This window comes from Nonomuraea sp. NPDC003201 (genome assembly GCF_053590415.1).
Map to the genome: position 1 here is coordinate 1 of NZ_JBSFTC010000072.1, position 40,921 is coordinate 40,921.

The 40,921-nt window shown below is 71.9% G+C and carries 39 protein-coding genes and 1 pseudogene; 20 read left to right on the plus strand and 20 right to left on the minus strand.

The genetic code is table 11. From position 1 onward, the window contains the following. Positions 1 to 503: 503 nt before the first annotated feature. Complete coding sequence (locus tag ACWDX9_RS24805; RefSeq protein ID WP_449957737.1) at positions 504 to 1,115, plus strand: hypothetical protein; 612 nt, start codon at positions 504 to 506, stop codon at positions 1,113 to 1,115. A gap of 127 nt (positions 1,116 to 1,242) precedes the next feature. On the opposite strand, the gene ACWDX9_RS24810 is transcribed toward ACWDX9_RS24805, so the two are convergent. The 3 genes from ACWDX9_RS24810 to ACWDX9_RS24820 all read right to left on the minus strand — a co-directional run bounded on the left by ACWDX9_RS24810 (position 1,243) and on the right by ACWDX9_RS24820 (position 5,538). After that, positions 1,243 to 2,739: a M28 family metallopeptidase gene (locus tag ACWDX9_RS24810; protein ID WP_449957739.1), complete on the minus strand. Its 1,497-nt coding sequence runs from the start codon at positions 2,737 to 2,739 to the stop codon at positions 1,243 to 1,245. A 197-nt stretch (positions 2,740 to 2,936) separates the two neighbouring features. Then, positions 2,937 to 4,436 carry a M28 family peptidase gene (locus ACWDX9_RS24815; RefSeq protein WP_449957740.1) on the minus strand — a complete coding sequence of 500 codons (1,500 nt, stop codon included), beginning with the start codon at positions 4,434 to 4,436 and terminating at the stop codon, positions 2,937 to 2,939. A gap of 154 nt (positions 4,437 to 4,590) precedes the next feature. Beyond that, complete coding sequence (locus tag ACWDX9_RS24820) at positions 4,591 to 5,538, minus strand: DNA polymerase domain-containing protein (RefSeq protein ID WP_397369141.1); 948 nt, start codon at positions 5,536 to 5,538, stop codon at positions 4,591 to 4,593. Between the two features lie 50 nt (positions 5,539 to 5,588). Between ACWDX9_RS24820 and ACWDX9_RS24825 the strand changes: the two genes are divergently transcribed. Further along, positions 5,589 to 6,185, plus strand: a complete 597-nt coding sequence (locus tag ACWDX9_RS24825) for a histidine phosphatase family protein (RefSeq protein ID WP_449957742.1) — start codon at positions 5,589 to 5,591, stop codon at positions 6,183 to 6,185. Here the strand turns inward: ACWDX9_RS24825 and ACWDX9_RS24830 are convergent. Beyond that, entirely contained in the window at positions 6,148 to 6,783 is a 636-nt protein-coding gene (locus ACWDX9_RS24830; protein ID WP_364258989.1) for a maleylpyruvate isomerase family mycothiol-dependent enzyme, read from the minus strand. The genes ACWDX9_RS24825 and ACWDX9_RS24830 overlap by 38 nt on opposite strands. 62 nt (positions 6,784 to 6,845) lie before the next feature. On the opposite strand from ACWDX9_RS24830, the gene ACWDX9_RS24835 reads away from it, so the two are divergent. Beyond that, positions 6,846 to 7,271 carry a MarR family winged helix-turn-helix transcriptional regulator gene (locus tag ACWDX9_RS24835; protein ID WP_449957744.1) on the plus strand — a complete coding sequence of 142 codons (426 nt, stop codon included), beginning with the start codon at positions 6,846 to 6,848 and terminating at the stop codon, positions 7,269 to 7,271. A 34-nt stretch (positions 7,272 to 7,305) separates the two neighbouring features. On the opposite strand, the gene ACWDX9_RS24840 is transcribed toward ACWDX9_RS24835, so the two are convergent. Both ACWDX9_RS24840 and ACWDX9_RS24845 read right to left on the minus strand, forming a co-directional pair. Continuing rightward, the gene (locus tag ACWDX9_RS24840) at positions 7,306 to 7,467 is read right to left on the minus strand and encodes a hypothetical protein (protein WP_449957746.1); all 162 of its coding nucleotides are present in this window, start codon (positions 7,465 to 7,467) and stop codon (positions 7,306 to 7,308) included. 62 nt (positions 7,468 to 7,529) lie between these two features. Continuing rightward, on the minus strand, positions 7,530 to 11,252 hold the full coding sequence (locus ACWDX9_RS24845) for a S8 family serine peptidase (protein WP_449957748.1): 3,723 nt from the start codon (positions 11,250 to 11,252) through the stop codon (positions 7,530 to 7,532). A 181-nt stretch (positions 11,253 to 11,433) separates the two neighbouring features. Here ACWDX9_RS24845 and ACWDX9_RS24850 point away from each other — a divergent pair, with 181 nt between their 5' ends. Further along, on the plus strand, positions 11,434 to 14,334 hold the full coding sequence (locus ACWDX9_RS24850) for an ATP-binding protein (RefSeq protein WP_449957749.1): 2,901 nt from the start codon (positions 11,434 to 11,436) through the stop codon (positions 14,332 to 14,334). Between the two features lie 4 nt (positions 14,335 to 14,338). Here ACWDX9_RS24850 and ACWDX9_RS24855 read toward each other — a convergent pair whose 3' ends face one another. Together ACWDX9_RS24855 and ACWDX9_RS24860 are read right to left on the minus strand one after the other, a co-directional pair. Continuing rightward, the gene (locus tag ACWDX9_RS24855) at positions 14,339 to 14,998 is read right to left on the minus strand and encodes a response regulator (RefSeq protein ID WP_449957751.1); all 660 of its coding nucleotides are present in this window, start codon (positions 14,996 to 14,998) and stop codon (positions 14,339 to 14,341) included. Then, a complete protein-coding gene (locus ACWDX9_RS24860; RefSeq protein ID WP_449957753.1) occupies positions 14,995 to 16,128 on the minus strand; it encodes a histidine kinase in 1,134 nt (377 codons plus the stop codon). Before ACWDX9_RS24860 ends, ACWDX9_RS24855 begins: the two co-directional genes overlap by 4 nt. Before the next feature lie 432 nt (positions 16,129 to 16,560). On the opposite strand from ACWDX9_RS24860, the gene ACWDX9_RS24865 reads away from it, so the two are divergent. Further along, positions 16,561 to 16,932, plus strand: a complete 372-nt coding sequence (locus ACWDX9_RS24865; RefSeq protein ID WP_449957755.1) for a hypothetical protein — start codon at positions 16,561 to 16,563, stop codon at positions 16,930 to 16,932. 19 nt (positions 16,933 to 16,951) lie between these two features. On the opposite strand, the gene ACWDX9_RS24870 is transcribed toward ACWDX9_RS24865, so the two are convergent. Continuing rightward, a complete protein-coding gene (locus ACWDX9_RS24870; RefSeq protein WP_449957757.1) occupies positions 16,952 to 17,410 on the minus strand; it encodes a MarR family winged helix-turn-helix transcriptional regulator in 459 nt (152 codons plus the stop codon). 85 nt (positions 17,411 to 17,495) lie between these two features. On the opposite strand from ACWDX9_RS24870, the gene ACWDX9_RS24875 reads away from it, so the two are divergent. The 3 genes from ACWDX9_RS24875 to ACWDX9_RS24885 all read left to right on the plus strand — a co-directional run bounded on the left by ACWDX9_RS24875 (position 17,496) and on the right by ACWDX9_RS24885 (position 19,416). Next, positions 17,496 to 17,876 carry a VOC family protein gene (locus tag ACWDX9_RS24875; RefSeq protein WP_363962039.1) on the plus strand — a complete coding sequence of 127 codons (381 nt, stop codon included), beginning with the start codon at positions 17,496 to 17,498 and terminating at the stop codon, positions 17,874 to 17,876. A gap of 169 nt (positions 17,877 to 18,045) precedes the next feature. Continuing rightward, the gene (locus ACWDX9_RS24880; RefSeq protein WP_350733159.1) at positions 18,046 to 18,570 is read left to right on the plus strand and encodes a sigma-70 family RNA polymerase sigma factor; all 525 of its coding nucleotides are present in this window, start codon (positions 18,046 to 18,048) and stop codon (positions 18,568 to 18,570) included. 150 nt (positions 18,571 to 18,720) lie between these two features. Further along, positions 18,721 to 19,416, plus strand: a complete 696-nt coding sequence (locus ACWDX9_RS24885; protein ID WP_350733161.1) for an anti-sigma factor — start codon at positions 18,721 to 18,723, stop codon at positions 19,414 to 19,416. Between the two features lie 2 nt (positions 19,417 to 19,418). Here ACWDX9_RS24885 and ACWDX9_RS24890 read toward each other — a convergent pair whose 3' ends face one another. The 6 genes from ACWDX9_RS24890 to ACWDX9_RS24915 all read right to left on the minus strand — a co-directional run bounded on the left by ACWDX9_RS24890 (position 19,419) and on the right by ACWDX9_RS24915 (position 26,279). Then, on the minus strand, positions 19,419 to 21,698 hold the full coding sequence (locus ACWDX9_RS24890) for a hypothetical protein (RefSeq protein ID WP_449957759.1): 2,280 nt from the start codon (positions 21,696 to 21,698) through the stop codon (positions 19,419 to 19,421). After that, positions 21,695 to 23,392, minus strand: coding sequence for an ABC transporter permease subunit (locus ACWDX9_RS24895; protein ID WP_449957761.1), 1,698 nt, complete (start codon positions 23,390 to 23,392; stop codon positions 21,695 to 21,697). The genes ACWDX9_RS24890 and ACWDX9_RS24895 overlap by 4 nt, the downstream gene beginning before the upstream one ends. Then, a complete protein-coding gene (locus ACWDX9_RS24900; RefSeq protein ID WP_449957763.1) occupies positions 23,389 to 24,609 on the minus strand; it encodes a hypothetical protein in 1,221 nt (406 codons plus the stop codon). The genes ACWDX9_RS24895 and ACWDX9_RS24900 overlap by 4 nt, the downstream gene beginning before the upstream one ends. Then, positions 24,593 to 25,243 carry an ATP-binding cassette domain-containing protein gene (locus ACWDX9_RS24905; RefSeq protein WP_449957765.1) on the minus strand — a complete coding sequence of 217 codons (651 nt, stop codon included), beginning with the start codon at positions 25,241 to 25,243 and terminating at the stop codon, positions 24,593 to 24,595. Before ACWDX9_RS24905 ends, ACWDX9_RS24900 begins: the two co-directional genes overlap by 17 nt. Positions 25,244 to 25,314: 71 nt before the next feature. After that, positions 25,315 to 25,683, minus strand: a complete 369-nt coding sequence (locus ACWDX9_RS24910) for a VOC family protein (protein WP_449957767.1) — start codon at positions 25,681 to 25,683, stop codon at positions 25,315 to 25,317. Further along, on the minus strand, positions 25,680 to 26,279 hold the full coding sequence (locus tag ACWDX9_RS24915; RefSeq protein WP_449957769.1) for a dienelactone hydrolase family protein: 600 nt from the start codon (positions 26,277 to 26,279) through the stop codon (positions 25,680 to 25,682). The genes ACWDX9_RS24910 and ACWDX9_RS24915 overlap by 4 nt, the downstream gene beginning before the upstream one ends. 91 nt (positions 26,280 to 26,370) lie before the next feature. Here ACWDX9_RS24915 and ACWDX9_RS24920 point away from each other — a divergent pair, with 91 nt between their 5' ends. Next, entirely contained in the window at positions 26,371 to 27,039 is a 669-nt protein-coding gene (locus ACWDX9_RS24920) for a 2'-5' RNA ligase family protein (RefSeq protein WP_449957771.1), read from the plus strand. A 54-nt stretch (positions 27,040 to 27,093) separates the two neighbouring features. On the opposite strand, the gene ACWDX9_RS24925 is transcribed toward ACWDX9_RS24920, so the two are convergent. From ACWDX9_RS24925 to ACWDX9_RS24935, 3 genes are all read right to left on the minus strand, one after another. Then, complete coding sequence (locus ACWDX9_RS24925; RefSeq protein ID WP_350733174.1) at positions 27,094 to 27,462, minus strand: hypothetical protein; 369 nt, start codon at positions 27,460 to 27,462, stop codon at positions 27,094 to 27,096. 102 nt (positions 27,463 to 27,564) lie between these two features. Beyond that, positions 27,565 to 31,026: a tetratricopeptide repeat protein gene (locus tag ACWDX9_RS24930; protein ID WP_449957773.1), complete on the minus strand. Its 3,462-nt coding sequence runs from the start codon at positions 31,024 to 31,026 to the stop codon at positions 27,565 to 27,567. A 99-nt stretch (positions 31,027 to 31,125) separates the two neighbouring features. Then, entirely contained in the window at positions 31,126 to 31,818 is a 693-nt protein-coding gene (locus tag ACWDX9_RS24935; RefSeq protein WP_185070386.1) for a response regulator transcription factor, read from the minus strand. A gap of 176 nt (positions 31,819 to 31,994) precedes the next feature. On the opposite strand from ACWDX9_RS24935, the gene ACWDX9_RS24940 reads away from it, so the two are divergent. The 10 genes from ACWDX9_RS24940 to ACWDX9_RS24985 all read left to right on the plus strand — a co-directional run bounded on the left by ACWDX9_RS24940 (position 31,995) and on the right by ACWDX9_RS24985 (position 37,998). After that, positions 31,995 to 32,246, plus strand: a complete 252-nt coding sequence (locus ACWDX9_RS24940; protein ID WP_350733178.1) for a MoaD/ThiS family protein — start codon at positions 31,995 to 31,997, stop codon at positions 32,244 to 32,246. Positions 32,247 to 32,318: 72 nt separating this feature from the next. Beyond that, complete coding sequence (locus ACWDX9_RS24945; RefSeq protein WP_449957775.1) at positions 32,319 to 32,984, plus strand: LmeA family phospholipid-binding protein; 666 nt, start codon at positions 32,319 to 32,321, stop codon at positions 32,982 to 32,984. Positions 32,985 to 33,093: 109 nt separating this feature from the next. Continuing rightward, on the plus strand, positions 33,094 to 33,606 hold the full coding sequence (locus ACWDX9_RS24950; RefSeq protein WP_350733182.1) for a sigma-70 family RNA polymerase sigma factor: 513 nt from the start codon (positions 33,094 to 33,096) through the stop codon (positions 33,604 to 33,606). Beyond that, positions 33,603 to 34,418, plus strand: a complete 816-nt coding sequence (locus tag ACWDX9_RS24955; RefSeq protein WP_449957777.1) for an anti-sigma factor family protein — start codon at positions 33,603 to 33,605, stop codon at positions 34,416 to 34,418. The genes ACWDX9_RS24950 and ACWDX9_RS24955 overlap by 4 nt, the downstream gene beginning before the upstream one ends. A 28-nt stretch (positions 34,419 to 34,446) precedes the next feature. Then, positions 34,447 to 34,896, plus strand: coding sequence for a thioredoxin family protein (locus ACWDX9_RS24960; protein ID WP_449957779.1), 450 nt, complete (start codon positions 34,447 to 34,449; stop codon positions 34,894 to 34,896). 171 nt (positions 34,897 to 35,067) lie between these two features. Beyond that, positions 35,068 to 35,481 carry a DUF4395 domain-containing protein gene (locus tag ACWDX9_RS24965; RefSeq protein WP_449957781.1) on the plus strand — a complete coding sequence of 138 codons (414 nt, stop codon included), beginning with the start codon at positions 35,068 to 35,070 and terminating at the stop codon, positions 35,479 to 35,481. Continuing rightward, entirely contained in the window at positions 35,478 to 36,317 is an 840-nt protein-coding gene (locus ACWDX9_RS24970) for a sulfurtransferase (RefSeq protein WP_350733191.1), read from the plus strand. The genes ACWDX9_RS24965 and ACWDX9_RS24970 overlap by 4 nt, the downstream gene beginning before the upstream one ends. Then, positions 36,317 to 36,619: a DUF1416 domain-containing protein gene (locus ACWDX9_RS24975; RefSeq protein WP_185070393.1), complete on the plus strand. Its 303-nt coding sequence runs from the start codon at positions 36,317 to 36,319 to the stop codon at positions 36,617 to 36,619. Before ACWDX9_RS24970 ends, ACWDX9_RS24975 begins: the two co-directional genes overlap by 1 nt. Before the next feature lie 84 nt (positions 36,620 to 36,703). Next, complete coding sequence (locus ACWDX9_RS24980) at positions 36,704 to 37,264, plus strand: RNA polymerase sigma factor (RefSeq protein WP_449957783.1); 561 nt, start codon at positions 36,704 to 36,706, stop codon at positions 37,262 to 37,264. Continuing rightward, positions 37,261 to 37,998 (plus strand): methylated-DNA--[protein]-cysteine S-methyltransferase, encoded by a 738-nt coding sequence (locus ACWDX9_RS24985; RefSeq protein ID WP_449957784.1) that lies wholly within the window; start codon positions 37,261 to 37,263, stop codon positions 37,996 to 37,998. Before ACWDX9_RS24980 ends, ACWDX9_RS24985 begins: the two co-directional genes overlap by 4 nt. On the opposite strand, the gene ACWDX9_RS24990 is transcribed toward ACWDX9_RS24985, so the two are convergent. After that, positions 37,995 to 38,543, minus strand: coding sequence for a helix-turn-helix domain-containing protein (locus ACWDX9_RS24990; RefSeq protein ID WP_449957786.1), 549 nt, complete (start codon positions 38,541 to 38,543; stop codon positions 37,995 to 37,997). The two genes, ACWDX9_RS24985 and ACWDX9_RS24990, sit on opposite strands and share 4 nt — an antisense overlap. Positions 38,544 to 38,758: 215 nt before the next feature. Between ACWDX9_RS24990 and ACWDX9_RS24995 the strand changes: the two genes are divergently transcribed. Continuing rightward, positions 38,759 to 40,006, plus strand: a complete 1,248-nt coding sequence (locus tag ACWDX9_RS24995; RefSeq protein ID WP_449957787.1) for a hypothetical protein — start codon at positions 38,759 to 38,761, stop codon at positions 40,004 to 40,006. Between the two features lie 36 nt (positions 40,007 to 40,042). Here ACWDX9_RS24995 and ACWDX9_RS25000 read toward each other — a convergent pair. After that, positions 40,043 to 40,921: pseudogene (locus ACWDX9_RS25000) on the minus strand (hypothetical protein); the annotation flags it as partial.

The window sequence follows — 40,921 nt, forward strand, 5'->3', positions numbered from 1 at the left end:
GCCGCCCCGCCCATCAGCGGCGCGGCCGCGGCGGCACCGGCCAGCACAGCGGCGCCCTGAAACAGCGAACGCCGGTCCCATTTCCCGTCATCAGCCACGCCTTCTCCTTTTCGTGATCGCCTTCGTCGTAACGTTCTGTCCCGGCGGCTCCGGCCGGTTCGTCTCGCCCTGCTGGAGGAGGGCGACGCCGTGATGCCGGGGCCACCCGGGCCGTACAGGGTCGTCCCGATGCGGGCGGCCGGATCGCTTCGCAGCACGCTCCGTGACTCGCCCGCCGGTCGACCCCGTCCACTGTCGGCCCGCCGCGTCCCCGCCTCGTTCGCGCCGCGTCATGGTTGTGTCACAGTCGCGCCGGCGCCGGCCGCCGCCGGAAACGGACATAACAGCGACCCCCCTTCTGAGCAGTCGGGAGAGCCGGAAACCCCATCGGCTTGACCTTGACGCGACGTCAACGTGTCTAATCGGGATCGACCGGGCCCAGAGCGCCGAAAGTGAGGGGACCGATGGTCAGAGCCGCGCTGCGGATCGTGGTGTTCGAGCTGAAAGGCCTGCTGGCCATCGGGCAGTGGATCGTCCGGCGTCGTGATGGCGTGCCCGCTGGGGCGACCGTCGTGACGTACACGAAGGCGCAGACGTTCATGCTGTCGCTGATGCTGTTCGCGATGGCGGTCGAGACCGTGGTGGTCGATCTGCTGCTGGTCGCGCTCGACGTGGCGGCGTGGCTGCGGTTCGCGGTGCTGATCGCCGACGTGTACGGGCTGCTGTTCGGGGTCATGCTGGCCGCCGCCTGCGCCACCAGGCCGCACGTCATCACCCCTGGTGAGCTACGCATCCGGTTCGGCGTGTATTTCGACGTGCGCGTGCCGGTAGAGCGGATCGCGGCCGTGCGGACCAGTCGCAACTACAACGAGAGCGGCATGGTCACCGTCAAGGACGGGCGGCTCGGCGTGGCGGTCTCCTCGCAGACGAACATGACGGTGGAGCTGAGCGAGCCGGTCGCCTTCGTACGCCCGTTCGGCCGCCGGGGGGAGGCCACGTCGATCCGGTTCTTCGCTGATGAGCCGGAGAAGGTTGTGGCGGCCTTGCGTACTGACCGGACCGCTGAGCCCGCCTGATCCGGGGGCGTTGTGTACTGACCGGACCGCTGAGGCCGCCCGATTCGGGGGCGTCGCGAGCCGGGCCTCAGAGCCCGGCCCGCGAGGGAGCTGAGGGCCGGGCCGTAACGGGCCCGGCCCGGCGAAGCTAGCGGGTGATCTTGACGTCGTCCACGCCGGCCTCCACCAGGGAGGCGCCCGAGGCGTCGGCGGCGTCGATGAGGATGCGGACCGTCTGGCCCGCGAACGCGTTCAGGCCGGCCGTGGCCGTGGTCCAGGCGCCGTTGCGGTTGGACGCGGCGCCCGCCTGGTTCAGGACCGTCGTGGTGGTGGTGCCGACCACGCGGACGCGGAGGTAGTCGGCGCTGGAGGCGTTCGAGCCGTGCGCCAGGTACCACGAGAACGACAGGTTCAGCGGACCCGTGGACGGGAGCGTGATCGGGGGCGACTGGATCGAGGTGATGCCGCCGTCGATGTCGAAGTCGCCGGCGGCCGAGCCTGCCAGGCGGCCCGTGACCAGGTCGTTCGTGCCGCTGACCGTGGTGCCGAGCTGCTTGGCGCCGCTGGAGTTGGTGTCCTCGGGGTCGCCGCGCTCCCACTGGCCGGTGGTGGCGGTGTCGGCGCTCGACGGGTTGACCGTCCAGCCGTTGGCCGTCTCGAACGTGTCCTGCCAGACCACGGCGGGTGGTACGGCGGTGGCGATCGTCCACACCGAGTACGCGATCGCGTCGGCGTTCCGGTCGAGCGCGGTGTCGTTGATGTTGGAAGTGGTGTCGCAGGAGCGGTGGTAGCAGACGTCGAACGCCTGACCGGCGGTGCCGCCCCACAGCGTGGCCTGGGCCGAGCTCTTGATGCCCTCCGCGCCCGTGAACGTGCCGCCCGCCGGGATCCCGACCGCGATGAACGGGCCGTAGTCGGAGCGGCCGTCGAAGTCGGTGCCCCGGGTCGGCACGCCGATCGACGTGAAGTAGTCCTGGATGACCTTCTCCAGCTCCGCGGATCCGGCCGGGCCGGGACCGGAGCCGGTGCCGTCCGAGTTGTCGCCGTCGTACACGAAGTATCCGGAGTTCGGGGAGCCGACCATGTCGAAGTTCAGGTACCCCTTGATCCGCGCCCGGTCAGCGGCCGGCAGGTTGTTCACGTAGAACTGCGACCCGCGCAGCCCCAGCTCCTCCGCGCCCCACCAGGCGAAGCGCAGGTGCTTGGCCGGCTGGAGCGCCTGGCGCGACACTTCGAGCGCGGTCTCCAGGATGGACGCGCTGCCCGAGCCGTTGTCGTTGATGCCGGGACCGGCGGTGACGCTGTCGAGGTGCGCGCCGACCATGAGGATGTCGTTGGGGTCCCCGCCGGGCCAGTCGGCGATGACGTTGTAGCCGGTGGCGCCGTTGTAGGTGAACGACTGGAGCGTGGTGGTGAAGCCTGCGGCGTCCAGCTGGCCGCGTACGTAGTTCGCGGAGGCCAGGTAGCCCGGCCGGCCGTGCGCGCGGTTGCCGCCGTTGGCGGTGGCGATGGACTGGAGCTGGGTGAGGTGGGCCTTGACGTTGGTGAGGGAGATGTTCGGGGCTGCTGCGGCCTGCGCCGGCACGGCCGTCAGGGCGGTGATGGCCAGGGATAACGCTGTTGCCGCGACGATGATCGATCGCATTGCGGCGCCTCCATCCGAGGGTCGAGGGTGGAAGATCCCGAGATGGTGCTCGTTGGAACCGGTGGTGCCGTGGTGCCGTGGTGCCGTGGTGCGAAGGTTCGATGGTGCGGTGGTGCCGAAGTGCGGTGGTGCCGAAGTGCAGTGGTGCCTAGGTGGTGCCCGGGTGGGCAGGGTGCTGCCCACCCGGTGTGGAGCCGTCAGGCGGCCGTCTTGGCGGCCAGGGGCGCCGCCGCGGGGGCGGTTCGCGGCGGGATGGAGCGCAGGTTGAAGGCGAAGCGGGCGACGGAGTCCGCGATCGCGTCCAGGTCCACGTCCAGCGCGGTGTCGTTGATGTTGGCGGTCGTGTCGCACGCCTGGTGGTAGCAGGCGTCGTACGCGACCCCCGCCGTGCCGCCGAACTTCGCCGCCTCCTCGGGCGTCTTGATGCCCTCCGCGCCCGTGAAGATCCCGCCCGCCGGGATGCCGACGTCGATGAACGGGCCGTAGTCGGAGCGCCCGTCGAAGTCGGTGCCGACGGTGGGCAGGTTGCGCGAGCCGTAGAAGGCCTCGAGCTGCTTCTCGATCCGGTCGGATCCGGGCGGCCCGGCCGGGGAGCCTTCGTTGTCGGAGTTGTCCCCGTCATACAGCTTGTACGCGTAGTTGGGCGAGGCCACCATGTCGAAGTTCAGGTAGACCCGGATCCGGTCGCGCTGCGTCTCCGACAGCGACGCGACGTACTGGTCGGACCCGAGCAGCCCGATCTCCTCGCCCGCCCAGAAGCCGAAGCGGACCTTGTTCTTGACCGGGTAGAGCGCCATCTCCTCGGCGACCTCCAGGATGGAGGCGGAGCCCGAGCCGTTGTCGTTGATGCCGGGACCGGCGGGCACGCTGTCGAGGTGGGCGCCGACCATCACCACGTTGCGCGGGTCGCCGAAGCGGGACTCCGCGATCACGTTGTCGTTGGTGCCGAGCACGAGGGTGGAGTCGACCTTGAGCCGTACGGTCGCCCCGGCCGTGGCCGCCAGCTCGTTGCCGACCGCGAAGTCGGCGAAGACCATCGGGACCCCGGCCCGCCACTCGCCGATGTCGAGCGGGAACGCGTCGGTCCGGCCCGGCTGGCCCTCGTTGAACACGATGATCCCGGACGCCCCGGCGCGGCCCGCGTTGCGGATCTTCAGCGCGAAGGCGCACGTGCCGCGCTGGATGAGCGCGATCCGCCCGGCCACGAACCCGGCGAAGTCGGACGCTTCGCAGCCGCTGGTCGAGGTGGGCGTCGGGGTCGGCGGCAGGGTCAGGTCCACGGCCTGGACCTGCGCGGTCACGTCACCGGCGGGGGAGGGCTCGAAGGAGAAGAAGTCGTCATTAGGCACGTACGTCTTCGAGCTCGGCGCGGTGAGGTTGAGCGTGGGCGGGGAGTTCTCGGTCCAGCTCTGGACGAAATTGATCGGCTGGAGTGTGACCTTGTATCCGGCCTTGCGCAGTTTGCCCGCCACATAGTCGCGGGAGGCGTTGTAGCCGGGGGTGCCCGCGGCGCGGGTGCCGCCGTTGGCGTCGGCGATCGCCTGAAGGGCGTCGAGGTGCTTCTTGGCGTTCGGGCCCTTCACCTGCTTGATGAGCAACTTGGCGAAGAGGTCGTCAAGGCCGCCGGCGTTGGCCGGGGTGGTCAGAGCCAGTGGTAGTGCCAGTGCGGTGATCAGTGCGATGGCGATTCGACGCATAAGGGTTCCCCTGGTGGACGAATGCGATGATTCCCCCGAGCCGCCACGTGAACGTAACCCGGCGGAGGATCACTGAGAAGGCCCACTAGGGCGTCAATATCCGGACATATCACCGGATGGGGTTACTCGGCGCGGTGGGCGCGGGCGCCGAGGGTCACTCGGCGCGGCGGGCGCGGGCGCGCCGCTTGCCCTCGTGCATCGCCTGTACGCGGGCGACCGGGATCGTGTGCCCCTCCTCGACCAGGTCGGCGGGCAGCCGCTGCGGCTCGGGCATGGACTCGGCCCACGGGTCCGCGTCCTTGAGCAGCCCGGCCGCCGTGTGCACGGTGAAGTCGGCGGGCACCACCTGATCGAGCGACTCCCACGCCACGGGGAACGACACGGGCGTGCCGGGCCGTATACGAGGACTGTAGGCGGCCGCCACCGTGGCCCCGCCGGCCCGGGTCGAGTCGATGAACACCTTCCCCGCGCGGTCCTCGCGGATGAACGCCGTGGTGGCCAGCGCCGGGTCCACCCGCTCGGCCCGGGCCGCCAGCGCGCGCGTGGCCGCGGCGAGGTCCTCCACGCCCGTCCCCTCGGCCACGGGCACGAACACGTGCACGCCCTTCGCCCCGCTGGTCTTCACCGCGCCCGCCAGCCCGGCGTCGTCCAGGGCCTGGCGCACCAGGAAGGCCCCGCGCACGGCCAGCTCGAAGGCGTCGCTGCCGTCGGGCGGGTCGAGGTCGAGGATCATGTGGGTGGGATGGGAGCCCACGAACAGCCCCGGGTGGTACTCCACCGCCCGCTGGTTGGCGAACCAGAGCAGCGTCCTGCGGTCGTTGCACAGCGCGTACGTCACCTGCCTGCGCGACGCCTCGGCCCACACGGAGACCGACTGCACCCATTCGGGGGCGTACTTGGGCAGGTTCTTCTGCATGAACGGCTCCTGCCCCGGCCGCACGCGGATGACCGAGAGCGCCCGGTCGCGCAGGACCGGGATGATCCGGTCGCCGACCGCGTCGAGGTAGTCGACCAGGTCGCGCTTGGTCGCGCCGGCCCCGTCGAACAGGGGCTGGTCGAGGTTGGTGAGCGCCACCCCGTCACGTGTCTCATCGCCGGCCACCCGCCCTACGATGCCCATGACGTGTGTCCGAGGTCAACAACTGGAGCCCGATGACTCGCTACCTCTACCTCACCCGCCACGGCGAGGCCACGCCGGACGAGACCGCTCTGACCGCGAACGGCCGCCGCCAGGCCGCGCTGCTCGGCGAGCGGCTGAAGGACGTCCCCCTCTCCGCCGTCCACCACGGCCCGCTCCCGAGGGCCGCCCAGACCGCGCGCCTGATCGCCGAGCACCTTCCCGGCGTGCCCGTGCGCGTCTCGGAGGCGGCCGGGGACTACCTCCCGTACGTGCCGGCAAGGAGTAAGCTGCCCCCGGAGCACGCGGACCGGTTGCTCGGCTTCCTCGCCAACTTCCCGGCGGACGGCGGCGCGCGGCTCGTCCGCCAGGCCGAGGAGCTGTTCACAGGTCCGGTGCAGGAGACGCGCCACGAGCTCGTCGTCACCCACAACTTCCTGATCGGCTGGCTCGTCCGCGCCGCCCTGGACGCCCCCGGCTGGCGCTGGCTCGGCCTCAACCACTGCAACGCCGCCCTGACCGTCATCCGGTACGCGCCGGACCGCCCGTCCTCCGTGCTCTTCTTCAACGACATGGCGCACCTGCCGCCCGAGCTCAGGTGGACCGGATTCCCGCCAGAGCTGCGCCTGTAGCTCCTCGCAGGCTGGGCAGCGCGGCCGGCCGCCCGCTGATCAGCAGGAGCAACGCCTGTACGGGCCCCTCGACCACGTCCCCTTCGCCCACCGACCAGTCCACGTCCGTGGCCACGAGCCGCAGCCCGCGCAGGCGCCGCTGCGGATGGAAGGGGAAGCCGCGCTCCCAGATGTGCACGGCGCAGGCGCGGGCCGCCTCCAGCGGCATGGCCCGGTCGAGGCCAAGCGGCACGGCGATGTCCTGGGCGTGGACCAGCACGTCGAAGAGCGGGTCGAGCGGCTTGGTCGTCGGCGCCCGGCGGTGCGAGGTGGCCGACTCGCGCACCTGCGCGACGAGCTCGCCGACCGGCAGCCTGGCGTGACGTACCGCCGTGTCGCGGACGAAACGATCGAAGCTCCCGCGGGCCCGGACGAAGTCCACCAGCGCCCGCGGGACGTTCACGTTGGTGGCGAGCGCGAGGTGGGCGGCCACGTCGCGGACCCGCCAGCCCTCGCAGAGCGACGGCCGCTCCCAGTCGTCGGCGGGCAGCGAGCCGAGCAGGTCGGCGACGCCGCGCCGCTCGATCTCGAGGGCGGCCCAGATCTCTTCCTGGTTCATCGCACCCTCCCATTGCTAAGGTGGCCTTAATATAAGGCTTCCTGAGCGATTGGAGAAGAGGTTTGGCCGCCACACATCCACCGCACGTCATAGCCCTGCTGTACGAGGCGTACCTGCGCCTGCAGGACGTCGTGCTCGACGCCGGCAGGTCGTACGACGCCCGCATCCGGCCCGCGCACTCGGCGGTGTTCTTCCACATGGAGCACGACGGCATCCGGCTGAGCAGGCTCGCGGAGAAGGCGCAGATGACCCCGCAGGCGATGGGGGCGCTGGTCGACGACCTGGAGGAGCTGGGCTACCTGCGCCGGGTGCCCGATCCGGCCGACCGCCGCGCCAAGCTCATCGAGTTCACCGAGCGCGGCGACGAGGCGCTGAGGGTCGGCTACACCGCGATCGACGACGTCGAACGACGCCTCGCGGCCCTGCTCGGCGAGGACGGCCTCGCCGAGCTGAACGCCACGTTGAGCCGCGTCATCAACGCCTTCTAGCCGGCCATCGTCTCCCGTTCCTCACGGGTGGGGATCAGCCCGCGGGCGCGAGGATCTTCGACTCCTCGAACGGGGCCTCCGTGGTCGGCAGCGGCTCACGCGACCTGACCGCCTTCACCCACACGCGCAGCGCGTCGAGGATCAGGATGATGATCAGGACCGCGAACAGCGCCGCCAGGCACATCCCGCCGAACATCGGGGTGGACGGGGTCCTTGGGAGGGGGCCTTCGGGGTGAAGGCCCCCTCCGTGGGTCAGGGTTACTTCCAGGGGTTGAGGTAGGCCACCGTGCCGAAGTCGATATCCATCGAGTCCGCGCTCCCAGCCGTGGCCGTGGCCCCGGTGACGAAGATGCGGATGCCGGCCGCCGCGTCCACCGCCAGCGCGTGCGAGCGGTCCTGCGCTCCCGCCGCCCCGTCGTAGCGCCCCGTCCACACCTCCTGCCCCGTGGCCGAGTCGTACGCGACCGTCACGTAGTCACTCCCGCCGACACCATCCTCGGAGTCGGAGCTCTCACCGGTGATGACGACCCTGGAGCCGTCCGGGGTGGCGGCGACGTCCCAGGCGTAGTCCTCGCCCTTCCCCTGCCCGTCGCGGCGCTGCACCCACGCCCGCTGACCCGTGCCCGGGTCGTAGGCGACCGTGGTGAAGTCGGACCGCGTGCCCTCTCCCTCCGTGTTGCCGGTCACGTACAGCCTGCCGGCGGCGAGGGTGACGGCGTGCGGGGTGTCGCTGCCGTGCGCCGGCCCGTCGTAGCGGTCCGTCCAGAGCTCCTTGCCGGTGGCGACGTCGTAGGCGACCGTGGCGAGGTCGGTCTGCGTGCCCCGGCCCTCGCTGGACCCGGTGACGTAGACGGACCTGTCGTCGACGGCCATGCCGGAGGGGATGTCCATCCCGTTCGCGGGGCCGTTGTGCCGGGCGGCCCAGAGCTGTTCGCCGGTGGCCGTGTTGAACGCCACGGTGCCCCAGTCGGAGAAGCCCGTGCCGGAGACGCCCTGGCTCTGGCCGGTGACGAAGAGCTTGGACCCGTCCGGGGTCACCTCGATCTCCCGGGCGTCGTCGGTGCCGCCCCCGGGCCCGTCATAGTGCTGCAGCCAGGTGCGCTCCCCGTTGTCCGCGTTGTACGCGACGATGAAGTAGTCGTCCTTGCCGCCCTCGGCCAGCGTGCTCATGCCGGTGGCGTAGACGCTCTTCCCGTCGGGGCTGACCGCGACCGCGTTGGCGAAGTCGGACAGGTTGCCCGGCCCGGTGTGCCGGGCGACCCAGAGCTCCGCGCCCGAGGCGGTGTCGTACGCGATGGTGACGGCGTCGTTGCCGGTGTCGGTGCCCGCGCTGATGCCGGTGACGAAGAGCTTGCTCCCGTCGGGGCTCATCACGATCGCCGCCGGCTCGTCGTAGGTCCCCGCGGGGCCCTTGTAACCCTTGCTCCACAGTTGCGCGCCGGTGGCCGCGTCGTAGGCGACGGTGGCGATGCTCGGGCTGAGCGCGCCGGGGGACGTTCCGAAGCTGGCGCCCGTCACGTACACCTGCTTGCCCTTGGGGTCGAGCGCGATGAACTCGGCGGAGTCGGCGCCGCCCGCGGCCCCGTACGTGGCCGACCAGGTCTCGGGCACCGGCCGTACGAGGACGGGCACGCGTACGCTGTGCCGCCCGTCCTTCCACGTGAGCTGCCCGCCCGTGTAGGCGTTCATCGGGGCCGTGGTCCGCGTGAACGTCACCGTGAACGACTTCGTCTGCCCCGGCCGCACCGTGAGCCGGCTTGGCGTCACCTTGGCCGTGATCCCGGCCAGACCGGAGGTGGAGGCCGTGTACGTGGCGGTCGAGCGGCCGACGTTGGTCACCGAGCGCGTCACGGTCTGCGTGCCGGGCAGCCGGCCGACCGAGATCGACGGGCCGTTGAAGTCACTGGGGTCCAGCGAGTACCCCCGCTTCTTCAGCGCGTCGCACACCTTCCGGTCGATGCCCGTGGTCGTCCCGCAGAGGAACGCCGTCCAGTCCTTCACCCCGCTGTCGTAGACGAGCCCGGGGTCGGCGGCACTGTTCGGGGCGACGTGGCCGGCGCCCTGACCGAAGATCACCTTCGGGTCGGTGCCGGGCCCGTCCAGGACGTCGGTGCCGCTGGTCATCAGGGCCGACTTGACGGCCATCGGCGACCAGTCCGGGTGCAGGTCCTTCAGCAGCGCGGCGAGCCCGGCAACGTGCGGGGCGGACATGGACGTCCCGCTGGACAGCCCGAACTCGGCCCCGTTGTTGCCCGGCGGAGCCGTCGCGGCCAGGATGTCCTGCCCGGGAGCGGTCAGGTCGGGCTTGAGCAGGTCACCGCCGCCCGCGCTGAGCGGGCCCCGGGAGGAGAAGGCGGCCAGGTACGGCGCCGGGACGTCATCGGTCATCTTGGCCTGGTCGATCGTGGCCGTCGCGCCGCTCGTGGCGGCGTAGTCCTTGACCGCCTGCCGGTCCTTCACCGCGAGGTGCACGGTGGGGATGGAGTGGAAGTCGGCGTTGAGGGAGTTCTCGTCGACGTTCACGAGGACCGTGCCGACGCCGCCCGCCTCGGCCACGGCCAGGCTCTTGTCGACGCGCGGCGTCACGCCGCGGTCGCAGATGACGATCTTGCCCTTCGCCTTGGCCGGGTCGAGCACCGGTTTGCCGTCGTTGTTCCTGGCCGCGTAGCACTGGGCCACCATGGTGGGGTCGGCGCCGGGCAGTCCCACGGCCGTGGAGTCGACGAGCGGCGCCGGGCCGGCCTTGGTCGCCGCCAGCGAGGCCCCACCGTAGGTCGTGCCGTTCCCGAGAGTCGCCGACCCCTGCGTGCCGCGGTTGTGCGTGCCCGCCGCGACCGTGGTCACCCACGGGGAGGGGTGGTTGACGGTGGAGGCGGCGGGGCCGTCGTTGCCGGCGGAGGCGGAGACGAAGATGCCGGCCTGCGCGGCCGCCAGGAACGCCATCTCCGCCGGGTCGAGGAAGTCCGTGCTCGTGCCCGAGACCGAGTAGTTGATGACGTCCACGCCGTCCGCGACCGCCTGGTCGATGGCGGCGACGAGGTCGGAGTAGTAGCCGTTGGCCGTCGAGGAGTCCTGCGCCGACCAGAGCGCCTTGTAGACGGCCACCCGCGCGCGCGGCGCCATGCCGCTGATCGCGCCGAACGCCGCCGCCGGCCCGGTCGCGGGTACGGCGTGGTTGCCGGCCGCCGTCGAGGCCGTGTGCGTGCCGTGCCCGTTGTAGTCGACCGGAGAGGTGAACTCCCACGGCAGCAGTTCCTGCACGGCGGCGTCACCGCCCCAGGCCGCGTCGAAGTGCCGAGCCGCGACCACCTTGCCGTTGCACACCGCCGGGCTCGTCTGGGGGCACGCGCCGTGGAAGCCGCGGATCGGCTTGTACGGCTTGCCGCTGCCGTCAGGGTTGGCGAAGCTCTTGCTGGCCGGTGTGACACCGGTGTCGATCACGCCGATGACCAGGCCGTCGCCGGCGCCCTTGCCGTGCCGGCCGCCGGTGGGGCCGCCGAGCTGGTCCCAGAGGCCGCCGCGGGCGTCGAGGCCCAGGAAGTGCGGCGTCGAGGACGTCTGGACCGTCACCTTCCTGTCCTCCGTCACGGCCACGACGTCGGGCATCGCCCGCAGCTCCCTGGCCTGCGAGCCGGTCAGCTTGGCCGCGAAGCCGCCGTACGAGTACACGTACTCGTAGAGCTTCCTGCCGCCGCCGACCTTCTTGAGCGCGGCGTCGTGCCGGCCGCGCAGGTGGTCCACGTACTTCGTCACGTCGGCCGAGCCCGGGTCGATCTTCTCGCCCTGCGCGGGTCTGGTGGTGGACAGCCCGGCCACGTCGCCCTCGTACGTGGCGACGGGGTCCGCCGCCATCTGCACGATGTAGGTCTTCTGCTCTTCGGGCGCGGTCTCGGCCTCGGCCGCTCCCGGCCAGGCCACCGCGATCAGCGCGGTCGCCGCTACGAGTAAGCGGCGGCCACGCGTAGGTTCGGACAGGTCCATCGTCGCCCCTCTGTACATCGCCCGCTGATCACGCGGAACGATCGCCGAGGCTAATGAGGACGGCTTGGGGGCGGCATCCGTACCGAATACGGATTTTTGGGCGGCACCTATCGCAAGAGGGAGATCAGGTAGCCTGTTTTCCTCTGATATATCGCCATTAGGGCAGGTAGGGGGTGGCCGCATGCCCCGCCTCGCCCCCTCAGGCTCCCTCTCCGATGTGCTCATCGGGCGCCGCTCCGAGCTGGCTCTCCTCCGTACCGTCATCGCCGCCCCGCCCTCGCTCGCGCTCGTCGAGGGGGAGGCGGGCATCGGGAAGAGCCGCCTGGTGGGGGAGCTGCTGTCCGCGTCCGGGGCGCGCCGGCTCGTGGGGCAGTGCGAGCAGCTCCAGGAGCCCCTGCCGCTGTCCCCGCTGCTCGACGCCTTCCGCCTGGCGGCCGACCTCACCGCGTCCCGGCCGGTCAGCCCGGTGGTGGGAGCGCTCGTGCCGCTCCTTCCCGAGCTCGCCGAGCGCCTGCCGCCGCCGCTGCCCCCGTTACCGGACCAGCGGGCCGAGCGGCACCGGGTGTTCCGGGCGGCCGTGGCCCTGCTCGACCACCTGAGCCCGCTGGTGCTCGTCCTGGAGGACGTGCACTGGGCAGACGGCGGCACGCACGACTTCCTGGCCTTCCTCGCCGCCCACCAGCCGAGCGACGTCTCGGTGATCCTCACCGTCCGCACCGGGTCGGGGGCGCTGCCGATCCGTGAGGCCCTCGCCCGCGCGCCGTCCGGGCCGGCGCGGGTGGTCAGCCTGACCCCGCTGAGCCCGTCCGAGGTGGAGGAGCTCGCGCGGAGCATCCTCAAGGCCGAGCTCCCCGGCACCTTCGCGGCCCTGCTCTACGAGAAGACCGGGGGCATCCCGTTCGTCGTGGAGGAGGTGCTCCGCACGCTGCTGGAGCGCCTGCCCGCCGATGAGATCCCCGGCCGCCCCGACGTCCTGTCCGCCCTGGCCGTCCCGACGGTGCTGCGCGACGTCGTGCTGCAGCGCCTGTCCTCCCTCGACGGCGCCGCGCGGGAGATCCTCGGGGCCGCCGCGGTCATCGGCACGACGCCCGACGACCGGACGCTCGCGGAGGTCACGGGCCGCGGCCCCCTGGAGATCGCCAAGGCCCTCGCGTCGGCGCAGGCCGTGGGGCTGCTGCACGAGGAGGACGGGCGGTCCCGGTTCAGGCACGCGCTGGCGCGGCAGATCGTGTACGAGTCCGTGACCGCGCCGGAGCGGCGGTGGCTGCATCTCAGGACCGCGCAGGCCCTGGAGACCGGGCCAGGTCCCAGGCCGGTGGCCCGGCTGGCCCACCATTTCCGGCTCGCGGGGCGTATCGAGGAGTTCTTGTCGAACGCGGAGGCCGCCGCCGGCACCGCCCTGTCCCACGGGAACGACGCCACAGCGGCCCGCTTCCTGCTCCAGGCGCTGGAGGTCGGCTCGTTGCCCCGGGAGACGCGGGTACGGCTGGCCGTCAAGCTGGGCCGGGTGGCGGTGGACGGCCTGGCCCACGCGGAGGCCGTACCCATGCTCGAACGCCTCCTCGCCACCGAGCCGCTGCCCGCCCATCTGCGCGGCGAGCTGCGCTTCGCGCTCGGCCGGCTGCTGCGCCAGCAGGGGGAGGCGCGGGCCGGCCACCTGCAGATCGAGCGCGCGGTCGGCGACCTCGGCGACCGGCCCGCGCTGCTGGGGCGGGCGCTGGCCGTGCTCGCCGCGCCCGAGACCGTCGTGGACCGGCACGTGAGCGAGCACACCGCGAGGTGCGACGAGGCCGAGGAGGCCGCCCGCCGCAGCGGCGACCCCGACGTGGACATCGCGGTACGCATCGCGCGGGCGTCCCTGCTGCTGGAGCAGGGGCACCCGGGGAGCGGGCGGCTCATCGACGACCTGCTGCGCGACGACCGGCTCCGTGGCGTGCCCCGGGAACACGCCCGCGCCTGCCTCAACTGGGCCCAGGGCGCGCTGCACATCGGATGCCTGGAGCGCGCCGAGGCCCTGCTGGCGGAGGGGCGCCGGGTGGCCGACCAGGCCGAGTACCTGCGGGTCGCGGAGGTCGTGGAGCTGGTGACGGCCGCGGTCGACCGGGCGGCGGGGCGCTGGGACGGCCTGGAGGCCCGGGTCCGCCGCCTGGGTGGCGCGCCCGGCTGGACCGCCTCCCCGGGCGCCGGGACGACCGCCTCCCCGGGAGCGGGGACGGCCGCTTTCCCGGCCGCGTCGATGGAGGCGGGGCTGCTGCTCGGCGCGCTGCTGGCGGCGACGGGTCCGGCCGAGGAGGCCGTGGCGTGCCTGGGCGAGGTGATCGCCGTCGCCGAACGGGCCGGCGCCGTCTGGCCGCTCATCCCCGCCAAGATGACGCTCTCCCGCCTCCTGCTGACCCTGGACGACGTCGCCGGCGCCGCCGCGCACGCCACCGCCGCGCTCTCCCTCGTACGGGCCAAGGGGAACTGGGTGTGGGGTGCGGAGACCGTCCTGTGCCTGGTGGACGCGCTCGGCAGGACGGCCGGGACCGTGGAGCTCGTGAACGAGCTGGGCGCCGGCCTCGAAGGCGCCGACGCCCCGATCGCGCGGGCGGCGCTCCTGACCGCCCGCGCCGTCGTCTCCCAGGACCCGCCGGAGGCCGACGAACTGCTTGACGCGGCGCGTACCACCCTCCGGGAGGCCGGGCTGCGCTACGAGGAGGCCCAGGCGGCCGAGCGCCTGGGCCGACGGCGCTGCGAACGCGGCACGGGCGACGGCGGGCCCCTGCTCGAAGCGGCGCTGCGCCTGTACGCGGCGATGGGGGCCGACCGGGACCTCGCCCGGATCAGCCGGATCATGCGCCAGAACGGCGTGCCGATCCCTTATCCGTGGCGGGGCGGACGGCCGTCCCACGGGCAGACGCTGTCGTCGCGGGAACGGGAGGTGGCGCTGCTGGCGGCGGAGGGGAAGACGAACCAGGAGATCGCCACCGAGCTGTTCCTGTCGAGGCGGACGGTGGAGAGCCACATCTCCAGCGCCCTGCGCAAGCTGGGCCTCCCGTCGCGCAGAGAGCTGCGGGCCCAAGGCGGTCTCGCCGATCCGTAGCGGCTCAGTCGACCAGGCGGCGCTCCCAGGCCCAGGCGACGATCTCGACCCGGTTGCGCAGGCCGAGCTTGGTCATGATGCCGGACACGTGGCCTTTGACGGTGCTCAGCGAGATGAAGAGCTCGGCGGCGACCTCCTGGTTGGTACGGCCCCTGGCGACCGCCCGGACGACCTCGAACTCCCGGTCCGACAGCGGTTGCGCGGGCGCATGGGTGACCGGGGCGGCGGTGGCCGTGAGGTGGCGCAGCAGCCGGAGGGTGAGCGAGGGGGAGATCAGGGCGTCCCCGGCGTTCGCGGCCCGGACCGCCTCGACGAGCAGGTCAGGGCCGACGTCCTTCAGCACGAAGCCGGTCGCCCCGCCGCGCAGGGCGCCGTGGACGTACTCGTCGAGGTCGAAGGTGGTGACGACGACCACCCGCAGCGGGTCGGCGACCTCCGGCCCCGCCAGGGCCCGCGTGACCTCGATGCCGTCGAGGCCGGGCATCTGGATGTCCACGAGGCACACGTCGGGGCGCAGGCGGCGGGCCAGGGCGACCGCCTCGGCGCCGTCGGCGGCCTCGGCGACGACCCTGATGCCGGGCTGGTCCTCCAGGATGAGGCGCAGGCAGTCACGGATCATCGCCTGGTCGTCGGCCAGCATGACGGTGATGTCCGCGGCGCTCATGGGTGCTCCCGCGCCGGGACGGGGAGGGCGGCGACCACGGACCAGCCGGCTTCGGCGTGCGGGCCCGCGCGCAGCGTCCCGCCGAGGGCCTCGACGCGTTCGCGCATCCCGACCAGGCCGTATCCGCCGGATCCGGAGCGTCGGAGCCGCCGGGCCGGGGCGGGAGGGGCGTCGTCCGTGACCTCGACGGTGACCGAGTTCCGGGCTCGCGTGACGGTGACGGTGACCGAGCGGGCCTGCGGGGCGTGGCGGGAGACGTTGGTCAGCGACTCCTGCACGATCCGGTAGACGGTGGTGGCCAACTCGGGCGGCCAGAGCGAGGTGTCCTCCCCTTCGGGGAGCCGCAGCCGTACGGCGGGTCCGTGGCCGCCGAAGCGCCTGACCAGCTCGTCCAGGCCGTCGAGGGAGGGCAGGCCCCGGGCCGGGTCGCGGAGCAGGCCGACGACACGGCGGGTGGCGGCCAGGGCGTCGGAGCCGGCCGTCTCGATGTCCGCCAGCGAGGTCGCCAGCCGCTCCGGCTGCTTGTGCGCGAGCAACCGCGCGGTCTGCGCCTGGAGCACGACGCACGTGACGTGGTGGGCGACGACGTCGTGCAGCTCTCTGGCCAGCTCCATGCGCTCGCCACGGCGTACGCGCTCCTCGACGGCCCGGCGGCGGTTGGCCAGAAGCCGCGGCCACAGCCCGGCCACGACGGCGCCCGCCCAGCCCACGGCGCTCATCGTCCCCACGGCCGCCTGGGAGCCGGCGGCGAAGGCCCCCGCCACCACCACGAGCCCGCCACCGGCGACGGCGCAGGCCGGACGGGGTGGAAGCACCCGGACGGCGGACCCGACGAGCACGGACAACCCGAAGGTCACGCCGGGGCCGGGCTCGGTGGGCAGGTGGGCGACCCGGGCGACCACGATGGCGGCCGTCGCGACGCCCAGCCCCGCGACCGCCGTCCACAACCGGCTCCGCCGGCGGACGAGCGCGAGCGCGCAGACCACCGCCCCGGCGGCGCAACCGGACACCCAGTACGCGCCACCCCAGCTCGCGCCGATCCGGTAGCCGTAGAAGGCGAGCACCGCCGCGGACACCGCGCCGATCGCCACGTCGGCCGCGATCCCGGCCCGCCACTCCAGCACCCGCACACCGCCCAGGCTAGGAGCCGCCGCCCGCCTGCCGCACCGGCCGAAAGTACGGTCATGCGGCTCCGCACCCAACAAGTAGGAGTCACCGATCGCGATGGGACTTCACCGGCGATCGGCCAGACAGCAGACTGTCCCTGCGGCCATCGTCGGCTCTCCGCGAAACGTGAAGCGTGGCTCTTTCGCGGGAGCGTTCATGCGATGGCCGTCACCATTGCGGACATGACACCCGCAAACCGGCGAGGTCATCCGGCCCGGGGTCGAATCTGCACGTCCCGGGAGGACAGCACGCCTGCCGGCGGAGAAAAATCCGTACCCGCTTCGACGATCGATCACTCCTGATCATGAACGGCTTGCCATCATGTGCTCACACATAGCAAGGGCCCCGGCCACCTGGGCCGGGATCCCTTCCGACCGCAGCGAAGGTAGGTGTGCGTGAACGTAGAGGCGGAGATCCTCGACCTGAAGCTCCGGGTGGAAGCTCTCGAAGCGGCCCTGCGCTCCAACGCCCGGCACGACGACATCATCCCCGCCCAGGCCGGCCCCTACCGGTCCGAGCTGCCGGCCCTCGTCGCGCAGGTGTCGATCGGCGTGGCCGAGCTGAGGGCCGAGATGGCGGACATCCGCACCGAGGTGAGCCAGGACTTCGAGGCTCTGATCGTGGAGGTCGCCGGGGTCCGCGTGCAGATGACCGAGAACTACAGGGCCATTCATTCGGACCTGCTCGGGAAGATCGACTCGCTGCGCTGCGAGATGATCGACCTCGGCCTCAGGCTCGACCGGCTGACGGAGACGGGCGGAGCCTGAGACCGCCGGGGGCCGGGGATCAGGCGCCGAGGTCGTCGGCCAGCCGGCTCAGGTAGGTCGCGAACCGCCGCCGGTCGCGCTCGTCCCAGGACGAGGTCAGCTCCTCGAAGGCCCGGCGCTGCCACTGCCTGGCCCCGGCCAGCAGCGCGTGCCCGCTGTCCGTGAGCCGCAGAGAGGCGCGGCGCCGGTCACGCTCGGAGGTGTCGCGGGCGAGATAGCCCGCCTCGACGGCGTCCCTGACCATGCGGCTGGCGCCCGAATGGTCGAGGCCGAGCTGGTGTGCCACGGTGCCGACCGTGGGCGGCTCGGGCGCCTCTCCGCCGGCGCGCGCGTTCGTGTGCACGGCCTCCACCACCAGGATGTGCTGCACGTGACGCTGCTCCCCGGTCAGCTCTTCCGACGCCCGCCCGGCCCACCGGCGGGACCAGAAGCGCACCAGGTGGAACAGCGCCGGTCCGCCGTCGGCCTCCTCGCTCATGTCCCAACCCTACGACAGGTTGCATGCGATACGCACGTATGATTATGTGCGTTTCACATACATTGCCTCCGAAAGGGATGCCGTCATGGCCATCGTCATGAACCACCTGATCGTCCCCGCCGCCGACCGCGAGGCGGCTGCGGCGTTCTTCGCCGGCCTGCTGGGGCTGCGGGTCGGCCCGCCCGCCGGGCCGTTCGCGCCCGTCAGCGTCAACGACGACCTCACGCTCGACTTCGACGACCGCCGCGCGCCCCAGTCCGGCCACTACGCCTTCCTGGTGGACGACGACACCTTCGACGCGCTCATGGAGCGGCTCGAGAGGGACCCGGCGATCGACTACGGCTCCGGCCCGATGAACGGCTGGGACCGCGAGATCAACCATCTGGCGGGCGGCCGCGGCGTGTACGTGCGCGACCCCAACGGCCACAGCTACGAGCTGTTCACCGCCGAGCCGGAAGATCACTGAGTCGTCGGTCTGCGGGGTCGCCGCAGGTGGGCAAAGCATGATTTAGGCGGTAAATCCAGCGAAGCGGTGAGAAGGGGAAACTGCCAGCATCTGGCCCCCTCCGTGGCTAGAGTGATGATTCCAATATCGGCGGGATATTCCCTGGTATCCGCAGCGCGAGGAGTCGCGGGTGAATCACCGCGTGACCGACGAGGCCATGGTCCGAGCCCTGTACCGCGAATACGGCGCCCCCCTGATGGCCTTCGCCGTCCGGCTGACGGGTGGTGATCGGCGCTGGGCCGAGGACGTCGTGCAGGAGACCCTGGTACGCGCCTGGCGCAACCTCCCCGACCTGCGTACCGACTCCGGCTCCCTGATGCCCTGGCTGGCGACCGTCGCCCGCCGCGTGGTCATCGACAACCGGCGCCGCTCCGGCTCGCGCCCGCTCGACACCGTCGAGGACGTCCCGGAACGCCTCAACTCGGTGGCCGCGGAGGACGAGCAGCTGTTACGCGAGATCGTCGTGACCGACGCGATGATGTCGCTCTCACCGGCCCATCGGCAGGTGCTCACGGAGACGTTCCTCCTGGACCGCACGGTCCAGGAGGCGGCGGAGATCATCGGGGTGCCGGTGGGCACCGTGAAGTCCCGCGTGTACTACGCCATGCGCGCGTTACGCGTGGCGCTGGAGGAAAGGGGGGTGACGCTGCCATGACGTGGGAGGCGCGTCACGATGAGAGCCACACCGAAAGGGGGGTGACGTTGCCATGACGAGGGAGGCGCGTCACTACGGAAGCCACCGCGAAAAGGGGGGTGACGCGCTCGTGTTGGAGGTGCGTCACGCAGCAAGAGGGGTGACGCTCTCATGACCGAGGTGCGTCACGAAGACGTGGCCGCGTACGCGCTCGGCCTGCTCCGCGGGGAGGAGAAGGCCGATTTCGAGCGCCATCTGAGGGGCTGCCCGAGCTGCGCGGAGGAGGCCGGGGCGTTCGCCGCGATGGGGGAGCTGATCAAGACCGTCCACCCGGACGACCTCCTGCCCAGCCCGCCCGACCCCGAGGTCGAATCACTCCTGGTGCGCCGCGCCGCCACCGAACGCCGCCGCCGGAGCCTGCACCGCACGTTCATGTCCGCGGCCGCCTGCGTGCTCGTCGCGGCCGGTGTCTTCCTCGCCGTCAGCTCGGTCACCAGCGGCCCCAACCCCGACAGCGTCCACAGCCCGGCCCGCGCGCTCCTCATGACCGGCCACACCTACTCCGCCACCGACAAGAGCACCGGCGTGTCCGCTCTCGTCGGGCTGGAGGACAAGGGCTGGGGCAGCCACGTCGCGCTGGAGCTCAAGGGCGTCAAGGGCCCGCTGCAGTGCCGCCTCCTGGCGGTGGGCAACGACGGCCGCTCCGAGGTGGTGGCGAGCTGGGGCGTGCCCGACAAGGGGTACGGCGTGCCCGGAGCCCCCGACCCCCTGCTGCTGCACGGCGGCACCAGCCTCCCGGAGTCCGAGCTGAACCACTTCACGGTCGAGACCTTCGACGGCAGGAGTCTGGCCACGATCCCGGTGTGAGCTCACAGCTCCGACAGGCTCGCGCGCAGCTCGCGGACCTGCCGCGGCTCCGCGATCCCGTCCCAGGGGGAGAGCGCCGCCAGCCCCGCGTCGCGGTGCTCGGCGGCGCTCCCGGCCCGCAGCCGGGCCAGGTGGAGGTGGGCCAGCGCCGTGCTCACCCCCGTCGGGGGCAGCCGCGGCTCGGCCTCCGCCAGCAGCGCGACGACCTCCTCGGGACGGTGATCGGGCTCCTCCAGCAGCACCCCGGCCCGCTGCACGAGGCAGCGGGCCCGCCCGATCTCGTCAGCGGTCTCCGCGTAGAGCCGCTCGGCCTCCTTCAGGTTGGACCTCGCGTCGAAGCGCAGCCCCAGGTAGTGGTGCGCGAGCGCGAGCAGCTCCTGCGCGTGCGCCGCCGCGCCGTCGTCGTCGGCCCGCGTGGCCAGGTCGAGCGACTCGAACAGCACGGCGCGGGCGTCGGCGTACAGGCGGCGCGCCTCGGGGTCGCGCCCGTCGCCGTCGAGCGTCTGCCCCTGGCGCAGGAGCAGCGCGGCCACGTTGATCAGCCGGAGCGAGTGCCCGGCCAGGTCGCCGCCGGACAGCGCCTGGCCGTACCGTACGAGCGCCGACTCGACGGCGGTGAACTCGTCGCCGGCGGCCAGGAGGATGGCCGCGTGCTCCAGGTGCAGCTCGGCGGGCCAGGACTCCACCCTGACCCGCAGCCTGGCCGCCCGGTTGAAGTGCTGGCGGGCCGTGGTCGGGTCGCCCCAGGTGAGCAGGATCGCGCACTGGCGCAGTTCGGCCGTGGCCTGCACGTGCTCGTCGCGCAGCGCCTTGGCCGCCTCGGCCAGCGCCTCCGCGGCCCGCAGCCGGTCCTCGTGCCGCTGTTCGAGCCGGAACCAGGTCTCCAGCCCGTCCGCGATGCGCGCCAGCGCCCGGGCCGTCTTGGGCGCGGGGCTCCCGTGCGCCAGCACCTCCAGCAGCACCCTGTCCTCGATCGCGAACCAGGCGCGGGCCTCCTCGCCGGGTAACAGGGCGGCGAACGAGTCGGCCTCGTCGGCGAAGTGCTCGACCAGCCGGCGCCAGGCCGCGGCGTCCTTCGGCGAAGGAGGCGGCCCGGGCGTGCCGCTGGGGAACGCGCCGGTCACCCTGACGCGCGTCATCCGTACGTTCTCCACCAGTCCCAGGTCGGCCAGCTCCCCGATCGCGTCGGCGGCGGAGGGCACGCCGAGCAGCGCGGCGGCCGCCCGGTGGTCCACCTCGGCGATCGGCAGGCCCGCCAGCAGGACGAACAGCTGCTTGGCCGTCGGCCTGAGCTGCCTGATGCTGAGGTTGAGCACGAAGTCGAGGGTCTTGACGACGGACAGGTTTCGCAGGTCGTCGACCAGGGACTGGAGCGCGACGCCGGGGTTGCGGGCCAGCCAGCGGCCGATCCTGACGATCTCCAGCGGGCTGCCCAGGCAGGCGTCCACCAGCAGCCCGAGCGCCTTCGGGTCGCGGGTGACGCGCTCGTCGCCGATGTGGCGGGCCAGCAGCGACTGCCCGGCCGCGGGCGCGAGCGGGCCGAGCTGGATCGGCTCGATGTGCTGCGGCAGCTCGTCGGTGAACGTGCCCGCCACCACGATGTGCGCGCCCGGCACCCGGGGCGGGAGCCAGGCGATCTGGCTCCAGGTGCTGACGTTGTCCAGCAGGAGCACCCGGTCCGTGCCGGTGAGCGCGTCGATCACCTGCGCGGTGGCGTCCTCCGGCTCCTGGATCGCGCCGGGCGGCCGGTCGAGGGTGCGCAGGACCCGCTGGGCCACGCTCAGCGGCGTCTCCGCGTGGTCCCGGTCGGGGCCGCGCAGGTCGGCGTAGCGCTGTTTGCGGGCGTCCGCGGTCAGGTCCCACGTGGCCAGGGTCGCCACCGAGGACGTGCCCATGCCCATCGCGCCCTGCACGACGACGATCCCGCGCTCCTTCGCGCGCTCCTTGACCTGCTGGACCTCGGCGTCCCTGCCGACGAGCCCGTCGATCCTGTCGGGGAAGGGCAGGCGTTGGAAGATCGTCTGGGGTGGGGCCTTGCGGCGGCTGCGTACGAAATGGGTGAGCCAGCCGGCCACGACCGGCAGCGAGACGATCAGGATGACGAGCAGCCAGACGGGCAGCCACTCCGTCACCCGCTCGATCAGCTTCTCCTGCAGCAGCAGGACCGTGCCGCCCGCGGTCAGCAGCCCGCCGAGCCCCAGCTCGGGCAGGTGCGCCCCGGCCTGCCGGGAGAGCTGGGACAGGCGGAAGCGCAGCCGGTCCTTTCGCGAGATATCCGTCATCGGCGCACTCCTCGCGTCAGCCCCCGGTACAGCCAGCGCCCGGTGACGACCACCAGCAGCACGGGCACCGCGGTCGCGATCACCGACTGCGCCGCCAGCGGCCCGGCGGCGCTCATGAAGTGGCGGGCCTGCTCCAGCAGGATCAGCGGCAGGTGGTCGCCCGACGGCCAGTTGAGCAGCAGCCCGACGACCGTGTCGTTCCACACCAGGACGAAGGCCAGGACCGCGGCCAGCACCAGGGCCGGGCGCGCCTCACGTACGACGTGGAACAGCTCCCACCGGTCCCGCGCCAGCATGGGAGCCGGCACGCGGACGAACGCGTTGTACAGCACCAGCACCGCGAGCGGGATCACCAGCGCCGCGTGCACGATGGCCAGCGCCGGAGCGGTGCCGACGACCGGGCTGAGCCAGCGCTGCAGCGGCACCGCGAACGCCTGCGGCGGCAGCACGGCCAGGGCCACCGCGACCAGCAGCACCGGCCGCCAGGCCCGGCGCGGCAGCAGGTGCTCGTGCGCCAGCACGTACGCGGCCGGCACGGCGGCCAGCAGCACCAGGCACACCACCACGACGGCCCGCAGGAACGTGGTGCCGAGCGCGCCCGCGAACCCGCCGTCGGCCAGCGCCTCCGTGTACGAGCCCAGCGTCCAGGGACCGCCGCCCCACCACCCGGACAGCGCCGCGGCGACCGGGTCGCGCAGCGAGGTCAGCACGAGCACCAGGAACGGCAGCACCCAGAGCACCGACACGGCCGCGCACAGCAGCCAGATCCGCCAGCCCTTCCTGGGCGGCGGCGGGACCACCGGCTCGGCCCAGGTCACCCGCCCGCGCAGCCCGAACAGGGCGGGCACCGCCATCACGGCCACGAGGACCGACAGCCCCACGGAGAGCGCGGAGGCCCGCGTGTCGCCCAGGTCGCCGTGGTGCCGCCACCAGAACAGCCCGCCGCCCTCGATCTCGGCCTGCATCGAGCCGGGCGCCCCCATCAGCACGACGTCGAACACCCGGGCCGCCGCCGCCAGCGCGAACAGGTACGCCAGCGCGGCCGGCCCGGCGAGCGCCGGGACCACGACGGACCAGAGCCTGCGCCGCCGCCCGACGCCGAACGCCCTGGCCATCCGCAGCAGGTTGGTGGGCAGCCGGGCCAGCGCCTCGTGGAAGACCAGGAACGCGACCCCGGCCCACTGCCAGACCAGCGCCAGCCCGAACACCACCCAGATCCACACGGGGCCGAGGAAGGCCACCTCCGTGCCGAACAGGGCGTTGACCAGGCCGCGGCGCGGGTTGGTGTCGAACATCAGCCGGAAGATCGCGCCCGTGGTGAGCGGGGACACCGCGGCCGGCAGCACCAGCAGGAAGCGCAGCACGCCGCCGAGCACCGGGCCCGCGTTCCTGGCCAGCCAGGCCAGGCCGAGCCCGACGGCGCACACGACCACGGCCAGCACCAGCCACATGAACGAGTTGCCGAGCGACTGGAGCACCCGGCCGTCGAGCAGCACGTCGTACGCGCCCGGCCCGGCGGAGAGGCTGAGCACGACCGTCGCGCAGAGCGGGACCAGGATGACGCCCGCCGACAGCAGGACCGCCAGGAGGAGGTAGAGCGAGGCGCGCAGGCGGCCGATCCCGTGCCCGACCAGCGGGATCCTGGCGTCGTGGTGCGAGGCGGCCTCGAACAGGAAGGCGTTCCGCCGGCTCACAGGGCCCCCTCCTTGCTGCCCGCGACCAGCTTGTCGCGGGCGGCGCCGGCGGCCGTGGCGGGATCGACCGCGTTGACGGCGACGTCGGTGAACAGCTCGGTGAACACCCGCCACAGCCCCCGCCCGTCGCCGCCCTCCAGGCCGCCGATGAGCCGGTCGGACAGGTCGTAGTGGGCGTTCACGGCGGCGTTCAGCTCCTGGGCGGGGCCGCGCAGCAGCTGGTGGGAGGGCGGCGTGAACGGCGTCAGGAAGCCGCCGTCGGCGATCCAGCCGGTCAGCGCGTCGCGCTCGCCGCTCGCCCGCGGCCTGGTCAGCCAGTTGACGAAGTCGATCGCGTGCGCCGGTCCGGCCCGCATCGCCACCGCCACGTCGCCGCCGACGACCAGCGGGGGCAGGTTGCTCCCGTAGGCGGGGAAGCGGAAGTGCGCCGCGACGCCCTTGCCGCCGTAGTGCTCGATGACCGGCAGGGCGAAGTCCGGCGCGGCCACCACGCCCGCGGTGCGGTAGGCGAAGACGTCGAAGATCGAGTCGTGGAACTGCATGGTGAGCGCCCGCCGGGCCTGCTCGGGGGTGAACGCGCCGCGCCAGATCGTGCCGAGCAGCTCCAGCGCGTCCGCGACCTGCGGCGCGCTCCACCAATCGGGGTTGCCCGGCAGGCCGGGCGGGAAGAGGCCGCCGTAGACCTCGGGGGCGAAGGCGAGCAGCACGTTCTCGAACCAGTCGCTGAGCACCCACCCGTCGGCCGCCCCGATCGCCAGGCTGCCCGGGGTGGGCTGCCACGAGGTCAGGTCGGCGGGCGGCGTGTACTCCCCGGCCCGGTGCCAGACGAGCGACTTGTGCGCGAGCTTGAACCAGGCGCCCAGCTCCTCGTGGCTCCCGGGCGGCGTCACGAGCCCGCGCCAGAACTCCTGCTGCCGGTGGTCTCCCGTCCACGGCCGGATGCGCGGCCGGATCATCGGATCGAAGAGCAGGCCCAGCCTCGGGATCACGGCCACGTCGGGGACGACCTCCTCCGCGGGCCCGCGCAGCACGGCGGCGATGTTGTCGCCCGCCGAGAAGACGTGGACCGGGCGCCCGTACTCCTTGACCACGCCGAGGAAGCGCCGCAGCTCGTCGCCGCTCCACACCACCGCCACCTGCAGCGGCCGCTCGCGGGCGCAGCCGGCCAGGGCCGCCGCCGGCAACGCGGCCAGTAACGCTCTACGGGTCAGGGGCATCGGCGATCTCCCAGAAGCGCGAGGGGGAGGCGAGGCTGGCCACCCTGGTCCGGTCGTCGGTGACGACCAGCACGGCCAGGCTCGGGTCGGTGCCCAGCGCCGCGCTCACGGCCGCGTGGCAGGGCCCGCAGCCCGTGCGGTCCTCGACCACCATCACCTTGACCGCCGTCCGCCGGCACAGGGCCCGCGCCAGCGCCACGTGCAGCCGCTCGTCGTGGGCCAGCTCGTGCGGCCGCGACCGCAGGAAGCCCTGGATGTCGGTCTTCTTGGCCATGTACGCGACCATGCCGCGGATGGGCGGGGACGCCTGGTCGTCGCGGGCGGTCAGCGCGAGGTTCTGCTCGACGGTCAGGTGCGGCAGCAGGCCCGCCCCGGCCGGGACCAGCCCGATCTCGCGCTCGGCGGGCAGCCGCATGGTGATCTCCTGGCCGTGGATGCGGATCTGGCCGTCGTCGGGCATCTCCAGGCCGATCAGGACGTCGGTGAACGCGTCGGCCTCGGCGCAGTCGGCGGCCACCACCACGGCGGTGCGGCCGGGGCCGACGGTCAGGGGATCGGGCGCGAGGGCGCGGCGCGTGCCGTGCGCCTGCCAGGCGAGGCCGGACAGCTCAAGAACCGGCGCGACCTCGACCATCTTTCGACGCTTTCACAAACAGTGGATCACGGCAACGTAATTGACCGCTTCCGCAACGTGTTGATCCGGCGCTACCCGCTCACCCAGAGGCAGAACGGGTGCCCTGCCGGGTCGAAATGCACGCGTACGTCATCCTGTGGCTGGAAATCGGCCACGGTCGCACCCAGCTCGACGGCGCGGGCGCTGCTCGCCTCGAGATCGTCGACCTCGATGTCCAGGTGCATCATCATCTGCTGCCCGCCGGGCGGCGCGGGCCAGGCCGGGCGGACGAAGCCGGGGTCGCTCTGGAAGGCCAGCCCGGGGCCGCCTTCCGGCGCGGCGAGCAGCACCCAGTCGGGCTCCTCGTCCTTGACCCGCCAGTCGAGCAGCTCGCGGTAGAAGGCGGCCAGCGCCGACCCGTCGAGCGCCTCCAGACAGACGGTCGACCACCTGAACCTCATGCGGGACTCCTGAAATGGGTCGTGAACCAGTTTCTGGCGTGCTCGGCCACGGTCTCCAGCGCCCCGGGCTCCTCGAACAGGTGGGTGGCCCCGGGCACGACGGTGATGCGGCTCTCGGCGCTCAGACGCTGCTGGGCCTCCTCGTTCAGCTTCACCACGATCGGATCCCGGCCGCCCACGATGAGCAGCGTGGGCGCGCGTACCGCCGCGAGCCGAGGCCCCGCCAGGTCGGGCCGCCCGCCGCGCGAGACGATCGCGGAGATCGCGTTGTCCGGCTCGGCCGCCGCCCACAGCGCCGCCGCCGCGCCGGTGCTGGCCCCGAAGTAGCCGATGGGCAGCCCCGCCACGTCCTCCTCCTCGCGCAGCCGTCGCGTACGTTCCAGCAGCCGCTCGGCCAGGAGCGCGATGTCGAAGACGTTCGCCCTGTCGGCCTCCTCCTGGGGCGTGAGCAGGTCGAACAGCAGCGTGCCCAGCCCCGCCTTGTTGAGCGCCCCGGCCACGTAGCGGTTGCGCGGGCTGAGCCGGCTGCTGCCGCTGCCGTGCGCGAACACCACCACTCCAAGAGCGGCGTCGGGAACGACCAGATCGCCGGACACGTGCCCCACCTCCCTCCCCGTCCACCTGCCACTGCCCGTACAGGCCCTCGTCTATCCGCGCCGGTATGGCGTGATCAGGCATACTGCACGGATGTCCGATTTCGCCGACTTCCGGATCGAGGGGCGGGCGGCTCTGCTGGCGGGCCGGGCGACCCACGACAGTCCCATGGTGGAGGGCGCGAGGCGGTGGGGAGCGGCGGCCGTGCTCCGCCCCTCGGGCGAGGTGCTGGACCGGCTGGCGGCGCTGGCCGGGACCATCGAGGCGCCGGGGCACTGGGTGCACGGTAGACGGACCCTGCACGTAACCCTCAGGTCCCTGGAGCCCTACCGCGACCGGATCCCGGCCGGCGACCCGCTCCGCGCGGTCTACCGGGACGCGCTGGCCGAGGCGGCCAAGGGGGTCCCGGCCGCGCGGGTGCGGCTGGCGGGCGTGAGCCCGCATCCCGGCGGCGTCCTGGTCTGCGGCCATCCGGAGGACGACACGCTGGTCAGGCTGTGGGAGCGGTTCGCGGCCGCGATGGCCTCGCGCGGGGTGCGGGACCTGGAGCACGGACGCGTACGCGACCGCTGGTACGTCAGCCTCGTCCACTTCGCCGGTCCGCTCGCCAGCCCCGGCCCGATCGTGGACTGGTGCGACGCCCACGCCGACGTCGACCTCGGCCTGGCCGAGCTGGACACGGCGGAGATCGTGCAGTTCGTGCTCGCGGACACGAGCATCCACGTCAAGGCGCTGGAGGAGGCCCGGCTGGGCCGGGCGTGACGGCGGGGCGCCACCCGGCCCCATTCCGAGGGTGGCGCCCCGCCGTCGTCCAGGTCAGCCCAGCACCACCGCGGTGACGAACTGCAGCAGGTGCCAGGCCACGTAGGCGCTCAGCGAGCAGAAGGCCCACTCCTTGCCCCGGCTGATCCTGGAGATCCACCGGAGCTCCTCCGCGGGCTCCCTGCGCGCCTTGAGGGTCCTGGTGACGAAGTACGCCGACATCAGCCAGGCCGCCCCCGATCCGCCGAGCAGCCCCAGGGAGAGGGCCAGCAGGATCGGGGAGCCGCCCAGGAGGTCCGACGGCGGGAGCTGGCGGACCCAGGCGGCCGGCACGCCGGTGAGCAGGACAACAGTGATCCGCCGGTCCTTGCGCGCCTGGCGTTTGAGCCACTGAAGGTCTCGACGCAGATGGTTCTTGAGCATCCGGATCACCCCCGTTGGAGTAGCTGGTAGCACCAGCTAACGGAAATTTCCCGAGAAGATCTGCGACCTCACATCCGAGATTTCACGACTTTTAGCGATATTTCAGGACGTGGGGCTGGTCCCCAGCTCGCGGAGGTCCTCCGACACCCGCCGTACCTCGAAGACGTCCCCCACCTCCTCCAGCAGCCGCAGCGCCTCCCGCAGATAGCCGCCGGCCGGGCCCCGGTTCCCCAGCCTGGCCGAGATCAGCCCCAGCGCCCGCAGCGCGCACCCCAGGTCCCGCCTGGTCCCGCACTCCAGATGGACGTCCCTGGCCTGGCGCGCGTGGACCAGCGCCTCCCCGGCCAGACCGAGGTCCAGCAGCACCATGGCCAGCGTCGTGAGCGCCGCCGCCCACCGGTCCTTCGTGCCGGTCTCGTTCTGCAGCTCGACCGTCTCCCACGCGAGCTTCAGCGCCTCCTGCGGCTCGCCCGCCGTGTGCAGCGCCTGCGCCATCGACAGCAGCGCGCTGGCCCGGTTGTCCCGCAGCTCCTCCCTGATCGCCAGTGACGACTTGGCCGCCCGCAGCGCGGGCTGGTGCTGCCCCAGCGACAGGTACGTGTTCGCCAGCGTCTCCTGCACGTCCGCCTCGGCCCGCCGGTTGCCCAGGCCCTGCACGATGTCCAGGGCTTCGAGCGCGTACACGAACGCCACGTGCGGCAGCCCCTGCCGCCGCCGCACCCTGGCGAGCCGGTTGAGCATGCGGGCCTCCACCGGCTCGTCCCGGATCACCCGGCTGATCGTCAGCGCCTGGTTGAGGTAGTCGTCGGCCCGCAGGTAGTCGGACAGCCGCCAGTGCACCAGCCCGATGTCCCCGAGCGTCTCCGCCTTGCCCTGCTCGTGGTGGAGCTCCACCTGCACGGCCAGCGCCTGCTCGTAGTAGGCGAGGGCCTCGTCGTACCGGGAGCCGTTGCGCGCGATCCGGCCGAGCGCGCACAGGGCGCGCCCGCAGCCGTGCTGGTCGCCCGTCGCCGTGTACCCGGCCAGGGCCCGCTCGGCGTCCCGCTGCGCGTCGTGCGGCAGCCGCAGCAGGTCGTAGATCTCGGCCAGGCAGAGCAGCGTCTCGGCCTCGGCGTGCTCGTCGCCCAGCTCGTGGCAGATCGACAGCGCCTCCAGGCCCTCGGACAGCGCCGCGTTCGGCTCGCCCAGGTCCCGCTGCACCGTGGCCAGGATGATCAGGCTCTGCGCCGTGCCCCTGCGGTCGCCGAGCTCCTCGCGTACCTCCAGGGCCTGGCCCGCGTGCTGCAACGCCAGTTCGTAGCGCTCCTGGGACAGGTGCAGCCGCGAGAGCGTGTGCAGGCAGCTCGCCACCCCGGCCAGGTCGCCGATCTCGCGGTAGAGGTCGAGCGCCTCGTCCGCGCACCGCAGGGCCTCCTCGTTGTGGCCCGCGATGCCGTGCACCTCGGCCAGGTCGTTGAGCGCGCGGGCCCGTCCCTCGGCGTCGCCGAGCGAGGCGAACTCCTCCAGCGCCTCCCCGATGAACCTGGCCGCGAGCGTCGAGGGCCCGATGTCCCGGTGGATCGAGCCCAGGTTGCTGCGCATGCGCGCGATCGCCCGCCGGTTGCTCACCTGCATCGCCGAGGTCAGCCCGGCCTGCTGGATCTCCAGGTTGATCTCGTTGTACCGCAGCTTCCTGAACGGCTCGAACACGGCCTCGGCCAGCCGCCACGCCATCCCCTGGGCGCCGCTCTCCTCGGCCAGCCGCACGGCCGAGACCAGCGAGCGCCGCTCGGCCTCGAACCACTCGGGCGCCGTCGCGGGGTCGGTCGCCACCGCCAGGTAGTGGTCGAGCAACCGCGCCCTGGCCTCCCGCACGCCTGCCTCGGCGTGCCGGCCCAGCTCTCTGGCCAGCCGCTTGACCAGGTCGTGCACCCGGTAGCGCGGCCCGGCCAGCGGCTCGACGAGATACGCCCGGTGCAGCCCCTCCACCGCCACCACGGCCTCGCTGACCGGGGCGCCGAGCGCGGCGGCCAGCACCTCGGGCGTGAAGTCCCGGCCCGGCAGCAGCCCCACGTGCCGGAACGCCCGCCGCTGCCCCGGGCTCAGCGACTCGTACGCCAGGTCGAGCGCAGACCTGAACGCCTCCTCCGGATCGCCCACCAGGAGCGTGCCCGGCCTGCGCAGCTCCTGGACCCGCTCCTGCACGCTCAGCCCGGGGCTCTCGGCCAGCTTGGCCGCCGAGATCCGCAGCGCGAACGGGTGGTACGAGCACACCCGGGCCAGCTCGGCCAGCGCGTCCCGGTCGGCGGCCCGCGGGGAGTGCTCCCCGAGCACGGCCACCAGCAGCGCCACCGCGTTGCCGGGGTCGAGCACCGGCAGGTCCATGAGGTCGGCGTGCCCGGTGGCCCGCAGCGGCGCCATCCGCGTGCGGCTGGTCACCAGCACCACGCAGTCCTTGCCGCCCGGCAGCAGCGCCCGCACCTGCGCCGGGTCGGCGGCGTTGTCGAGGATGAGCAGCAGCCTGCGCCCGGCGATCCTGCTGCGGTAGAGCAGCGTCAGCTCGGCCTCGTCGTCGGCGGGCATGTGCTCGCCGACCCCGAGCGAGCGCAGGATCTGCCCGAGCGCCTCGGCCGGGGTCATCGGCGGCTGGCTCGGCGACTGCCCGCGCAGGTCGATCACGATCTGGCCGTCGGGGAACCGGCCGGCGTGCAGGTGCCCCCAGTGCGTCACCAGCGCGGTCTTGCCCACGCCCGGCAGGCCCTGCACGATCATGGTGTTCGTCCGCCTGGGCCGCTCCAGCCAGGCGGTGAGCAGGTCCAGGCTCTGCTGGCGGCCGGTGAAGTCGGACACGTCGGCGGGGAGCTGGCGCGGCTTCGGCACCTCGCCGAGGGGCAGCGGCTCCGCGAGCGCCCCCGGCCTGGTCAGGAACGGCGTCACCCGTCCCTGCCACGGCTCCGACAGGTGCTCCCAGCCGCCCGCCACATCGCGCAGCGCGGACGGGTCCGCGATGCGCAGCCGCCGGTAGCCGGGCCGTACCAGCCAGCCCCGCTGGACCCACTGCGTGAGCTGGCGCTGCACCACGTCGGGGGAGCTGCCCACGAGGTCGGCCAGCGTCTCCATGGACAGCGGCGGCGCGGACTCCGCGGCCAGCGCGTAACGCTCGTCCAGGTGCAGCAGCCACACCGCCAGCCGGGCGGCGACGGGGGCGCGGGCCAGCGACTCGTGCCTGCGGGCGGCCACGTTCCTGGCGAACAGCTCCTGCACCAGCGCCGTGGCCACGGCCGGGCCGGCGGCGGCGTGCTCGCGCAGCCGGCGCATGTCGATGGGCCAGGCCCGCACCTCGGTCAGCGCGTCCACCTTGGCGCGCTCGGCCGGGTTCCAGAAGGCCAGCTCGCCGACGAGGTCGCCGGCGCCGCGCAGGTCGTGGATGGCCTCGCGCTCGCCCGCGGGGGTGTATTCGCGGGCGTAGCCGTGGTCGATGAGGTAAATCCGGTGGGCGGGCCGCAACGGCGAGCAAATGGTCTCGTTACGCCGGAAGACGCGGGGTCTGGCGCCCTCGTCCACCAACGACCGGAACAGACCCACCCCGACACCACCAATCTGGGGACGGCGGTGTCCTCGTATGACAGACGCGAAACAACCTCAACGACAATGTGTCATATCGGTGGGTGCCTCTGTCAACGATCAGACGGCGGCGGTGTCCTGCCGGTCGGGGACGAAGCGGTAGCCGACGTTGCGGACCGTTCCGATGAGGGATTCGTACTCGGTGCCGAGCTTGGCGCGCAGGCGCCGCACGTGGACGTCGACCGTCCTGGTGCCGCCGAAGTAGTCGTAACCCCAGACCTCCTGCAGCAGCTGGGCGCGGGTGAAGACCCGGCCCGGGTGCTGGGCGAGGTATTTGAGCAGCTCGAACTCCTTGAACGTGAGGTCGAGCACCCGGCCGCGCAGCCGCGCGGTGTAGGTGGCCTCGTCGATCGACAGGTCGCCGCTGCGGATCTCGTCGGGCACCTCCTCCGTCGCGGCCTGCGAGATGCGGCCCGTGGCCATGCGCAGGCGCGCCTCCACCTCGGCCGGGCCCGCGCTGTCGAGCAGCACGTCGTCCACACCCCACTCGGCCGTCATCGCGGCCAGCCCGCCCTCGGTGACGATCACCAGCAGCGGGCAGTCGATGCCGGTCGTGCGGATCAACCGGCACAGGCTCTTGGCCTGCACGAGTTCCTTCCGCGCGTCGACGAGGACCGCGTCGGCCGGAGGCGTGTCGATCAGGGCGGACGCCTCCGCTGGTGAGACCCGGACGGAGTGGAGCAGCAGGCCCAGCGCCGGAAGCACCTCGGCGGACGGCTCGAGGGCGTTGGTCAGCAGGAGCAGGTTGCTCATTACGGCCTCCTCAAACACGCAAGGACCCGGGGGCTTCATCGCCCAGGTCCCGTAGGTGAGGATATCCCACGAGTAAGTCGCGTCCATTGCGCGTCCAACAGATGAACAGCGCGTCTCTCGAAACAACCTTGTTAAGGGCGACGCACAATAGACCGGAAAGGGATTGTGAGGTGCCCATGGCCACGGGAAAGGTACGTTATTGGGCTGCGGCGAAGGAGGCGGCCGGAGTGGCGGAGGAGCCGTTCGACGCGGTCACTCTTGGTGAACTCATGACGAAAATCACACAAAACCATGGAGATCTGGCACGCGTGGTGAGGCGTTGCTCGTTCCTCGTGGACGGCTCCCCGGTCGGCAAACGCCCTCATGACGAGGTCGTTCTCGCCGACGGGGCGACCGTGGAGGTGCTGCCGCCGTTCGCCGGCGGGTGATGGGGCCTTCCATGGGGGAATGAGTGAGGCCAGTCGATAGGCTCTTGACCCCCGCCACAGACAGGGAGCCCCATGCGGAAGCTGATCATTTTCCTGATCGTGCTGGTCATTCTCCTTGTCGCCGTCGACCGGGTCGCCGTGGCGGGCGTGGAACGCGATCTCTCCAACCGGATCGCGGCCGCGACCGACCTGTCCGACAAGCCGACCGTGACAATTGAGGGCATCCCTTTTCTCACGCAGGCCATCTCGGGGCACTATCCGGAGGTACGGTTCAATCTCGGCACGTTCACCTACGGTGGCGTGCCGATCAAGAACCTCCGGGGCGCCGCCTACGACGTGACGGCTCCCCTGGCGGACGTCCTGCAGAACAGAGCCAACATCCAGGCCGGGCGCGTGGCCATCACCGGCACCCTGACCAGGGCGACGATCGACAAGTACGCCCCCAGCGGCGTCAAGATCGGCGGCAACGGTGAGCGGCTCACGGCGTCGGGCGAGGTGACGGTCGGGGTGAACAAGGTGAAGTTCAACGCCGAGATGCGGGTCGAGCTGGTCGATGGCGGCATCAAGATCCAGGCCGAGAAGATCGAGGGCGTGCCCGACCAGCTCGCGTCGCTCGTCTCCTACACGATCAAGTTCAAGGGGAAGCTGCCCTTCGACGTGAAGGTGACCGGGGTCAAGAGCGTGGCCGAAGGATTGGAGATCTCGGCCGAAGCGTCTGACGTGCCGATCCGTGGATGAGCCTGAACCGGTCCGGCCCGACGTACGTGAAGAGGTACGTGAGAGAGCGCAGCGAGCGAGCCAATCGGCACAGCAGCGCAGCGCTCACGGGCCCGACGAAGGAGGGCCTGTGAGCGCAGCCGGCACCGCGGATGAGGAACTCGTGAGAACCCTCTTCGACGAGCATGCCGGGCCACTCTACGGCTACGTCCTGCGGCTGACCGGTGATTCCGGGCGGGCGGAGGATGTCGTGCAGGAGACCCTGTTGCGGGCCTGGCGACATCCCGACGCCCTCTCGGGCCGGCCGGTGCGCGCGTGGCTGTTCACGGTGGCCCGGAACCTTGTTGTCGACCAGCATCGGGCCAAGAAGGCCAGACCGCAGGAGACCGGGGACGAGGCGCTGGCCGTCATGCCGGCGGACGACGACCTGGAGCGCGCCGTCGAGTCGTGGGCGGTGGCCGAGGCGCTGGCCGTGCTCAGGCAGGAGCACCGTGAGGTGCTGCTGGAGGTCTACTATCGGGGGCGATCGGTGAAGGAGGCGTCGGCGACGCTGGGCATACCGCCGGGCACGGTCAAATCCCGCACCTACTACGCGTTGCGGGCGCTCAAACTGGCCCTCGAGGAGCGGGGGTTGGCGCCATGATGACGTGCGAGGAGGTAAGGCTCGCCCTGGGCGCACATGCGCTGGGCGCGCTCGACCCCGACGAGGCGCTGGAGATCGACAACCACCTGGCGACCTGCGAGGAGTGCGGCCGCGAGCTGCTCGACCTCGAAGGCGTGGCCTCGTTTCTTGGCAAGGTGTCAGAACGAGACGTGGAGCTGGTGGCAAGCCCGCCGCGGCAGGTGCTCGACCGGCTGCTGAACGCCAGCGCGAAGCGCAACAGGCGCGGCCGGCTGCTGCTGGTGGCGGCCGCCTCCGTCGCGTTGCTGGGGGTCGGCGGCACGATCGTGTCGGTCGTCAACAGCGGCACCAGGCAGGAGGTGGCCTCCGGGGTGGCGGCTCCCATGTCCACCGAGGAGCCGCAGACGATGCGGGACTCGGCCTCGGAGTCCGACCAGGCGCCGCTGAGCCGGCTGGCCGAGCCGACGCCGCAGGCCAAACGGCCCGGCAAGGCGGCGCCGTCCGCGTCGCCGTTCAAGATGGCCGAGGGCCTGAAGTTCTCCGGCGTGAACAGGGCCGAGAAGTACTCCGCCACCGTGTCGGTCTGGCCCGGCGGCAGCGGCACGGAGCTGGACGTGAGCGTGCGGGGCGTGCCCGTCGACATGACCTGCAGCCTCCTCGTCGTGGCCGGAGATCGGCACGAGCTGACGGAGAGCTGGACGATCAGCCGCGAGGCGTACCAGGACAAGGCCGTCTTCAAGCGGTCGACGACACTGCCCATGTCCGCGATCACCGCGTTCTACGTGGTCGACCAGAAGGAGAAGGTGCTGATCAGGATCCCGGTGCGGAAGTAAACGCGGGTGCGCGTGGTTGCATCGGGTGATGACTGGTTGGTGGGTGGCGCTGGCGACTCTGGCGCTCGGCTCTGTGATCGGGGTGGTTCGCCTGCGCCGCGACGGACAGGTGCGTGACACGGGTGGCGACCGGCTGTCCGAGGCCGACCTCGGCGCCGGTCTGGGCGAGCGGGCGACGCTGGTGCAGTTCTCGACCGCGTTCTGCCAGCCGTGCCGGGCGACCAGAAGGATCCTGGCCGACGTCAGCGGGATCGTGCCGGGGGTGACCCACGTCGAGGTCGACGCCGAGTCCCGGCTCGATCTCGTACGGCGGCTGGACATCATGCGCACGCCGACGGTCCTCGTGCTCGACACCACCGGAAAGATCGTGAAAAGGGCCTCCGGCCAGCCCCGGAAGGCGGACGTCCTGGCGGCCCTCGCCGCGGCCGTGTCGCCGCCGTCGTCTCACGAATCGTCTCACCAACCGGACGAGATGTGACAGATGACGAGACGCCGAGTAGTGTCTTCAGCATGTACCCAACGACAGAGCTGCTGACGAAGCGGCGCGCGGTTGATTTCTGCCGCGTGACCACCGCGCTCTGTCGCGCTGCCTGAGGACGATCCCGCGGACATCCGGTCCGCCCCGTCGACCCTTCAGGAGCATCCCGCGATGCGTGCCGATCCTAGAGCGCTGCGCTTCGGCGCGGCCATCACCACCCTGGTCCTCGCCCTCGTCCTGGTGACGGGGAGTGCCTGGCTTCTCGCCGTCCAGGCGATGGTCTTCGCACTCGGAGTCGTGGCGCGCTCGCCGTACACGATGCTCTTCAAGGCGCTCGTCAAGAGCGCCCCGAAGGAGACCGAGGACGCCCGCCCGCCGCGGTTCGCGCAGGCGGTGGGGTTGGTCTTCGCGATCGCGGGCCTGGTCGGATATCTCACCGGGATCACGCCGCTGGCCCTCGTGGCCACGGCGGCGGCTCTCCTCGCCGCCTTCCTCAACGCAGCCTTCGGATTCTGCCTTGGCTGCGAAATGTACCTGCTCATTCGCCGTCTACTGCCCGCCGCCAAAATGGAGGTTTCCAAATGAGCCGCTCCGCCGCCCTGGTGGACGCCGACTGGGTCGAGGCCAACCTCGACACTCCCGGAGTCGTCCTCGTCGAGGTCGACGAAGACGTCAGCGCTTACGACAAGGGCCACATCCGTGGCGCCGTGAAGGTCGACTGGCGGCAGGACCTGCAGGACCCGGTGCGCCGCGACTTCGTGGACAAGACCGGTTTCGAGGCCCTGCTGTCCGACCGCGGCATCTCCAACGATGACACCGTCGTGCTCTATGGCGGCAACAACAACTGGTTCGCCGCCTACGCGTACTGGTACTTCAAGCTCTACGGCCACTCGAACGTCAAGCTGCTCGACGGCGGGCGCAAGAAGTGGGAGCTCGACTCCCGCGAGCTGGTTCGGGACGTGCCGGAGCGGGCCAAGACGCAGTACGTGGCGCAGGAGCAGGACACCAAGATCCGCGCCTTCCGCGACGACGTGGTCGGCGCCATCAGCAAGCTCAACCTGGTCGACGTGCGCTCGCCCGACGAGTTCACCGGCAAGCTGCTCGCTCCCGCGCACCTCCCGCAGGAGCAGGCGCAGCGCGCCGGCCACGTGCCCACCGCCCGCAACATCCCGTGGTCCAAGGCCGCCAACGACGACGGCACGTTCAAGTCCGACGACGACCTGCGCACGCTCTACGGCGAGGCCGGGGTCGACTTCGGCAAGGACACCATCGCCTACTGCCGCATCGGCGAGCGTTCGGCGCACACCTGGTTCGTGCTGCACGAGCTGCTCGAGCAGGACAACGTGAAGAACTACGACGGTTCGTGGACCGAGTACGGCTCGCTCGTGGGCGTGCCGATCGAGCTGGGGGAGGCCCGCTGATGACTGCTGCACAGGGTTGCGGAGCGCCGGAGCAGACGATCACTCTGCCCGCCGGGATCGACCTGTCCACCCAGGCCGTGATCCAGGGCGTGGTGACCGGCGCCGGCACGGCGTACGCGCGTCTGCTCGACCACTCCGGCGAGTTCACCGGCGAAGTCGTGGTGTCCGACGAGGGCGTCTTCCGCTTCTTCGCCGCCCCCGGCGACTGGACCGTCCGCATCATCGCGGGCGGCGGCGTCACCAGGGACATCAAGGTCGAGGCGAAGCTGGGCGAGGTCTCCTCGCTCGCGGTCGCCGTCTGAGGCTGCTGAGGTAAAGACCCGCGTCCGATCCGGACGCGGGTCTTTTCGGTGCAACGGATCCGGGTGCGGCGGTGTTGTACCAACGTGAGAGAAACCGACTGTCCCGACCCGGTGCGCAAGGCGCTGCTCGACGACCTCGACGAGGGGTTCGCCGAGCTGTACGGCGCCTACCGCGGCCTGGTCTTCTCGACCGCGCTGCGGCTGAGCGGGCGTTGGGCCGACGCCGAGGATCTCACCGCGGAGGCGTTCCTGCGTGCGTACAGGGCGCTGGCCGGATACGAGCGCGACCGCATCGCCACGCTCCAGCCGAGAGCCTGGCTGATGACGATCCTGATGAACATCTGGCGCAACTGCGCCAGGACCAGGTCCCGCAAGCCACCACCGGAGCTGCGGGACCAGCCGATCGAGGAAGTCGACCTCGGCCAGGACGTCGAGGATGCCGCGGTACGCCGCGAGACCGGCGACGAGCTGGCCGAGCTCCTCGGCCTGCTGCCCGAGGAGCAGCGGGTCGCGGTCGTGCTCAGGCACGTCGTCGACCTGCCGGTCAGCGAGATCGCCACCGTGCTCAGGATCCCCCAGGGCACGGTCAAGTCGCACGTGTCGCGGGGACTGCGGCGGCTGCGCGCACTGGGAGGTGCCCGATGACCCACGATCCACTGCTGGCCGGGCTGTCGGCGCTGGCCGCCGACGCGCCCGAGGGACTGCTCGACCGGATCGCGGCCCGCTGGGTAGGCGTCCCGAGCCCGATCGGGGAGCTACGGGTCGCGTTCACCGACCAGGGCGTGGCCTACGTGCGCCCGGGCGACGGGTTCGCCGAGGCGTTCAGGGGGCGCTTCGCCCGCCCGCTGCTGCCCGCCGAACGCCCGCCCGCCGGGCTGCTGCCCGCGCTGCGCACGGGGCGCCTGGGCCGGCTGCGGCTGGACCTGCGCGAGGTGAGCGACTTCCAGCGCGACGTGCTGGAGACGGTCCGTACGATCCCGCGCGGCGAGGTCAGGCCGTACTCGTGGATCGCGGAGCGGATCGGCCGGCCCAGGGCGGTGCGCGCGGTGGGCACGGCGCTCGGCCGCAACCCCGTGCCGCTGCTGATCCCGTGCCACCGCGTCACCCGGTCGGACGGCGTCGCGGGGGACTACGTCTTCGGCCCGGCGGCCAAGGAACGGCTGCTGCTGGCCGAGGGCGCCGACCTGGAGCGGGTACGGGAGCTGGCGGGGGACCGGGTGTTCTACCTGGCCAGCGACACCACGGGCGTGGTGTGCTTCCCGACCTGCCACAACGCGCGGCGCATCACGCCGCGGCACCGGCACGGCTTCCGCACCATCGCCCAGGCCAGGGCCGCCGGCTACCGGCCGTGCCGCACGTGCAGGCCCGCCAATGCCTAGGGTTTGATCGGGTAGCGCATGAGGAGCGTGGCGCGTACGACGTCGGGGCCGTGCGCGCGGTAGCCGTGCGGCACGTCGGAGATCCACGAGATGTGGTCGCCCGGCCCGGCGGTGAGCGGTTCGCGCATGGGGCCCGCGCTGAGCGTGCCCGTGAAGACCGTGACGTGCTCGCTCACGCCCTCGTGGTGGGCGGGTGAGGTCTGGGTGAGGCCCGGCGGGACGGTGACCCGGTAGAGCTCGTACGTGATCCGGTCGTCCTCGAACACCTCCAGCAGCTCCGCCTCCATCGCCCTGCCCCGCATGATCTGCGGCTCGCGCGGCGCGTCGAGTATCGCCCCGATCGGCACCCCGAGCTGCGCGGTGATCGCCCAGAGCGTCTCCGCCGTCGCGTTGACCTTGCCGGTCTCGACGTCCGACAGGGTCTCCCTGTCGATGCCCGCGCGCTTGGCGAGCTCCGACAGAGACACGCCGCGCTCGTGCCGCAGCCGCCGGAGGCGATCTCCCACGACGTGGGGATCGGCGTCGAGTGCGGGCCGTGGCTCCATAGAGCAATGGCACGCGCCCCGCTGCGGGACCGCCATTTCCCCGCCGATAATTCTTTTGTCACTGCCCAGGGACCACACCCGCACTGGCATGCCGAGCATCGCGCTTTCCGGGGTTGCTGCTGCGACATGTGTGACAGACCGATACGATTCTGCAGATGTCCGGTTCGACAGGTGTGGCGGCACCTCCCCGACCTGGGCCTACGCCGGCTCAGGGGATGCCGTCGCCGTATTCGCTGCCCCTGCACGCCCTACGGCTGGCGGGGAAGTGCGCCCTGCCTCTGATCCTCTGGTACGCCGCCGGTCAGCTGACCCGCTTCGTCCTGCTCTACGCCGCCACCGAGGTCGCCTACGGCGACTTCCGGCAGGTCCGCCTGGTCCTCGTGATGACGCTGCTCACGTTGATCATTCTGTCGGTGATGACGGTCACCGCCGGCATGCTGTACTCCCTGCGCAACGCCCTGTGGGAGATGCGCGCGAAGACCGAGGAGGGCATGCAGGACGAGCGCTTCTTCCGGGTGCTCGACCGGGTGGCCCCGGCCTTCGCCGTGCTCTACCTGGCGTGGGGCTTCCAGACGGAGGACGCCAGGGACGTCTACCAGATGGACCTGTTCCACCACATCTACGACCAGACGTCGGCGTCCTTCTTCGGGGAGCAGTCCCAGGTCGGCCGGGGACTCACGGACCTCGACTGGCGGGTGTCGCTGGGGGCGATGGCCGTCATGTTCGGGCTGAAGCTGCTCTTCGCCAAGCTCCTGGAGAAGACCGAGGGCAGCGGCAAGTTCTACGGCTTCTGCGCGGCCTTCTCGGAGTTCGCCTTCGTCTTCTACGGCCTGAACGCCACCCTCTACATCGGCACCGCGCGCACCGACTGGGTCGAGCACCGCAACGTGGTGGCCGGCACGGAGGAGCTCTGGGCCGAGGCGCAGAAGAACGTGCCGCTGTGGGAATCCGTCACCGGCTTCCTCGGCGACGCCTGGCCGTTCTTCCTCGACGCCGTGGCCGTCCCGCTGGCCTGGCTCACCGTGGCGATGCTCGTCTTCGGCTCGTACTCCGACGAGACCCGCGCCCTGGTCAAGGGCACCCGCCTGGAGCGGGGGGTGGACCGGCTGGAGGGCACCCACGACCTCACCCAGAAGTCGTTCGACCAGCTCACCGGCGGGATCAGGGACCGCTGGCTGCCGCTGGCCAACTCCCTGCGGATGGTGGCCAAGGCCGGCCTCCCGCTGTTCGGCATGATGTGCCTGTGCTACGTGGGCCTGCTGGTCGGCGGGGAGTACGCCGAGCGGGGGCTGCGGTGGCTCATCGGCACCGAGCGGGAGTGGGTGTGGCAGTTCCAGGGGCCGCCGCTGATCTTCGTGCGCGAGACGGTCGTGGCCGTGCTCACGATGGCGCTGCTGGCGGCCACGTACGACCTCGCGGCCACCAGAGCACGGCTCAGGGGCGAGCCGTTCGACGACGTCTGAGCCGGCGACCCACGGGCGGTCGCCGGCCGCGACCGCTCAGCGCCGCCTGAACCTCAGGACGTCGACGTCGGCCTCGAGCTTGGCCACGGTGTCCCGCTTGAAGAGGTCCTCCGTGGGCGTGTCCGAACGGTAGTTGCTCGGCCTGAAGGACAGCTCGACCTCGTCCGCCACCGCGGTCGGCACCACCGCCGCGGCCAGGATCTTGTACTCCTTGCCGACCTCCAGCCGGTCCGTCGGCCGGTCGCTCTGCGGATCGACGCTCACGACCCAGCTGCGGCCGGCGCGGTCCTCCAGCTTGGCCTCGGTGAACATGCCGGTTTTGGTGACGCTGCCCGCGTCGAGGATCTTCTTGGTGATGTCCACCCTCAGCGCGGTCACCTCGGGGCCGTACGGGAGGTTGTCGGGCATCTCGATGCGGGTGACCGTGGCCCGCCACTCGATGTTCTTCACCTTGGCCGCCTGGCCGGCGGAGACGACGGTCTCCTTGGTCTCCTTCGTGGTGGTCTTCTCGTAGAAGAGGTAGCCGTCGTACGACTGGGCGCCCATGGTGACCAGCGACACGATGACGGCGGCCACGGCGACCAGGACCGTGCGCTTCTTGCGGCCTCCAGGGGCGGCGGCCCGCCGCGACCCGGGCGGGGCCTCCTGCGGGGCGTCAGGCGACGGCTCAGGTCCGGACACCTGGTGGGCCGCGGGTTCCGGATCGGGGCTCTGCCGGCGCGGGAGGGGCGTGCCGGGGCCCTGCTGCGGCGACACGGGCAGGGCGGCCGGGACGGCCGGCAGAGGCTGTGTGGAGCCGCCTACGGGCTCTCGGGGGGCCGGGGGCCACACCTGCTGGACGAGCTGCACGACAGCCAGCCCGGTGAACGGCTTGGAGGACGAGGCCAGAGCGTAGATGGTGTCGATCTTGTTCGG

Bases quoted from the DNA above. Each gene is read 5' to 3' on its own strand.
- ACWDX9_RS24810 (WP_449957739.1), bottom strand. From the start codon at position 2,739: ATGCGATCGATCATCGTCGCGGCAACAGCGTTATCCCTGGCCATCACC.
- ACWDX9_RS24925 (WP_350733174.1), bottom strand. From the start codon at position 27,462: ATGCTCAAGAACCATCTGCGTCGAGACCTTCAGTGGCTCAAACGCCAG.
- ACWDX9_RS24830 (WP_364258989.1), bottom strand. From the start codon at position 6,783: ATGAACCAGGAAGAGATCTGGGCCGCCCTCGAGATCGAGCGGCGCGGC.
- ACWDX9_RS24815 (WP_449957740.1), bottom strand. From the start codon at position 4,436: ATGCGTCGAATCGCCATCGCACTGATCACCGCACTGGCACTACCACTG.
- ACWDX9_RS24990 (WP_449957786.1), bottom strand. From the start codon at position 38,543: ATGGAGCCACGGCCCGCACTCGACGCCGATCCCCACGTCGTGGGAGAT.
- ACWDX9_RS24945 (WP_449957775.1), top strand. From the start codon at position 32,319: ATGCGGAAGCTGATCATTTTCCTGATCGTGCTGGTCATTCTCCTTGTC.
- ACWDX9_RS24855 (WP_449957751.1), bottom strand. From the start codon at position 14,998: ATGAGCGCCGCGGACATCACCGTCATGCTGGCCGACGACCAGGCGATG.
- ACWDX9_RS24985 (WP_449957784.1), top strand. From the start codon at position 37,261: ATGACCCACGATCCACTGCTGGCCGGGCTGTCGGCGCTGGCCGCCGAC.
- ACWDX9_RS24940 (WP_350733178.1), top strand. From the start codon at position 31,995: ATGGCCACGGGAAAGGTACGTTATTGGGCTGCGGCGAAGGAGGCGGCC.
- ACWDX9_RS24870 (WP_449957757.1), bottom strand. From the start codon at position 17,410: ATGAGCGAGGAGGCCGACGGCGGACCGGCGCTGTTCCACCTGGTGCGC.
- ACWDX9_RS24935 (WP_185070386.1), bottom strand. From the start codon at position 31,818: ATGAGCAACCTGCTCCTGCTGACCAACGCCCTCGAGCCGTCCGCCGAG.
- ACWDX9_RS24850 (WP_449957749.1), top strand. From the start codon at position 11,434: ATGCCCCGCCTCGCCCCCTCAGGCTCCCTCTCCGATGTGCTCATCGGG.
- ACWDX9_RS24840 (WP_449957746.1), bottom strand. From the start codon at position 7,467: ATGTTCGGCGGGATGTGCCTGGCGGCGCTGTTCGCGGTCCTGATCATC.
- ACWDX9_RS24805 (WP_449957737.1), top strand. From the start codon at position 504: ATGGTCAGAGCCGCGCTGCGGATCGTGGTGTTCGAGCTGAAAGGCCTG.
- ACWDX9_RS24995 (WP_449957787.1), top strand. From the start codon at position 38,759: ATGCCGTCGCCGTATTCGCTGCCCCTGCACGCCCTACGGCTGGCGGGG.
- ACWDX9_RS24825 (WP_449957742.1), top strand. From the start codon at position 5,589: ATGACTCGCTACCTCTACCTCACCCGCCACGGCGAGGCCACGCCGGAC.
- ACWDX9_RS24970 (WP_350733191.1), top strand. From the start codon at position 35,478: ATGAGCCGCTCCGCCGCCCTGGTGGACGCCGACTGGGTCGAGGCCAAC.
- ACWDX9_RS24975 (WP_185070393.1), top strand. From the start codon at position 36,317: ATGACTGCTGCACAGGGTTGCGGAGCGCCGGAGCAGACGATCACTCTG.
- ACWDX9_RS24965 (WP_449957781.1), top strand. From the start codon at position 35,068: ATGCGTGCCGATCCTAGAGCGCTGCGCTTCGGCGCGGCCATCACCACC.
- ACWDX9_RS24960 (WP_449957779.1), top strand. From the start codon at position 34,447: ATGACTGGTTGGTGGGTGGCGCTGGCGACTCTGGCGCTCGGCTCTGTG.
- ACWDX9_RS24910 (WP_449957767.1), bottom strand. From the start codon at position 25,683: ATGAGGTTCAGGTGGTCGACCGTCTGTCTGGAGGCGCTCGACGGGTCG.
- ACWDX9_RS24885 (WP_350733161.1), top strand. From the start codon at position 18,721: ATGACCGAGGTGCGTCACGAAGACGTGGCCGCGTACGCGCTCGGCCTG.
- ACWDX9_RS24890 (WP_449957759.1), bottom strand. From the start codon at position 21,698: ATGACGGATATCTCGCGAAAGGACCGGCTGCGCTTCCGCCTGTCCCAG.
- ACWDX9_RS24955 (WP_449957777.1), top strand. From the start codon at position 33,603: ATGATGACGTGCGAGGAGGTAAGGCTCGCCCTGGGCGCACATGCGCTG.
- ACWDX9_RS24900 (WP_449957763.1), bottom strand. From the start codon at position 24,609: ATGCCCCTGACCCGTAGAGCGTTACTGGCCGCGTTGCCGGCGGCGGCC.
- ACWDX9_RS24845 (WP_449957748.1), bottom strand. From the start codon at position 11,252: ATGGACCTGTCCGAACCTACGCGTGGCCGCCGCTTACTCGTAGCGGCG.
- ACWDX9_RS24875 (WP_363962039.1), top strand. From the start codon at position 17,496: ATGGCCATCGTCATGAACCACCTGATCGTCCCCGCCGCCGACCGCGAG.
- ACWDX9_RS24905 (WP_449957765.1), bottom strand. From the start codon at position 25,243: ATGGTCGAGGTCGCGCCGGTTCTTGAGCTGTCCGGCCTCGCCTGGCAG.
- ACWDX9_RS24920 (WP_449957771.1), top strand. From the start codon at position 26,371: ATGTCCGATTTCGCCGACTTCCGGATCGAGGGGCGGGCGGCTCTGCTG.